51 protein-coding genes and 2 pseudogenes (1 of these 53 only partly in view) are annotated in these 57,671 nt (G+C 43.4%); 17 read left to right on the forward strand and 36 right to left on the reverse strand.

Annotated features, from left to right (window positions below; all coding sequences use genetic code 11):
* Positions 1-166: 166 nt before the first annotated feature.
* A complete protein-coding gene (locus OCV52_RS17770; RefSeq protein WP_261900893.1) occupies positions 167-1,321 on the forward strand; it encodes an IS110 family RNA-guided transposase in 1,155 nt (384 codons plus the stop codon).
* 417 nt (positions 1,322-1,738) lie between these two features.
* Here the strand turns inward: OCV52_RS17770 and OCV52_RS17780 are convergent, their stop codons facing one another.
* Positions 1,739-2,155, reverse strand: a complete 417-nt coding sequence (locus OCV52_RS17780) for a VOC family protein (protein ID WP_137409193.1) — start codon at positions 2,153-2,155, stop codon at positions 1,739-1,741.
* Positions 2,156-2,913: 758 nt separating this feature from the next.
* On the reverse strand, positions 2,914-3,303 hold the full coding sequence (locus OCV52_RS17785) for a hypothetical protein (RefSeq protein WP_063522984.1): 390 nt from the start codon (positions 3,301-3,303) through the stop codon (positions 2,914-2,916).
* A gap of 304 nt (positions 3,304-3,607) precedes the next feature.
* Between OCV52_RS17785 and OCV52_RS17790 the strand changes: the two are divergent.
* The 5 genes and pseudogenes from OCV52_RS17790 to cysS all read left to right on the forward strand — a co-directional run bounded on the left by OCV52_RS17790 (position 3,608) and on the right by cysS (position 8,079).
* A pseudogene (locus tag OCV52_RS17790) lies at positions 3,608-4,528 on the forward strand (IS5 family transposase).
* Between the two features lie 129 nt (positions 4,529-4,657).
* A complete protein-coding gene (locus tag OCV52_RS17795; RefSeq protein WP_170222484.1) occupies positions 4,658-5,077 on the forward strand; it encodes an SRPBCC family protein in 420 nt (139 codons plus the stop codon).
* Positions 5,070-5,531, forward strand: a complete 462-nt coding sequence (locus OCV52_RS17800) for a MarR family winged helix-turn-helix transcriptional regulator (protein WP_137409156.1) — start codon at positions 5,070-5,072, stop codon at positions 5,529-5,531. The genes OCV52_RS17795 and OCV52_RS17800 overlap by 8 nt, the downstream gene beginning before the upstream one ends.
* 38 nt (positions 5,532-5,569) lie before the next feature.
* Positions 5,570-6,076 carry an EVE domain-containing protein gene (locus tag OCV52_RS17805; RefSeq protein ID WP_137409155.1) on the forward strand — a complete coding sequence of 169 codons (507 nt, stop codon included), beginning with the start codon at positions 5,570-5,572 and terminating at the stop codon, positions 6,074-6,076.
* Between the two features lie 629 nt (positions 6,077-6,705).
* The gene (gene cysS, locus OCV52_RS17810; protein ID WP_137409154.1) at positions 6,706-8,079 is read left to right on the forward strand and encodes a cysteine--tRNA ligase; all 1,374 of its coding nucleotides are present in this window, start codon (positions 6,706-6,708) and stop codon (positions 8,077-8,079) included.
* 170 nt (positions 8,080-8,249) lie between these two features.
* On the opposite strand, the gene OCV52_RS17815 is transcribed toward cysS, so the two are convergent.
* The 6 genes and pseudogenes from OCV52_RS17815 to OCV52_RS17845 all read right to left on the reverse strand — a co-directional run bounded on the left by OCV52_RS17815 (position 8,250) and on the right by OCV52_RS17845 (position 12,344).
* Positions 8,250-8,921 (reverse strand): hypothetical protein, encoded by a 672-nt coding sequence (locus OCV52_RS17815; RefSeq protein WP_137409153.1) that lies wholly within the window; start codon positions 8,919-8,921, stop codon positions 8,250-8,252.
* 127 nt (positions 8,922-9,048) lie between these two features.
* Positions 9,049-9,311: pseudogene (locus OCV52_RS17820) on the reverse strand (MerR family transcriptional regulator); the annotation flags it as partial.
* Positions 9,312-9,398: 87 nt separating this feature from the next.
* A complete protein-coding gene (locus OCV52_RS17825) occupies positions 9,399-9,719 on the reverse strand; it encodes a hypothetical protein (protein ID WP_137409152.1) in 321 nt (106 codons plus the stop codon).
* Positions 9,720-9,951: 232 nt separating this feature from the next.
* The gene (locus OCV52_RS17835) at positions 9,952-10,857 is read right to left on the reverse strand and encodes a DUF4868 domain-containing protein (RefSeq protein ID WP_240700716.1); all 906 of its coding nucleotides are present in this window, start codon (positions 10,855-10,857) and stop codon (positions 9,952-9,954) included.
* Positions 10,850-11,437 carry a hypothetical protein gene (locus OCV52_RS17840; RefSeq protein ID WP_137409149.1) on the reverse strand — a complete coding sequence of 196 codons (588 nt, stop codon included), beginning with the start codon at positions 11,435-11,437 and terminating at the stop codon, positions 10,850-10,852. Before OCV52_RS17840 ends, OCV52_RS17835 begins: the two co-directional genes overlap by 8 nt.
* Before the next feature lie 136 nt (positions 11,438-11,573).
* On the reverse strand, positions 11,574-12,344 hold the full coding sequence (locus tag OCV52_RS17845) for a hypothetical protein (RefSeq protein ID WP_137409148.1): 771 nt from the start codon (positions 12,342-12,344) through the stop codon (positions 11,574-11,576).
* A gap of 97 nt (positions 12,345-12,441) precedes the next feature.
* Here OCV52_RS17845 and OCV52_RS17850 point away from each other — a divergent pair, with 97 nt between their 5' ends.
* On the forward strand, positions 12,442-13,596 hold the full coding sequence (locus tag OCV52_RS17850) for an IS110 family RNA-guided transposase (protein ID WP_261900867.1): 1,155 nt from the start codon (positions 12,442-12,444) through the stop codon (positions 13,594-13,596).
* 421 nt (positions 13,597-14,017) lie between these two features.
* On the opposite strand, the gene OCV52_RS17855 is transcribed toward OCV52_RS17850, so the two are convergent.
* A complete protein-coding gene (locus OCV52_RS17855) occupies positions 14,018-14,875 on the reverse strand; it encodes a hypothetical protein (RefSeq protein WP_137409205.1) in 858 nt (285 codons plus the stop codon).
* A 127-nt stretch (positions 14,876-15,002) separates the two neighbouring features.
* On the opposite strand from OCV52_RS17855, the gene OCV52_RS17860 reads away from it, so the two are divergent.
* Positions 15,003-16,157, forward strand: a complete 1,155-nt coding sequence (locus OCV52_RS17860) for an IS110 family RNA-guided transposase (RefSeq protein ID WP_261900867.1) — start codon at positions 15,003-15,005, stop codon at positions 16,155-16,157.
* A gap of 440 nt (positions 16,158-16,597) precedes the next feature.
* Here OCV52_RS17860 and OCV52_RS17865 read toward each other — a convergent pair.
* Positions 16,598-17,778 (reverse strand): IS3-like element ISVisp1 family transposase gene (locus OCV52_RS17865; protein WP_102479999.1). Its coding sequence is split into 2 segments (ribosomal slippage): positions 16,598-17,493 and positions 17,493-17,778, totalling 1,182 coding nucleotides; the frame shifts between segments, so codons are not numbered across the junction.
* A 77-nt stretch (positions 17,779-17,855) separates the two neighbouring features.
* Positions 17,856-18,698, reverse strand: coding sequence for a hypothetical protein (locus OCV52_RS17870; RefSeq protein WP_137408779.1), 843 nt, complete (start codon positions 18,696-18,698; stop codon positions 17,856-17,858).
* Positions 18,699-19,049: 351 nt separating this feature from the next.
* Between OCV52_RS17870 and OCV52_RS17875 the strand changes: the two genes are divergently transcribed.
* Entirely contained in the window at positions 19,050-20,006 is a 957-nt protein-coding gene (locus OCV52_RS17875) for an IS110 family RNA-guided transposase (protein WP_137408780.1), read from the forward strand.
* 33 nt (positions 20,007-20,039) lie between these two features.
* Here the strand turns inward: OCV52_RS17875 and OCV52_RS17880 are convergent, their stop codons facing one another.
* Positions 20,040-20,627, reverse strand: coding sequence for a hypothetical protein (locus OCV52_RS17880; RefSeq protein ID WP_137408781.1), 588 nt, complete (start codon positions 20,625-20,627; stop codon positions 20,040-20,042).
* 1,751 nt (positions 20,628-22,378) lie between these two features.
* Here OCV52_RS17880 and OCV52_RS17885 point away from each other — a divergent pair.
* The gene (locus OCV52_RS17885; protein WP_061031124.1) at positions 22,379-22,666 is read left to right on the forward strand and encodes a hypothetical protein; all 288 of its coding nucleotides are present in this window, start codon (positions 22,379-22,381) and stop codon (positions 22,664-22,666) included.
* Positions 22,667-22,728: 62 nt separating this feature from the next.
* Here OCV52_RS17885 and OCV52_RS17890 read toward each other — a convergent pair whose 3' ends face one another.
* From OCV52_RS17890 to OCV52_RS17965, 16 genes are all read right to left on the reverse strand, one after another.
* Positions 22,729-23,493, reverse strand: coding sequence for a hypothetical protein (locus OCV52_RS17890; RefSeq protein ID WP_102423934.1), 765 nt, complete (start codon positions 23,491-23,493; stop codon positions 22,729-22,731).
* A 131-nt stretch (positions 23,494-23,624) separates the two neighbouring features.
* Positions 23,625-24,047, reverse strand: coding sequence for a GNAT family N-acetyltransferase (locus tag OCV52_RS17895; protein WP_102423933.1), 423 nt, complete (start codon positions 24,045-24,047; stop codon positions 23,625-23,627).
* A gap of 223 nt (positions 24,048-24,270) precedes the next feature.
* On the reverse strand, positions 24,271-24,774 hold the full coding sequence (gene def, locus OCV52_RS17900) for a peptide deformylase (protein WP_137408784.1): 504 nt from the start codon (positions 24,772-24,774) through the stop codon (positions 24,271-24,273).
* A gap of 93 nt (positions 24,775-24,867) precedes the next feature.
* On the reverse strand, positions 24,868-25,281 hold the full coding sequence (locus tag OCV52_RS17905) for a nucleotide triphosphate diphosphatase NUDT15 (protein ID WP_102442411.1): 414 nt from the start codon (positions 25,279-25,281) through the stop codon (positions 24,868-24,870).
* 21 nt (positions 25,282-25,302) lie between these two features.
* Positions 25,303-26,073, reverse strand: coding sequence for a GNAT family N-acetyltransferase (locus OCV52_RS17910; RefSeq protein ID WP_137408785.1), 771 nt, complete (start codon positions 26,071-26,073; stop codon positions 25,303-25,305).
* A gap of 27 nt (positions 26,074-26,100) precedes the next feature.
* A complete protein-coding gene (locus OCV52_RS17915) occupies positions 26,101-26,931 on the reverse strand; it encodes a GNAT family N-acetyltransferase (protein ID WP_137408786.1) in 831 nt (276 codons plus the stop codon).
* A gap of 107 nt (positions 26,932-27,038) precedes the next feature.
* Entirely contained in the window at positions 27,039-27,377 is a 339-nt protein-coding gene (locus OCV52_RS17920) for a DUF952 domain-containing protein (RefSeq protein ID WP_137408787.1), read from the reverse strand.
* A 66-nt stretch (positions 27,378-27,443) separates the two neighbouring features.
* On the reverse strand, positions 27,444-27,767 hold the full coding sequence (locus OCV52_RS17925) for a hypothetical protein (RefSeq protein WP_102265907.1): 324 nt from the start codon (positions 27,765-27,767) through the stop codon (positions 27,444-27,446).
* A gap of 153 nt (positions 27,768-27,920) precedes the next feature.
* Entirely contained in the window at positions 27,921-28,274 is a 354-nt protein-coding gene (locus OCV52_RS17930) for a DUF6404 family protein (protein ID WP_137408788.1), read from the reverse strand.
* Between the two features lie 117 nt (positions 28,275-28,391).
* Positions 28,392-28,844 (reverse strand): hypothetical protein, encoded by a 453-nt coding sequence (locus OCV52_RS17935; RefSeq protein WP_137408789.1) that lies wholly within the window; start codon positions 28,842-28,844, stop codon positions 28,392-28,394.
* 408 nt (positions 28,845-29,252) lie between these two features.
* On the reverse strand, positions 29,253-29,681 hold the full coding sequence (locus OCV52_RS17940; RefSeq protein ID WP_137408790.1) for a bleomycin resistance protein: 429 nt from the start codon (positions 29,679-29,681) through the stop codon (positions 29,253-29,255).
* A 15-nt stretch (positions 29,682-29,696) separates the two neighbouring features.
* Positions 29,697-30,287 carry a GNAT family N-acetyltransferase gene (locus tag OCV52_RS17945; RefSeq protein ID WP_137408791.1) on the reverse strand — a complete coding sequence of 197 codons (591 nt, stop codon included), beginning with the start codon at positions 30,285-30,287 and terminating at the stop codon, positions 29,697-29,699.
* A gap of 106 nt (positions 30,288-30,393) precedes the next feature.
* Positions 30,394-30,882, reverse strand: a complete 489-nt coding sequence (locus OCV52_RS17950; protein ID WP_137408792.1) for a GNAT family N-acetyltransferase — start codon at positions 30,880-30,882, stop codon at positions 30,394-30,396.
* Positions 30,883-31,277: 395 nt separating this feature from the next.
* A complete protein-coding gene (locus OCV52_RS17955; RefSeq protein ID WP_004739380.1) occupies positions 31,278-31,736 on the reverse strand; it encodes a hypothetical protein in 459 nt (152 codons plus the stop codon).
* Between the two features lie 349 nt (positions 31,737-32,085).
* A complete protein-coding gene (locus OCV52_RS17960) occupies positions 32,086-32,760 on the reverse strand; it encodes a hypothetical protein (RefSeq protein ID WP_137408793.1) in 675 nt (224 codons plus the stop codon).
* A gap of 381 nt (positions 32,761-33,141) precedes the next feature.
* Entirely contained in the window at positions 33,142-35,706 is a 2,565-nt protein-coding gene (locus OCV52_RS17965) for a molybdopterin oxidoreductase family protein (RefSeq protein ID WP_390903406.1), read from the reverse strand.
* Positions 35,707-36,229: 523 nt separating this feature from the next.
* On the opposite strand from OCV52_RS17965, the gene nirB reads away from it, so the two are divergent.
* The 4 genes from nirB (at position 36,230) to OCV52_RS17985 (ending at position 42,874) form a co-directional block, all read left to right on the forward strand.
* Entirely contained in the window at positions 36,230-38,812 is a 2,583-nt protein-coding gene (gene nirB, locus OCV52_RS17970) for a nitrite reductase large subunit NirB (protein ID WP_137408795.1), read from the forward strand.
* Positions 38,813-38,947: 135 nt separating this feature from the next.
* Positions 38,948-39,292: a nitrite reductase small subunit NirD gene (gene nirD, locus OCV52_RS17975; RefSeq protein WP_061031137.1), complete on the forward strand. Its 345-nt coding sequence runs from the start codon at positions 38,948-38,950 to the stop codon at positions 39,290-39,292.
* Between the two features lie 186 nt (positions 39,293-39,478).
* Entirely contained in the window at positions 39,479-40,945 is a 1,467-nt protein-coding gene (locus OCV52_RS17980; protein WP_137408796.1) for a NarK family nitrate/nitrite MFS transporter, read from the forward strand.
* Positions 40,946-41,089: 144 nt separating this feature from the next.
* Positions 41,090-42,874 carry a bifunctional protein-serine/threonine kinase/phosphatase gene (locus OCV52_RS17985; protein ID WP_137408797.1) on the forward strand — a complete coding sequence of 595 codons (1,785 nt, stop codon included), beginning with the start codon at positions 41,090-41,092 and terminating at the stop codon, positions 42,872-42,874.
* Positions 42,875-42,932: 58 nt separating this feature from the next.
* On the opposite strand, the gene cra is transcribed toward OCV52_RS17985, so the two are convergent.
* Positions 42,933-43,937 (reverse strand): catabolite repressor/activator, encoded by a 1,005-nt coding sequence (cra, locus tag OCV52_RS17990; RefSeq protein ID WP_137408798.1) that lies wholly within the window; start codon positions 43,935-43,937, stop codon positions 42,933-42,935.
* A 374-nt stretch (positions 43,938-44,311) separates the two neighbouring features.
* On the opposite strand from cra, the gene fruB reads away from it, so the two are divergent.
* Genes fruB through fruA form a run of 3 tightly spaced genes read left to right on the forward strand, consistent with a single transcriptional unit; the run spans position 44,312 to position 48,211 of the window.
* On the forward strand, positions 44,312-45,445 hold the full coding sequence (gene fruB, locus OCV52_RS17995) for a fused PTS fructose transporter subunit IIA/HPr protein (RefSeq protein ID WP_137408799.1): 1,134 nt from the start codon (positions 44,312-44,314) through the stop codon (positions 45,443-45,445).
* 9 nt (positions 45,446-45,454) lie between these two features.
* The gene (gene pfkB, locus OCV52_RS18000; RefSeq protein WP_137408800.1) at positions 45,455-46,432 is read left to right on the forward strand and encodes a 1-phosphofructokinase; all 978 of its coding nucleotides are present in this window, start codon (positions 45,455-45,457) and stop codon (positions 46,430-46,432) included.
* Positions 46,433-46,447: 15 nt separating this feature from the next.
* Positions 46,448-48,211 (forward strand): PTS fructose transporter subunit IIBC, encoded by a 1,764-nt coding sequence (fruA, locus tag OCV52_RS18005; RefSeq protein WP_137408801.1) that lies wholly within the window; start codon positions 46,448-46,450, stop codon positions 48,209-48,211.
* A 90-nt stretch (positions 48,212-48,301) separates the two neighbouring features.
* On the opposite strand, the gene OCV52_RS18010 is transcribed toward fruA, so the two are convergent.
* The 7 genes from OCV52_RS18010 to OCV52_RS18040 all read right to left on the reverse strand — a co-directional run.
* Complete coding sequence (locus tag OCV52_RS18010) at positions 48,302-49,678, reverse strand: IS4 family transposase (RefSeq protein ID WP_261900842.1); 1,377 nt, start codon at positions 49,676-49,678, stop codon at positions 48,302-48,304.
* 125 nt (positions 49,679-49,803) lie between these two features.
* Complete coding sequence (locus OCV52_RS18015; RefSeq protein ID WP_137408989.1) at positions 49,804-50,838, reverse strand: helix-turn-helix transcriptional regulator; 1,035 nt, start codon at positions 50,836-50,838, stop codon at positions 49,804-49,806.
* A complete protein-coding gene (locus OCV52_RS18020; RefSeq protein WP_137408988.1) occupies positions 50,835-53,984 on the reverse strand; it encodes an efflux RND transporter permease subunit in 3,150 nt (1,049 codons plus the stop codon). The genes OCV52_RS18015 and OCV52_RS18020 overlap by 4 nt, the downstream gene beginning before the upstream one ends.
* Complete coding sequence (locus OCV52_RS18025) at positions 53,981-55,156, reverse strand: efflux RND transporter periplasmic adaptor subunit (protein WP_137408987.1); 1,176 nt, start codon at positions 55,154-55,156, stop codon at positions 53,981-53,983. Before OCV52_RS18025 ends, OCV52_RS18020 begins: the two co-directional genes overlap by 4 nt.
* Positions 55,146-56,033 carry an ABC transporter six-transmembrane domain-containing protein gene (locus tag OCV52_RS18030; RefSeq protein ID WP_137408986.1) on the reverse strand — a complete coding sequence of 296 codons (888 nt, stop codon included), beginning with the start codon at positions 56,031-56,033 and terminating at the stop codon, positions 55,146-55,148. Before OCV52_RS18030 ends, OCV52_RS18025 begins: the two co-directional genes overlap by 11 nt.
* Positions 56,034-56,311: 278 nt before the next feature.
* Entirely contained in the window at positions 56,312-56,635 is a 324-nt protein-coding gene (locus OCV52_RS18035) for a DOPA 4,5-dioxygenase family protein (RefSeq protein WP_004740273.1), read from the reverse strand.
* A gap of 220 nt (positions 56,636-56,855) precedes the next feature.
* On the reverse strand, positions 56,856-57,671 hold the 3' portion of the coding sequence (locus tag OCV52_RS18040) for an NAD(P)/FAD-dependent oxidoreductase (RefSeq protein ID WP_137408985.1). It continues 411 nt past the right edge of the window; only the last 816 of its 1,227 coding nucleotides appear in the window; its start codon lies off the right edge, out of view; it ends in the stop codon at positions 56,856-56,858.

Consider the following 57,671-nt stretch of genomic DNA (forward strand, 5'->3'; position numbering starts at 1 on the left):
CTGATTTGAAGAAAAGACTTGAAGTAAAAACCGTTTTAAAGACAGCGATTTAAAGTGACGCATAGACATAATGACCCCCACGAAAGGTGCTAGCCTCCAATATAGTGGGTTAGCTTTAAGCCAGAGCCATAATTAGTGCGTCAAACAACTAAATTTGGAGGCTAGCATGAGTAAAGATAGCATAATTTTCATTGGCTTAGATACGCATAAGTCATTTATTCAAGTCGCTGTTTTACAAGAACATCGAGGGGCAAACCCACAACACCTTGGCCGTATTAAATCTAACAAGTCCGCGCTTATTAAATTGGCCAGACAACTGCAATCCAAGTATCCAAAAGCCACTCTGCACTTTGTCTATGAAGCAGGACCATGTGGTTACTGGACTTATCGCCTGATTACGAGCCTTGGACACTGCTGCTATGTCGTCGCTCCATCACTTATACCTAAGAAGCCAGGCGATAGAGTTAAAACTGACAAACGAGACGCAGCAAAGCTCGCCAAGCTGTTAAAAGCCGAAGAGCTTACACCCATCTATGTACCAGAAGCCGAAGATGAAGCTATTCGAGATCTCTCGCGTGCCAGAGAAACGGCAATGAAAGATCTCAAAGACGCAAAGTTCCAACTCAAAGGCTTTCTTCTTCGCAATAATATCCAAGCGACGGTGAATGATAACTGGTCTAAAAAGCATCTACGGTGGCTGACCGATCTCATTCTTCCTCACCATAGTCAACAAATCGTCTTGCAAGAGATGATCATTACTATCAATGAGCGGATACAGCGGCTGCAACGACTCGATAATGAACTGCTCCATCAGGTCAAAAACTGGCGATACTATCCTGTTGTGAAAGCCATTCAAGCTATGCGGGGTGTAAGGTTACTCGTAGCTCTTGGCACAATAGCTGAGCTGGGTGACTTACGGCGGTTCGACCATCCAAGAAAGCTTATGGCTTACCTTGGGCTTGTTCCAACCGAAAGCTCCAGTGGAGGTAAAACTCGTCGTGGCAGCTTAACAAAGTGTGGCAACAGTCGAGCCAGACGGTTACTCGTTGAAGGCGCACACACCTATAAGCATAAAGCGAACATATCTGTAGAGCTGCAACTAAGGCAAGAAGGGCTGCCTAAAGAGATAGTTGATATCGCTTGGCAAGCCCAGCAAAGGTTATGTCGTCGTTACCAACGACTACTACAAAAAGGTAAACACCGAAATGTCGTTGTGGTCGCCATCGCAAGAGAGATGATCGCTTACATCTGGGCCATTGCGCGTGAAGTTGTCATCAGCGATGTGGATCCTAGAACTCGAATCGCTCGTTTACCGGCATGAAGACAGAATTAGTGTTATCGCATTGGATAAAGCATCGGGAGTGGCACAAACACCGACGGCGTTAGGACGGCAATATAGCTTCGGCTGTATTGAACCACGAGCATAGACTGAAGACAGGTGCTACGACGGAACAAGTAAGGTAGGCTCTACTCATCAAACGATGAGCAATCCACGTATATCAGCATGAGAACCGACGACATTACTTGCTTCATCTATGCGGTAACACTATCCCAAAATGAACAAAGGCTCTGAAATGAGGGAGCAGAAACTTCTACGTTTTTAATTGACAGTGGGGGTCATATCAACGCCCTGTTAAGCTGAGGAACGCAATACCAAAGCCACCGCATACCACCTTAAACACAAAACGCAACGCATAGTAAAAATGCCACGCGTGCCGAATCACTCTTGAACAATTTGTTATGTGCGTTGCTCCATTTCTGCTTTATAGAGCTCTGAACCTACAGCTATCTCCCACAAGTACCCATCTGGATCAGAGAAGTAACCTGAAAAACCACCCCAAAACACAGGCTGCCCTTGCTTTACGATTTTCCCACCATTTGCTTCTGCCTTGTTCAGAAGACTAAGCACTTCACGAGAAGAGTCGACATTTCTAGCCAGTGTAATACCGGCAAAACCTGAACCATCTGCTTCAACACCAACATCTTTAGCTAATTCGGGTTTAGGAAATAAAGCTAACTCCGGTCCATCAACATCCATGAATACAATTTCATCAGATTTATAATCTGTACGCTCTAACCCAAGCACCGCTTCATAAAACTTTGCTGAGGACTCGATATTTGATACGCCCAGCGTGATGATTGATAGTTTTTTCATATTTTGCTCCGAGCGCATAACAGCTATATTAGACAGAATAATTCTGTACTTAAATATAGAATTATTCTGTCTAGTGTCTTAATGACGTAAACGACACACCTATTTTACTATAAATAACAATGATTTAAGTTATAAAATTCTGTACCTGCATCACTAAATACAGATTTTTTCTGTATAACATGAATTGCTCGGCAAAATATGTTCCAGCCTGATGCACGAATAAGTGTTGGACAATTTACCAACAAGCCGTTGCTAAAATAGTTATTATGATACTAAGAACCATTTGTGAGCCAGTACATCCTACTAGCAATCCTGCACCAGCTGTAAATAATAATACTTTCATTTAAAACCTTATTAATAAGCCTATAGTATTATATGAACATTTTTCGCTTGTCTTATACCTCCGAAGAAATAACAACGGTTAGGAGATATTCCAATTATAAGCAAGGCATCATACATCCATTAGAGCGTTCCCGGACACGAACCATAAGGGAGTCGTTATCGGATAATCGCAAAGCATTTTCTGGCCAAAGCTTTTTAGCGCCATCATATTGATAATGTGCAATGCGTTAAAATTTTGTCAGAGAAGCATCTGGACAGAAAGCACTTAGGCTTTTTACCCTATTTCAACTATCAAGTATTGGAAAAGAACTAATTTGCAGTGCTGCAAAATGTAACTCACATGATTCAATACACTAGGTGCTTATCATTTCTATCGATTAGCAAGAAATTGGCAAATAATCTATAAGAGAAAGACTTTAGTTTATGATACGTGTGACTTCATAATTACCATTTCGGTAAATAACAGCAAAGTTACTGAATGATGTTCCTGTTGAAGTGTAAGGTTTAGCGGCAACGTTTCCGTCAGGCGTAGCAACAGTTGCAGTTACTTTAGTAACTAAGCAAACACCTCTTTCATCATCGGTCCATTGTTGGCCACTGTTTGCAACATATGTACTTTGTAAACAAACAGCAAAATCAACTCTCCCCGATACGTGAAACTGAGTGGAATTAGCAACGGTTACATATGGATAGCCCCAACTATCCGTGTTGTCATTGTAAGATAAGTTCCCTTCCTCAGCAGATGTTGCGTATGCGGATATAAGCAATGAAAACACTGGAAATAACGATAATATTGTTTTTTTCATAATAACCTTCCTAATATATGCATAATAACCAGTCAATATTTATCATAAACAATAATTATTGACCTAATTATTACGTGTTAATTAAAGGCATTTAAAAAGTAAATACAATGAAGCGCATATTTTTTTGTGATTTTAATGATATATGTAAGTTTATAAGCAATAAGAGTAGGTATCGACACGTACAATTTAAAGTTAGCGGTTTGCAAGCACACTTTATTGGTTGGAGGCTTTGTTGCGTAAATCGATGGAACCAAATCAAGAAGCTACGATCTGATCAGCTACACCTTTTAATCGTCGTAGCCTCATGCCTAAACCTCGTTACAAAACAACTAACTGGAAGCAGTACAATCAAGCCTTAACCAATCGTGGTTCTCTGACCTTTTGGATTGATGAGGAAGCGATAGCCGAGTGGAAGCAAAACAAACAAGGCAAGCGTGGTAGACCTCGCCGGTTCAGCGACTTAGCCATTACTACTGCACTGATGGTGAAACGCGTGTTCTCTATGCCATTGAGAGCGCTGCAAGGATTTCTTGACTCCGTATTTAAGCTGGCTAACATCCCGCTTGTTTGCCCACACTACACCTGTATAAGCCGCCGAGCTAAGGAAGTTGAGGTTTCATTTAAACCCAAAACCAGAGGAGCAATACAACATCTGGCAATTGATGCCACTGGCCTCAAGGTTTATGGCGAAGGTGAATGGAAGGTCAAAAAGCATGGTACTGATGGGAAGCGCAGAGTCTGGCGTAAGCTACATTTAGCCGTTGATACTAGCAGTCACGAAATAGTCGCAGCAGAGCTGAGTTTATCTAACGTTACCGATGGCGAAGTGCTTCCCAACCTACTTAAGCAGACACGTCGTAAAATCATTGAGGTATCAGGTGATGGTGCTTATGACACAAGACATTGCCATGATGCAATACGTATAAAGCGAGCGGTTCCGCTAATCCCGCCACGCGAAGGGGCTGCCTTCTGGGAGCAAGGACACCCTCGCAATTTAGCAGTTGGTTGTCAGAAGCTTTAGGGCTCCAACAATAAGTGGAAAAAGCGGTATGGCTATCACAAGCGGTCGCTATCAGAGACAGCAATGTATCGATTGAAACAGTTGCTAGGTGGGAAATTAAGCCTGAGAAACTACAACGCTCAAGTTGGCGAGACTTACGCTATGATCAAAGCGCTGAATAAGCTTACAGGGTTAGGTATGCCTGAAACTCAGTATATTGTTTAAGAGTCAAGCACATAGGACAGGCATGTCTTCGCTCTGAATTATGCAACAAAGCCACTAAAAATGGTTTACAACATTAGTAACCCGGTTTACCATTATTGTAAACCAGGTTACTATTGAGATGAATTTATTGTGTGGATAAAAACAACAAGCTTGATCGTTAACGGATTAAGTGCGGATAAAGTTTGGAAAGTGTGGACTGATGTCAACCAATGGCATACCTGGCAAGATGATATTGATTACGCAAAACTTGAAGGCGAATTTAAAACAGGGGCTGTATTTAAATTTAAGCCTAGAGGAGGACCAAAGATCAACATAGAGCTAATAGAAGTCAAAGAGAACTCAATGTTCACTGACTTGACTAAGTTCCCTCTTGCAAGAATGTATGATTCTCACGAACTAGTAGAACACGGTAATCAATTGGAAATAAGATCAACACTAAAAATCGAAGGTCCACTATCTTGGTTATGGAAGAAACTGGTTGCTGAAAATGTAGCAAGTGGAGTGGATAAGCAATTAGCTCGATTGGTTGAGAGGAGTCAAAATGTCTAACTCATCCCCTTTTAAGCATGACGCAGCAGATGACAGTATAGGTTTTTTAATTTGGAAAATGACTACGCTGTGGCAAAGAAAATTGATTTTAGTATTAAAAAGATTTGGAATTACTCAAACTCAATTTGCCATTCTAGCTTCATTAAAGTGGTTTCAAGATAAAGAAAAATTAGCTACTCAAACTAATTTAGTTGAGCACACCAAGATTGATAAAATGACACTATCGAAAGCAATTCGAAAGCTAGAGTTGAATGGTTTAGTCGAACGTTCCTCCTCAGTCCTTGATGCTCGAAATACTAATGTTCAATTAACAACTGAAGGAGAAAGTTTAATCGTTAAAGCTATCTTTGCTGTTGAAAATACTGATGACGATTTTTTTTCTTGCTTAACCGAGAGTCAACTTAAACACTATAAATCCCTGACATCATTACTAATAAAAAGTAATACTTTATAAAATAGCAGATCATATAAAAACATTGTAAAGGAGGTACCTTGAAGAAATTTTGGTGTGGTGTTGTTTCTCGTGAGCACATTAAGTTAGGGGTAACTGGAGGGTTTTGCCAAGTATGCCATGGTAAATCGGCCCCTTTGAATAGAATGTCAGTTGGTGACGGGATCGTTTTTTACTCACCCACGCTTGAATTCAAGGGTAAGGAAAAATGCCAGAAGTTTACAGCCATTGGTCAAGTTACAGGAGAAGGTAGCTATAAGTTTCAAATGGCGCCAAACTTCGTTCCATACCGCAGAGATATTACATATATAAATGGCAAGGAAATAGCAATTCATCCAATACTCGATCAGTTAGAATTTACCGCTGGCAATAGAAACTGGGGTTTTAAATTAAGGTCTGGTCACTTTGAGCTATCGCAGTACGATTTCCTTACTATAGGGCAGAGAATGTTGGGCCTTTCTACATTGACTGAGGTCTTTAACTTGTATGGTGGGACAGCATCAAATATTCCACATCAGGGTGAATTATGGAATGATCTAAACCTGTAAATCTAGACACCGAGCAAAGAGACAAATGATACAAAAACTCTCAAAAATCGGTGTTCATTACTCCTATCATATAAACACGATCCAGTTACTTCCTATAAAGCCTTTGAGTAATTCATAGGAAGCAATTGGTGTAATCATTTGAGTTTTCGTGAGTACAGGTGTCAGATTAGTTAGATTAGAGCTAATTTTACTTATCCATAAGTCTAAATTTTCAACGAAAAAACAATGAGGCACTTTCTACTTAGCAAGTGCCTCAGATAGAAATCCAGCCGAACAAGATCTTCAATAAAACCTTCGACATATTTTCCTAAATTAGCAAATAACGAACCACTAAAGATTTGAGCAGTATTCAGTTGATTCCTAATATTGAGAGTACGGGCCGCGCCTATACTAACGTCGATGACGTTCAAACATGAACACTGAACAAATGTATTGCTTTTTTAAATCATCTATTTTAGTTTGAAAAAATGACGCTAATAATTACTTCCATTCAAATTCTATGTTGTTGCTGTAAATACCTCATTTACGGCCGCTATAGTGTACCTATTATATAGCAAACCTATCGCTCTCTTTCCTAGGCCGTTGATGTTTTCATCCACGGCCTTTTTGTATTTATAAGGATATGATTTATGAACCAACCTACACTTCAGCTCTTTAATACCCTTGATAGAGCACTTAGCCCGTTTTATACGATTAAACCTCGTGAGGTTGGCCTCTATGCGTGTGGCCCAACTGTTTATGACTATGCACATGTCGGTAACCTGCGTACCTATTTGTTCGTAGACCTTCTAAAACGCGTACTACAGCTCAATGGATATCATGTTAATCATGTCATGAACATCACCGATGTTGGGCATCTAGTGTCTGATGGTGATACTGGAGAAGACAAAATGGAGAAAGGCGCACGTAAACAAGCTAAATCAGCTTGGGATATTGCTACATATTTTGAAAAGGCATTTTTTACTGATCTCGAAAGGCTCAACATTCTCAAGCCTTCTATCACTTGCCGAGCAACCGACCATATTCAAGAACAAATTTCGTTTATTCAGTCACTCGAAGTTAAAGGCTATACCTATCGAACCAGCGATGGTATTTATTTTGATACAGACAAACTCCCCGACTACGGCAAGCTTGCTCGATTAGATAAGGAAGGTTTAGAAGCTGGCATTCGCGTTGATATGGCGGAGAAAAAGCATCCGACAGATTTTGCACTTTGGAAATTCACTGGCGAACAGAAAAGACAAATGGAATGGACAAGCCCGTGGGGAAATGGCTTCCCAGGGTGGCATATTGAATGTTCAGCGATGGCAGAAAAGTACTTGGGAGAGACCTTCGATATACATATCGGTGGTGAGGATCACATCCCTGTCCACCACACCAATGAAATTGCGCAATGCCAAGCGAAAAACGGACACGTACAAGCAAACTTTTGGCTGCATGGTTACTTCTTAAATATGAACAATGAGAAAATATCTAAGTCGGGTTCTACACTGCGTTTAAAAAGCCTAATCGACAAAGGTTATGACCCTCTAGCTTATCGCTATTTAACCCTAACCAGTCACTATCGTAGCCAGCTCAGCTTTACTTGGGAAGGGTTGAATGGCGCACAAAAGGCACTGCGTAGATTAAGAAAAAAAATCACTGGTATGCCTGACGGTGGTCGCGTTGACAACCAGTTCAAAGCTGAATTTCTTGCACATATCAGCCGTGATTTGAACATGCCACAAGCACTCGCTTTACTATGGGAGGTCACCGATAGCTCCATAGAGCCTGCCAATAAAAAAGCGACACTACTTTATTTTGATCAAGTATTTGGCCTTGATCTTGAAAAAGTTGAACAGGTCACCATTCCGAAGGAAGTTCAGCAGCTCGCTGAACAACGTCAATGCATGAAACAACAGGGGCGATTTGATGAGGCAGATACAATCCGAGAGCAAATTCGCGCCTTGGGGTATCAAGTCAACGACAGTGCTAAACACTCAAGCGTAACCAAGTTACTTTGATCAGTTAAAATTACCCGTCTAACCGAATAAGAGGCCATCAATAGCCTCTTATTCTCGGTTAAGTCGAGTTTGAGGTGCCAAGTTAGTGACGGAGTACCAGGCCATTGCCTATCACCAGGCGTCTATGCTAAGTGTTGCGATTATCTTCAACGCTTTGTTATATGCATAGCCTATTCAACACTGAATACATAGCCCGGGTACTCATCATTAAGTGTTTCCACCACTTCCAACCACGCACTTTTATCGAGTAATTTGGGGGAAAGAGCTTCAGGAGCTAAAGACCAACTTTTTAGATTAAAACCCCAAGACACCGCGCCAACTGGATAGAATACCCCTTCTACTTCAGATAGCCCAAACAACTTTCCATTCCAAGTTAAAGTGATATGGGGAGCCGAAGTCCAACCTGGATTATCTCGAAAAACCTTACCCAAACTATAAAATGGGTAACTACTGTCACGCTTCTCTTGGCTACCAACATCAACAAAAACCCAATTGGGACCAAAGTTTCCCAAGGACGCATGTTTACCTGAAAACTGCGCGCCGCTCGATGTTTCCACAATATGTAGCCAGTGTGTCACTTTTGAGGACGAAACCTCAATGGCTGGAAACTTTGATGCAAAGCAATGAGAATTACCTGATTCGACAAAACGAACATCAAAAGCATCCTCTCGATCCCACAGTTCAATACTGTAATTCTTTATCGTAGAGTCATTCAGACACTCACCATAGCTGCCATTTTCAATATTGGTTGAGAAAGCAGAGTTCCGATAAACGCCAAACGACAAGTAGGCACCAACAACAACGATCAGTAAAAATAACGAACCAAAAATATATTTTTTCATACCTTTTAAGCTTGCCTCCCCCTATAGCTTACGACGCCTAATTCTTATAAGTTCCCTCATCACTTCGATAAAACCCTTGAGAGGAAAATACGAAGTGCGACACCTCTGAACATCAAAACAGTAACTCTAAACTCTGTTGGTGTTGTTCTAGCAGCGCTGACGTTCAAGTACCGCGCTGCTGCCCTGCTCCCTTAATCGAGCGTATTCCAATATCTCTTCGAGTGGCATGGCCGTTTCTTTTAGTCGAATGACAAACTCAAGCCACTTTACGTCTTTCGCGCTATACACTCGGTGCCCACTGCTATTACGCTGAACATTATTAAGCAAACCGATTTTTTCATAGTATCTAAACGTATAAGCCGACAAACCCACCAAGCCAGAAACTATCATCCAAGACGCGTAACGCTAAAAACACAAAACCCAACGATAGCATGCTGCCGTTGGGCTCTACTCTTAAGTGCGGGTTATAACGCTTTGTTACTTAACTGTGATACCAAAATCGCTCCATTGAGCCCTGCGCTTGGTGGTAAAAATACAAGAAACACCGCCCACGGTATGAGTAATTGGAGCTTCAAAATCACAAAACAGTGAGATATACAAAATTGGTAGCTGTTCGTTACCAAATGAATTTGGTGTCCACATGGCTACATCACCATCTTTACATTTAGCATTCGCTTCATCACCATTGGCAAAATGACAGATCTTGTCTTGCTTTAAATCACTTAGCCCAAATGCAGCCGAAGAGTTGAATGATGTTACTGACAAAGCAAAAGTAAGTGCTAATAGAACTTTTTTCATAATAAGGTTGCCCGTAGTTTGATATATACGAGTAACCTTAACATGATGATAAACATATACTTAGCCAGATTATGCAACCTATGACACAAGCCGCAAATTGCGTTACTCATGCCTTGTTGAGGAGTGGGTAACGCAATATCGAAGCCAGAGCAAACTACCTTAAACAACAAAAGCAACGCGTGGTAAAAATGCCATGCGTTGGGAATCGTTCTTAACCTGTTTGTATAGCGAATCATACTGGCTTCGCATCTGGAACATCGTATATATGATCCGTGATTTCACTAATCAGTCGATGGTCAAGGAGAACCTGAAGAATGACTTTGACTGTTTTTTCGCATGGTATAATTTTGTCATTTTCAAAGTTAAGCCCCCAATTTCTTTTACTGTTTACTGAAATAAGGTTTTTGATAAAGTTAGCTTGTTTATAAACCCCTTTCTCTTCAATGATAGCCATGCGACGTAATTGAATAGAATTAGAGCCTACGTACTCAACGATTGATGAAACATCAGAAAACAATGAACTAAAGCCAGGATTTTTTTGAAGTGTATCAAAAGCCTGAACATATTCTTCCTTGTGCTTCATTGATGATTCGAAGCCTTTTTTGTTAGCAATAAACGCAGTATCGTTAACCACATAGAAATCAAAATTTTTCTCAATGGAAAAAGCATTGTTCTCAACACCTTTAAGCTCACCATTTTTGAACACCATATTGACGAATTTTTTAGGATAAGATGTTTTCCAAGTTGATGTTGACCTTTTAACAGCGTAAACCACCACATCATCTTTTATAAACTTTACAACGTAACCTTTAGCACCAACTAGATCGCTAACGCTTTTAACACGATGTTCAACTTCTGGTAAGTCAACCTGTGACTTAAGCAATGTGAAGTCTGTACTATCAAAAGCGATCGTTAAACAGCTATTTTCATTTGTTTGCGATATGTATGTGTAAGGAGAATGCTCAGTAATTCTGTTTATTTCAGCACAAATAAAAGCTTTTAAGTCTATATTTAACTCTGTTTCTGTTTGTACAAATTTAGTTCTAAATTTTTCTTTAGTAGTACTTTCTTTAAATACCCATAAGTATGTATCAGCATTTGCGAAGTCAAATGCTTTAAGCGTATTAAAATCAACCATTATCATTTACCTGACCAATGTAAAACTCTTGAACCTTTTGGATTCTGTATTCACCTGGGGACAAATCCCCTTTAATCAAAAACCTGACGTCTCGCTCTTGACCATTAAAGTCCACTTTAGCTTCATAAATTTTCCAGCCAAACATTAACAAGAGAGGATTCATTATTATCTGTCCAGACTTATACGTAATAGCAAACATCCATAGTAAGAACACCGCAAAACCAAGTAGCTTTTCAGGTGTGTCATAACTAATTCCCATAAATGAGACAACGTAAGGGAAAACATAATTAATTATGTCGTTTGGAATTCCTTTTGATGACTTAACCTTAACTGGGAAGGGATAAGTAATCTTAGCCAACGTTAAGTTTGAAAAAAATACAGATAACGTAGTAATGACAATAAAGGCAATAGCAATGCACATATTTGTAAATGGGGTAAAGTCGCAATTACTTATATCATCAAACTTGCAAATAGGACGACTCCACCAAGAGAACGGAATATCTTGGACGGCCAAGATCAACGCTAGTGGTAAGTATGAACCAATAAAAACTGTAAATGCTGCAATTAAGTTAAATTGCATAACCTCTCCTTTCGCCTAACATCCTGTTAGGGGGTGAACAACGCAATATAAAAGCCGCCCGCATACCACCGTAAACACAAAACCCAACGATGGAATGAAAAATGCCATGCGTTGGGAATCACTCTTAAATGCTTTGTTATGTACGTTTTTTAAATGCCACATCAAAATCATGCCCATTGCGCTTAAAGCAAACATAATTAGAGAATATTGAAGTATATCCGTAATGCTCAAGCATATTTTCAATTAGTTCGGGGGTAACTGTAGCTTGACCAAAGTTGTTCGGCGCAAGTCCCCACTCATGCCCAATAAAGCCCCTACGGTCGATATACGCCGTATGTTTTTTACCATCGAGAAAATACACCAAAATATAATTAACGTTCTCGTTGTATAAATGCCCATCAAAGAGCATTCTCGTTTTATGCGCCTGAGGTATTTTTTCAAGAAAGCTATCTTTGAACTTCCTGTCCTTACACTTAACGAATTTATTACCTACATTGATGTAGAAATCTACATTTCGAGTGAAAAAATGCGGTTCAAAATGATCACCACCAATAGAGAGAGATGTATACTTTTCTGGTGCAATTGAAATAGACTCTCCAGACTTCAAAACCACCGGCTCTGCTGGTTTGTAAACCTCTACTTTCACATCATTTTCCAAAACCGCATATATAGACCAAATTGGGACTGTTTTATCTTTGTGATTACTAACCACCAGTTTGGTTATTTGACTATCCGTATATGCATCGCCGCTAACTTCGTAGGTAATACTGAGTCTAAACCCTATTTTCGTATGATAAAAATAAAGAGCATATGCTGACGCAACAAAGTAGATAACTGTTCTACCCTCTTGTGACAAGAAATTAAAAAGCTCTGCAATATCCAATTGACCTCCAAAGTACATAGACATAATGACCCCCACGAAAGGTGCTAGCCTCCAATATCGTGGGTTAGCTGAAAGCCAGAGCCATAATTAGTGCGTTAAACAACTAAATTTGGAGGCTAGCATGAGTAAAGATAGCATAATTTTCATTGGCTTAGATACGCATAAGTCATTTATTCAAGTCGCTGTTTTACAAGAACATCGAGGGGCAAACCCACAACAGTTAGGCCGTATTAAATCCAATAAGGCCGCGCTAATTAAATTGGCCAAGCAACTGCAATCCAAGTATCCAAAAGCCACTCTGCACTTTGTCTATGAAGCAGGACCATGTGGTTACTGGACTTATCGCCTGATTACGAGCCTTGGACACTGCTGCTATGTCGTCGCTCCATCACTTATACCTAAGAAGCCAGGCGATAGAGTTAAAACTGACAAACGAGACGCAGCAAAGCTCGCCAAGCTGTTAAAAGCCGAAGAGCTTACACCCATCTATGTACCAGAAGCCGAAGATGAAGCTATTCGAGATCTCTCGCGTGCCAGAGAAACGGCAATGAAAGATCTCAAAGACGCAAAGTTCCAACTCAAAGGCTTTCTTCTTCGCAATAATATCCAAGCGACGGTGAATGATAACTGGTCTAAAAAGCATCTACGGTGGCTGACCGATCTCATTCTTCCTCACCATAGTCAACAAATCGTCTTGCAAGAGATGATCATTACTATCAATGAGCGGATACAGCGGCTGCAACGACTCGATAATGAACTGCTCCATCAGGTCAAAAACTGGCGATACTATCCTGTTGTGAAAGCCATTCAAGCTATGCGGGGTGTAAGGTTACTCGTAGCTCTTGGCACAATAGCTGAGCTGGGTGACTTACGGCGGTTCGACCATCCAAGAAAGCTTATGGCTTACCTTGGGCTTGTTCCAACAGAAAACTCCAGTGGAGGGAAAACTCGTCGTGGCAGCTTAACAAAGTGTGGCAACAGTCGAGCCAGACGGTTACTCGTTGAAGGCGCACACACCTATAAGCATAAAGCGAACATATCTGTAGAGCTGCAACTAAGGCAAGAAGGGCTGCCTAAAGAGATAGTTGATATCGCTTGGCAAGCCCAGCAAAGGTTATGTCGTCGTTACCAACGACTACTACAAAAAGGTAAACACCGAAATGTCGTTGTGGTCGCCATCGCAAGAGAGATGATCGCTTACATCTGGGCCATTGCGCGTGAAGTTGTCATCAGCGATGTGGATCCTAGAACTCGAATCGCTCGTTTACCGGCATGAAGACAGAATTAGTGTTATCGCATTGGATAAAGCATCGGGAGTGGCACAAACACCGACGGCGTTAGGACGGCAATATAGCTTCGGCTGTATTGAACCACGAGCATAGACTGAAGACAGGTGCTACGACGGAACAAGTAAGGTAGGCTCTACTCATCAAACGATGAGCAATCCACGTATATCAGCATGAGAACCGACGACATTACTTGCTTCATCTATGCGGTAACACTATCCCAAAATGAACAAAGGCTCTGAAATGAGGGAGCAGAAACTTCTACGTTTTTAATTGACAGTGGGGGTCATATCAACGCCGCGTTAAGTAGTGAGCAACGCTGACCACCAAACCTAAACCATTGTGCCGTAAACACTAAATTCAAAGAAAACTGAAAATGCCGAGCGTTGCGAATCTGTCTTAAACGCTTTGTTATGCAACATTTTCAGAAACGCTTATTCTTGCTTTATCGACGTATGTTTCATCGGACAACTCAACTGAGAGTTTTTGTTCTATACGAGAGTAATACGGTGAAGCAACTGATATATACATGCCATTTTCGTTCTCTTGCTCAATATCGAAAATAGCACGGTGTAAGCGAGCTAAACCAATACACTCTTCACTGAGCGAAAAATCAGCATTTTGATTGCGAAATTCAAGCAGCTTAATCAGTAGCTCATGGGGCTCACTATAGTCTCGGTAAAACTCAGCTAAAGTGGACTCAATTTCCGACTCCCAGTCTGATTGTACAAACGATTTTAGAGACGGATGTATTTTGTATATATTTTTTTCATTGTCTATATTGAGGACTTTTTGAATATACCCATTCCCTACAAGAACTTTGACATAGTAATCACTCCACTCTAAACCCATGTCTCGTTCAGATAGTTTTCGAAGAACATCTTTCATCCAATAATCGTAATATGGGTAGGACTTCTCTAAGTTACTCAGAAGCTCTTTCTCACTTTTGAGTTTTGCTTCTTTCTCTTTTTTTTCTTTTAAAGCTTTGTCTTTTGTATCCTGCTTATGTTTTTTACCTTTTTGGTAAAGAGAGAAAAAGAAGGAAACCAACAGGTAAATGGAATGACCAATTAGGGAACCTGCCCCTAATCCAATAAACAATGCGATAATCGAGCGATGCTCGCTAGGTACCCCATAATTATCCACTACACTTTGAATGCTACCCCAAGCTATAAGCATGAAGATTCCCACCGATAAGTATTTAATGGAAGCCTTAGGGGATGTTAATGCTGAAAGAATCTTAATAATCGTCGCCGCACTTTCACTCATTCCGAACCTCAAACTCTATGTTGCATAGACATAATGACCCCCACGAGGTGCTAGCCTCCAATATCGTGGGTTAGCTGAAAGCCAGAGCCATAATTAGTGCGTTAAACAACTAAATTTGGAGGCTAGCATGAGTAAAGATAGCATAATTTTCATTGGCTTAGATACGCATAAGTCATTTATTCAAGTCGCTGTTTTACAAGAACATCGAGGGGCAAACCCACAACAGTTAGGCCGTATTAAATCCAATAAGGCCGCGCTAATTAAATTGGCCAAGCAACTGCAATCCAAGTATCCAAAAGCCACTCTGCACTTTGTCTATGAAGCAGGACCATGTGGTTACTGGACTTATCGCCTGATTACGAGCCTTGGACACTGCTGCTATGTCGTCGCTCCATCACTTATACCTAAGAAGCCAGGCGATAGAGTTAAAACTGACAAACGAGACGCAGCAAAGCTCGCCAAGCTGTTAAAAGCCGAAGAGCTTACACCCATCTATGTACCAGAAGCCGAAGATGAAGCTATTCGAGATCTCTCGCGTGCCAGAGAAACGGCAATGAAAGATCTCAAAGACGCAAAGTTCCAACTCAAAGGCTTTCTTCTTCGCAATAATATCCAAGCGACGGTGAATGATAACTGGTCTAAAAAGCATCTACGGTGGCTGACCGATCTCATTCTTCCTCACCATAGTCAACAAATCGTCTTGCAAGAGATGATCATTACTATCAATGAGCGGATACAGCGGCTGCAACGACTCGATAATGAACTGCTCCATCAGGTCAAAAACTGGCGATACTATCCTGTTGTGAAAGCCATTCAAGCTATGCGGGGTGTAAGGTTACTCGTAGCTCTTGGCACAATAGCTGAGCTGGGTGACTTACGGCGGTTCGACCATCCAAGAAAGCTTATGGCTTACCTTGGGCTTGTTCCAACAGAAAACTCCAGTGGAGGGAAAACTCGTCGTGGCAGCTTAACAAAGTGTGGCAACAGTCGAGCCAGACGGTTACTCGTTGAAGGCGCACACACCTATAAGCATAAAGCGAACATATCTGTAGAGCTGCAACTAAGGCAAGAAGGGCTGCCTAAAGAGATAGTTGATATCGCTTGGCAAGCCCAGCAAAGGTTATGTCGTCGTTACCAACGACTACTACAAAAAGGTAAACACCGAAATGTCGTTGTGGTCGCCATCGCAAGAGAGATGATCGCTTACATCTGGGCCATTGCGCGTGAAGTTGTCATCAGCGATGTGGATCCTAGAACTCGAATCGCTCGTTTACCGGCATGAAGACAGAATTAGTGTTATCGCATTGGATAAAGCATCGGGAGTGGCACAAACACCGACGGCGTTAGGACGGCAATATAGCTTCGGCTGTATTGAACCACGAGCATAGACTGAAGACAGGTGCTACGACGGAACAAGTAAAGTAGGCTCTACTCATCAAACGATGAGCAATCCACGTATATCAGCATGAGAACCGACGACATTACTTGCTTCATCTATGCGGTAACACTATCCCAAAATGAACAAAGGCTCTGAAATGAGGGAGCAGAAACTTCTACGTTTTTAATTGACAGTGGGGGTCATATCAACGCCCAATTAAGGGGTGAGCAACGCCTCCACCCAAACCTAAAGCATTGTGCCATAAACACTAAATTTGAAGTAGAAGCAAAAATGCCGAGCGTTGTGAATGATCTTCACCCGATAAAATGGACACCCTATTCTCTTTAACCCGTCACGACTTCATACTCATGTGGGGTTCGATATCCGAGACTTGAGTGCAGTCTATAACGGTTATAAAAATGCTGGATATAACCGGCAAGTTTATCTCTAAGCTGCTTCTCACTTTTAAAACTATTTTTCCTAATTATGTCGCCTTTGAGCGTATGGAAGAATGACTCCACCTCCGCATTATCGGTGCAATGACCTGGACGATTCATACTTGGGACAATTCCATTTTTTGATAATAAAGCTTGAACTTCATGGGCTCGATATTCAGAGCCTCTGTCGGTATGAAACAATAAGCGCTCTTGTGGCTTTCGATTTCTAATGGCCATTCTCAACGAACTCATCGTTAGCTGTGTACTCTTCTTACTACCAAGCGACCAACCGACGATTTTACGTGAGTAAAGGTCGATAACGACGGCTAGATACATCCAACGTTTACCTTGCTTTATATACGTTAGATCTCCAGACCATTGTTGATTAACTGCCGTTGGTTTTGGTGTATCTTTTTTAATATTCTTAATCGATTGATAGAACCGATGTAGCTTGGCCATTTTCATGTAAATGCGATAACTTCGTGCTCTTAGCCCTTGCTCTCTCATGATCCGAGCCACACGCTTGCGGCTAACCAAAACGCCTTGGCGCCTCAGTTCTGCATGAACTCGTGGGCTGCCGTAAGTCTCTCGACTCTGGGTAAACACTTTAATTATACGCTTCTTCAAAGCCTGCTCTTCTTGATCGTAGCGGCTTGGTTCTCTATCAAGCCATGCGTAGTAACCCGACTTAGAAACAGATAGAAAACGGCACATCAATACAATGGAATAACGCGTTTTGTAATGGGCTATGAATCGGAATTTTGTCGATTTTCTTGGGCAACGAATCGTTGCCACTTTTTTAGCAAGTCATTCTCTAGCTTAAGTTGTTCATTCTGACGTTCGAGCTCTGCAATCCGACTAGACTCAGTTTTCTGGCTCGGGATCTGAGTCCTTTTCTTACGTTTATCTTCCATAATAACCCCTTCTCTATAGTCCTTTCGCCATTTAGAAAGCATATAAGGGTGGATATCTAATGATAGCGCCACGCTTTTAACTGTAGCTCCTTCTCGAAGCGAAAGTCGGACAGCAGTTACCTTAAATTCCGTAAGATATTGTTGAGTTTTTTTACCTGATTTATAAGCTGGCATAAACACCTCCAATTACTATTGAAGGTGTCCACTAGATCGGGTCAACTACAGAATCCCTCTTAAATTGCTTGTTAGTTTTACTTATATATCGGTCTGTAACGTTCTTCTAGATCTTGTTTTTTACGCCCTTGAATTTGACCCAATAGCACATAGTTTACCGTTGGTACTTTTGTCAGTATATCAACTGCAAGAGGATATTCTTCATAAGTAGGTAACGAAGGACTGATTCTCCCTCCGAATTTCTTTAGTATCTTGGTATCAATTTTACCATCGACCACCGCTGAAAACCCAACCAAAAAGCAACTAACTTCAACTAAAAGGTCATCAGTCATATGCAAGCATCTTTCTGTTAAATCACTAAGCAGCGCCATGTTACCGACACCAATCAAACTCTGTATTTCTGGAAATTTTAATGGTTTACCGTATACCTCTGACAACTTAGGCATCAAAGCCTCAATCATACTGTTTCGCTTTTCCCATACTTTAACAACAGTATTAAAGTTCGAGACAATCGTAGCGATATAATCCAATGACGCCCATTTATTAAACTCTGAAGCCTCATGTTGGGATATAAAAGACAATGACGGCAAATCGAATTCAACCTTAATTTCTTTAAGTAATACGGGCGGTACGCCTAGCATTCGATCGATAGGTTCATCAGTTATCAACCCAAAGTAGTTCGATTTAATACTTATCAGACTGGAACGAAGCTCTAGAGCAGAAAGTATTGTTTTATTGACTGTTCTGATTTTATCCAACTCAATCTTGGTAAACTCTTGCTGATTTACCGTATAGTAAGCCACTCCTGCACCAAGGGCGCCTGAAACAAATACGCTTCCAACAGGCAAAATATAGTCTTTTACGAAATTTGTATGTAGACCCTCGATAGCCGTTACTATCAGCTGAATGTCATTACTCAATTGTTTCTCTCAAATTTATTTGTAAAACTAACGCCGCATTAAGGTGTGAAGCACGCGACCACGAAACCTAACCAGACCACCGTAAACACTGAATTTAACCCAAACTAAAAATGCCAAGCGTGCTGAATCACTCTTAAATGCTTTGTATGGATAATAAGCACTCCAATCGGGTAAGGTGAGACCCAGACTTTAGCTGCAACTAAAGTTCTTCTATCTGGTAGTTCGATTAAACGATGGCTCCTCGATTGAGAGACCGGTAACAAGTACGAACGTCAGATAGAACTCCAAGCACCACACTCGAATAGTCTTCTGGGTCTCGAGCCCGCATTTGCAAGCAAGAGTTAGCTTATTATGAATACAAACACACTTCAAAACATTAATGTTGGCGTTGATACTGGTAAGTCACAATTAGATATCTATATCCGTCCACTCGACATTTACTTCACCGTACCAAACACCGATAAAGGCATCAGCGATGCCATTAAAATCATTAAGAAACACAAACCTCAACGCGTCGTCATCGAGGCTACAGGTCGATTAGAAATGCCCTTCATACTCGCCTGTGATAAAGCCAAATTGCCTTATGTCGTTGCCAATCCACTACGTATTAAAAGATTTGCTGAAGCCATTGGTCAACGAGCTAAGAACGACCGTTTAGATGCCGAACTCATCGCACATTATGCCGAACGAGTTCAGCCCGAACTTACCAAGCTAAAAAGCGAAAACATACGCCTTATGAGTGACTTAGTCACGAGGCGGAACCAACTACTCACCATGCAAACCATGGAAAGAAACCGACTACAAATATTACCCAAAAACATCTCATCGACTATTACTCCGATTCTAACCGCTCTAAAAAATCAGCTTGAAAAAGTAGAGGCAAAGATAGAAAAGCTGATTGAGAGCTGCCCTGAGTATCAAGCTAAGAACACCATCCTTCAAAGCATGCCTGGCGTAGGAAAAATCCTAGCCGCCTCCCTAATTAGCAATGTACCCGAACTCGGTTTTATCACTAACAAGCAAGCCTCTTCTCTCATTGGCGTCGCACCTATAACAAGAGAGAGCGGACGCTTCAAAGGCAAACGGATGATAAAAGGAGGTCGGCCTCAAGTTAGAACAGTCATGTACATGGCAATGATGTCGGCTATCCAATGCAATCCTGTATTTAAGGCTACTTATGAACGATTACTTGCGGCAGGAAAACCTAAAAAAGTAGCGATAGTTGCCTGCATGAGAAAGATGGTTGTAACACTCAATTCAATGCTAAGAGACGGCGCAATGTGGAATAAAGATAGCGTCAAAAATTAACTATTGACGCCATAGTCTCTTGTTAGCTGTGTTTTATGGTTTTCCTGCTAGTTTTACAGCCTTTGATAGAGTAGACCACAAGTAATGTCCTCCCCATAACACAACGAGGATATAGGCAGATAAACAAGCCAACGCAATATATACAAAAAATTCAGGAGTATTGGAGTTAACTAGCATCAAGTACCAAAACAAGAGTAACATCAATACAAACAATATACTGAATAGGACAATTTTTAGTCTTTCAATTACCCTACCTTTTCGGGTTCGAAAGCGTAATGGCAAGGCGAACTCTTTCGCAATAAGGTTTATCTCACTATACCTACCATTAACTCGTCCAAACTGCTCCAATTTCAAAAACGCACCAGGCTCAGAGATAAACCACTCTACTTCATCTTTAGTTAATCTCGAAGTAGTTAAACCGCTTAAAATTACCAGAATTTCAGCATAATTTTCATCGGTATTTTTAACTAACTCTTTTAGTTTCACATACTGTGTATGAAGCTCTTTAGCTCTTTCCCCTTTAAACTTACGTATTGTTCTGAACGTAATATATAAAGCTGAAATACTAGCGATTATTGCCAAAAAAACTCTCGCATTATTTAATATAACATCTATTTCCATCGTATCTCCGAAACAGCTAACGCTCTGCTAAGTGGCTGACAACATACCACAAAACGTAAACAAGCCACCGTACACACAGACCAAACTTTGAAGTGAATTCGCCGAGCGTTGGCAGTCCGTCTTAAGCAGATTGTTAAGCGCTATTTTGTTCCGATGGCCATTTCACGTAAGCAAATACCCATATGGCTATGACGTTTCCAATGGGTAGTAACATGACCAATGACCACCACCTTGAAAACCCTGCCTTTTTGAGTATTGGCCCAAAAATTAATACCGGAAGTACTAGAATCAAGGACAAAATTATAAGTTGCCATATGCTTATACCACCCATTACTCGGTCTCCTTACTTTTTTGTTTTATGTTCCATTTCGAGAAAACCAAAATCAATGGGCAAACAATAAATCCGATAAATGGAATGAAAAGCGTGAAGCTTAAGTTTGTGTTTAGCCCTGCACGCTTGAAAATCAAATAAACCGGGTAGAAAAACACTATTAAGGTAAACAGTGCTTGTATCAACAGATCTTCTATCAAAGTAAACTCATTATATTATCTATGTCTTAAAATACGCTTAACAGCTCTATTAGACAGAATAATTCTGCATTTTGTCCCTGACACTATTCTGTCTAGTAATCTAAACCGTTTAGGGTCTGTCTAATAACTAATTTAATAACAACACCTTACCTGCTTGCTTCTAAAGCGAACATGATGAAACACAGAAATTTTCTATATAGTTTCGGCAAAATACAGAAAATGGCGCAATGTGTGAGTGAGTCGTCATCTTGTAGGTTGATTTCTTCCCCGCCGTCTTAGCATTTTGGTTCCAGAACTGTCGGTAGCATGATGATTAAGCCGCAATGTGGGCGAGTCTCTTGCTGATGCATTTACAGAACAGCATTCATAACTCGAGAGATGGTATGTGAAACTGAGCGTTTAATCAATCAGTATTTCATACTCAAAATCAAATTATATTATTGATATTTCTAACACTTTAACGCCGCGTGTAACGGTTCATTTTTGGTGGCACAAAGTCTTGTTACTCGTCCACTTGGCTTAGATTTTCTATGGCGTTACATCGCCGCTTTCAACACACTGGTAGACCTTGGTATTTATACTTATAAATTCAGTGGTCTTTATCTTCCTGAATTCTATACCTAAAGTTCCGCTGCGATGAAGCCTTTTGTGCACTGATAATTTTTGTCATCACGATTAATTTCATGGTGCTTAGTGCTCGGTTAATCCTGCTAAGTACAGTGCCAAACGTTTTAAAGCGCTAGCTTGGCTACAAACATTACTGGCAGCAAAAGCACCGCGTGTTATGAATCGATGATGGATGTGACTGAGACGATTAATCCACTCTACTGTTCGTGTTATGAGCCCACACCGATTCAGCACTAAATACCATGTGTTGTGAATCAATCTTGATCGACGACTCCACAGATTTAGCCAATCGTACCTCACCACCAGCGAATTCCCCCACAGAACGGATACATCAAAAGCCATCAAGCGGTTTTGCTGCGTCACAAAATGACGGAGCGAGAACGCAGGCGCTAAAAAACTTCACAACCGAGCAAAGGGTTGTTTAGGAGCAAACAGCCCAATAAAACCGGATGCTTTCACCGTTTTTACGCATGGTAGAAAAAAATACAAAACAACAAAAAATTATTGTTATTCAATAATTTTTTGTTGATCCACAAATATTCCGATGTATATTAGCCCCTCAACACCAACCCTAAACTCTTACGAGGTATACAATGAAAAAGGCTTTACTGTTTCTTGCTCTTGGTTCTATTTCTGTTTTCGCTCACGCTAAAGCAACACAAAATTCCGACCAGATGCTTGCCCAAATCGATAACGTTATTGTTTACGCAGGTGAAAATGTAGACAGCTCAGAAGAGGTATATGAAACGATCAATTCAGCTAACTCTGCTGGGTTCGAAAACTGCGCGGTTTATTTACCGGAGGGGGAATTAGAGGCCAGCACGACGATCACTTTACGCCGCACTGAAGGTGGCTTTATGTTGGAGTGTGGCTCTAATTAGAGCTGACGAATAAAAATACCGACCTCTAGGGTCGGTATTTATTCATTTATTGTCTTAGATGCCTATGTTGCGGCATTTAAAGCGAGTGACTGAGCAAACTCTCGCATGTGCCTTGCGTTGTCTGCTTTTTCTGCATCACCACATGCTTTTCCGTAGTATTGAATGTTTGGCGAGGAATACACGGGCAATACTTTTTCAGCGTAGGTCATCACGGTGCCCGCTTCCCTGCACAAAGCGCCGAAAGAGTAAGGTTTTATATAATCATGGTTTTCTTGTAGCAACATACCTTTGAGCCAGTGATCGGGAGTGTCGTTGTGCCAAGCCCAAGCCAAATGACCGAGTTCATGCTCAAGTACCCCTACCTCTGCTGCAGATGACAGCACTAAAAAGCTACGGCTTAAATTCAGATCAACCGTACCAAAGGTTCCGTCGTCTGAGAACTCGTGGTCTTCAGGAAGAACCAGTGCATAGTAGCTCCCCTCTCGCTGCATGGGTTCCAACACCTCGTCGCCAACCAGCTTAACTAACTGTTTGTGCAGCTTGCTACTTTCCGCATCTTGGAAACCAGAAAGGTCGATTCTAGTGATGCCTGATAATGTTCGCTCCATTGGTACGCATGAATTTTGAAGAACAAGATTAGAGTAGCCTATCATCTTCTGAATTTTTGACTCGCTCATTGATGCGTCGGTAAAGAAGTGAACGGGAGTTTCGACTTTTTCACCCATATCACAAGGGGCAAGGGTCAGTTCTTCGCCTCTGTGTTTACCAACGAAAAAGAGTGCCACAACACCCAGCAAAGTGCCGCCAACCACGAGGTTTTTCTTCATTATATTCCTTTACTATCTTATTGCTTTGATAGCTTTACTAAGTTAGTGCTTTATCAAACCATGTTTTGATGAGGGCAACAGTGTTTCGCTAATGCCATCAGTGTCTTGATGATGCTAGTTACATGAACCCATTAAGCTAACGCTTTTTCCATAGACAAGTGCACAATGCCTGCTTCCATGAACTCTTCTCCAAATGGTGTGAATCCCAGCTTGGTATAGAAGTCGATGGCTTGCTTTTGTGAGCCAAGATACACGCGCTTGTAACCGCTCTTCTTCGCTTCATCGATGAGCGATAAAACAATCTTCGAGCCAAGCCCCTGTCCTCTAAAATCTCTCATGATCGCAATACGACCAATGTGACCGTCGCTTAAAATACGGCCTGTGCCGACAGGCTTTCCATCGACAGTCACCACGGCATGGATGGCTGAGCTGTCTAACCCATCGAACTCTATTTCAGGTGCGATAAATTGCTCGTTAATAAATACGTTCTCGCGAATAGAACGAATTGATTGTTCATTTTCACTATCAAAAGCTACATTTTTTACTTGGATCATCATTTACCTTTTGTGAACGTTAAAACTGAATGAAACACGAGAACCAAACCAAAAGCACTCGCTTGCATATGAAGCATAACTAAGGGAACGGATCAACCTATTGAAAAGCCGTGCAACATGAAAGGAGTAGTACACAAAATTGAGAAGGATAGCGACAAAACCCAACGCTGATGTGTTGAAATTCACGCGTTGGGTTTGAAGAGATAGTGGTTTATAAGCCGGGTTAAGCGTGCGATTTTAGGTACTTTTTAACTTTTTTCATCGCCATTTGACGCTTTAGTGGCGACAGGTAATCAATAAATAGGTTACCCGATAAATGGTCAATTTCATGCTGCATTACGATAGCGAGAAAGTCATCGCTTTCAATGGTAATTGGCTTCCCTTCTCGGTCGAGAGCAGAAACAACCACAGACGTAAAACGCTCGACATCCGCATAATAGTCAGGCACTGATAAGCAGCCTTCTTGGCCCAAAGCTTTGTTGGAACCACTTGAGATTACCGGGTTCACCAAGATTAACGGTTGGTCTCGGCTGTCTGAAATATCGATAACCACCACGGCCTCTTTACGACCGACCTGAGTGGATGCCAAACCGATACCATTGTCAGTGGCATAGAGTGTTTCTAACATATCGTCGATGAGTGTTTGTACCGTCGATACATCTTGCACCTCTTCCGCTTTCACTTTAAGCCTTGGGTCCGGTGCGGTAAGAATGTCTAGAACTGCCATGCTTTCCTTTGAATTTTCAATTGAATCATTACGTTGTAAAAGAGTGAACAAGATAACCCAATGTGCTTTCAGCACCAAGTATGGGCGTTCTGGCTAGTCAAAATTCTTGAAGTTTACCGGCTCCTTCAACAAGTTCACCAAAGGCAAGAACAGAGGTTCTGGCAGTTCATCTAAGTCGAACCATTGCCACTGCTTACACTGATGAGGCTCCATGACTTGAGGCTCACCACGAGAACTGGTCGCGACAACATACAAGGTGACGTAGTGCTTGCCTTCTTTTTCGAATATGTCGTTGGTAAAGCCGAGCTTCTTAAAAGCGCCGACCTCTAACCCTGTCTCTTCAAGGGTTTCTCGCTGCGCGCACTCTTCAATGCTTTCACCCAGTTCAAGGTGCCCACCAGGTGTCGCCCACGTATTCGCACCATGTGAGCCAATGCGCTCGCCAAGTAGGATGCGTCCTTCCCGGAAAATGACCGCAGCCACACCTACACGTACTTGATTATTCACTCTTTACTCCTTTGAAACACATTACTCACTACTTGGTGAGGTATACCCTGTGGTTGTCGCGATCACTTCAAAACCACGTTTGGATACAATGGGTTTACTCATATCAGAAGCATCGATGGTAAGGTATTTAACCCCTTTCGATTTGGCTTCCTCAATGCGTTTGTTCAGTAGCAAACTGTAATAGCCTTTACCTCGAAATGCTTCGAGGGTACTTCCGCCCCAAATACCTGCAAACGGGCTACTTCCATTAAATATGATCCACGCCGAGGTCACAGGCTGGTCGTCGACATACACGACATAGATAGACACCGAATCTGGCGCCTGCTGTTTAAGGCTGACTAAGTGATTGTAATGCCATTCGAAATCACCACCCCAAACTTGCTCTTGAACTTTGATTGCATCGCGAATGCCTTTGCTATCCGTTACCTCGGTGATTTTGCCTTCATCAAAGTGCTCGCAGGTGGCCTTAGACAAGTCCAACACCATGAATGATTCGTGCTCATCCTGCTCAAAACCATTCTCGAGCAATACTGCACTGATGTTCGTTGGTGTATCGGTACTGTACGTCTTCCACTCAAAACATAGGTCACGCTGCTTAAAGTACGCGAGTTGCTCTTTGACGATAGAGTCTGTGAGGCTTTCATCGAAGTCGAAAAAGGAGATATAGCTACCATGACGATCGTTAGATACGAACTTAGTCAGGTAGTTCTCTGTGACCTTCATACCATTGAATGAGTTAAAACGTTTCCGCTCGAACTCGTTGTACTCTCGCATTACATCCGTTGTATTCATAATTTTCTCTTGTAGATAGCCCTACCTCTAATCTTTACACCATACACTTCGTACGCCAACAGAACGAAAACCGATCGATTTACAATTTTTGCTACTGGTGCTGTTTGGCATTACGTCGGTTAAAAGTACCTTGGCCCCTAAGGCGATGGCATCTTCGATTCGAGATCTTAATAGAGCCGTTTGACATCCCTTTGAACGATAGCGCTCTTGTGTATACGCATTGGCAAGTATGGCGTGTTCGTTGTTGATGAAACTCGTCGCCCAAGCGCATGGTTTACCCTCTATTTTCGCAACGTAACAACGGAAAGTATCCGTGCAATAGAGCGCGCGTTTCTGCTGCCAAATCTCGTCTGAACACTCTAAACCGGATGTTTTAAGCAAAGCCAAAAACTCATCGGCATTATCTTGCGTCCATCGCTCAATCGTGACTTTACCGACATCGCTCAATGGTTCTACGCTGGATGTTTCTGCAATCAATGGTTCTGCGCTTGATTTTTCAGTACTCGGCTTTCCTACATAGCCTTCTGCGGATAACTCAAGAAACTCATGCTCAAAAGCAGGCACAAACTGATGTTTCGATAGCCATGATTTCAGGTCTGTTGTTAAAGCGTTAGGCGCAATAGAAATCTCAGGTGAGATACCATCTGCAAATAGCTTGAGGTCCGCCTCTAAGCTCGCGGAGTTGCAAACCCCATCAATGAGGATCTGGTTGTCGTACTTACGTGTTTTATCGATAAAAACAGTGAAGCCATCATCTTCAATTGAAATCATTTCACTGGCTAAATCGGTTGAAAGGGTTCGCTCGTTATTAAAATAAAAGTATGCGTTATATGCGTCTTTAACTGCTTTAACTTGCATTGTTTTCCTTAACTTAATGGAAACAAAAAGCTCTGTAGGGCCAAAACAACATACGATTAAGTGCTGCTTGTTTTGAATGGTACAGAGCCGATAGGAATACTCGATTGTTACAGGTTTACTTTTAGCGTACCTGACGAGTCCGCGACTAACTTTATTGTTCTAATCACGGCTTGCTTAGAAAGTGGACTGTATAAATGTGGGTAAAGTGCCCCAACATCTTCAGCCCCTACAGGAGGCTCATCTCTTAAGTCTTTAGCAATCGCGCTTTTGTCGATTTCTAGAAGATATGCTTGCGTCACTCCCACAAAGAAACAATCTACAATTTTTTGCAGTTGCTCTTCATAAGCAAGGTGGATAAAGCCTTCGTCCTTCAAGGAGGCGGGTTCATAGGTTTCTGCGCTTTGGTACTCTTTGTAATCACTTTCGGTCAGTAAGTGGTATAGCATTTTTATTGATCCTACTTTCTAAGACTTTGAGTCTACTTAAGCCGTCTAGCGGCCACCAAAGTACCTTCAAAGATCGAACTCAGAGTTATAGATTTTGAAGACATTGACTAAAGGTTCCTCCCAGCCGAGGGACACTCTAAGCTGATCAACAATTGGTTTCACTTGGCTCTTTGCCACGTTGATTTCAATTTTTAATAATGGATAATTTTCGACTTTGCCTTTGCTTCCAAACACAGGCGTAGATCCATCAAGCGCTCGGTGAGACCCGGTAACTGACCCAATAGCCCAACAGTGGTCATAGTTTCCAATCCTGTCGACACCGGACTCATGTAAAGTGCTAAGAACTCGCTCTTGTTGTTCAGGCGTACAGAAAATTTCAAGTTTATACATCTAATTTAAACTCCAAAATACCCTGTGTTTTGAATCACTCGGAGACCTCACGAGATGTTTTACAGCTTTCTACCACAGCAAAACTATTCTAAACACAAAGCCTAAAATTTAAGGTGTTGAGCTAGACTCTGAACCTTGTTGATAGGTTTGCGGTCATTCACCTAATAAATCCCAATCTGTTAGGTTTAACTGCTTACTTCTTATGGCGTAGAAGATTGACATAAGCAAGCCAAACAAAGCCCCGCATTGCAAGGATTTATAGGCAGCTTCTAGCATAGATATCCCAACCTCATTCCACTCAAAAAACCATTCAAAACCCCACCATATAGGAGCGACATAGGCCAAACAAAACACAAAATTTGAGAAGAAACCTTGATAATAAGGTGGTCGTATGCGAAATCCGAGTTTACGCAACAACCTATCAATTGGGGGGTTATAGTTCGACTTCCAAACACCTTTGTCACTTAACTCTTTTAGAGCAAGTTGTATTTTCGTTTCGTAATCCATGAGCTAACTCCTAAAGCTCTGCCTTTTATGCAGAGAAACCTAAAGACAACTGGGTTACAGAGAAATGTAAACCTAAGCGCACGCCGCACGTTACCCGCCTGATTACACGGTTTATTATTAATCTCTTACATCGCCCATATGCTTAACAATACGCGCATACAGTAAGATGTTTATACTCATAGATATCGCAACATCAACGCCTGTGGTAGCAATATCGCCATCATCAGATATCACTGAAAAGTAATAGAAAAATAACAGAATATAGAGAGGCAACATAAAAATGAGAAACCTCAAACCCACAACAAAGCTGATACCAAAATAGCGACCTAAGAAGTCTCGCCCATTTTCTGCACCATTGGCTCTATAAGCAAAATAGGTCCCTAGAAGTACGATTGCGCTGAAACTGATTGATTCGATAACCTCCCAAGTATTTGAAAAGCCATTCGCGTACCCATACATCGCGAGCGTACCCAACGCGATATATATAAATACATACCGAAAACGATCTTTCTCCGATAACTTATCGGCTTTGATGTCTGCCTTTAAGCCTTTGATGTTCAAAAAATACATACCTAACCCTTTTACTGATAACGGTTCCGATACCGAACATTGACGCTGTTTATAATTAAAATGGTTCGCCTACTAATACAAGCAGTGATTCAATTGACAATTAAGTCATTTAATAACAATACTTTAGCAAGAGATTCGCATCATACATGACGAGAAACAGAAGTATTCCTAATAACTCCAATCAAATGCAGAAATCGTATGAATATGTGTATTACTTATCATTTTATCCATATACATCCTTGCCCAGACGGGATAGTTGATTTTAGGTTTGTATGTGACGCGATGATGGATAAACGACGTGAGGTTCTATAGATAAAAACTAGCGTTGCCGTGGCGAGTGGAAAAACGCCGACAAAGTTGTCGGCGTTTGGTGATCGATCTGGCTAGTCTTAAAAACAATGAATGAACTCACTCCAAGCTCTTCGGTTTTTCTCCGAGGTGTTGAGTGAACCTTAACAAATAACCATCCGGATCTTGGAGAAGAAGCTCACGCTCTCCAGACAACTTTTCACCAATGTCATACCAAGTTTCTTTCAGCTCACGAAACAGAGGCACTTTGTGGGCTTGGAGACGTTTTACTAGAGGTTCTAAGTCACTTAATTCAATCTGAAAGTTCACACCTCGCCCCAAGGGAGCCTCAAGCTCGCCAGTGCTCCATCCTTCATCACTGATTTGCTCTAACATCATGTGCACATGCTCTTGTTCGAGATACACAAAATCAGGACTTTCACGCTTGATGCGAATAGAAAAACCAAGTACATCAACATAGAAGGCAAGTGAGCGCTCAAAGTTGCTAACAGATAGTTCAGGAACCATCGGATTCCAATAGTTTTCCATACGTACTTCCTTGTTTTAAGGCTCTTGTTGACTGAGTTTTTTCAGAAAGTCTTGCTTAACTTCTGGCCACTCTGAGTCAATAATTGAATACACTACCGTATTTCTTATCGAGCCATCCTTTAAGATCTGATGATTACGCAAGATACCGTCGAGGTTTGCTCCAAGTCCTTCAATCGCTTTTCGAGAGACGGTATTCCCAATATGAGTGCGAAACTCGACAGCAATTGCTTCATAGTGCTCAAACAATTGCCGTAGCAAAAGGTATTTACACTCTTTATTTATCAATGTTCCCCTAGCCGAATTTGAATACCAGGTATAACCAATTAACGCTCGTCTGTTTGGCCTATCAACGCCATAGTAACGGGTAGTCCCTACGACTTGATTGGTGGCTTTCACTCGCACCGCATAAGCTATATTACCGAGTACCATTTGAGCGATAGCATCAACAACGTATTGCTCCATTTTTTCTGGACTCGGGACATTAGCGAACCATAGCTTCCAATGCTCTCCGTCTTTCACGGCCTCGATTAGTTCAGGTACATGCCCTAGATTCAATGGCTCCAGAACAACATTGTCTCCTTCAATCCGGCTTTGCTCTATCCACATAACGCTCAATTCTCCTTTAATCATTAACACTGTGTGAGAGGTGATTTATTGCTTTTTGTGCTTTGCCCTACTCCTTAGGGAACGAAAACAGTACTTAATTTGAAACCTAATCAGAGGCTGATTGATAGACGTTGTTTTCGATCAACGCTCCGAAAAACTCAAAAGTAAGAGAGCCTATTCGACTAAAACCTAAATGCTCATAAAAGCCATTGGATTCATTGTTAACCCACGTGTACAACCAATATTGGCGACCAAACTGGTCCTCCATGCTTTTTAACAGCTTTTTGCCTACACCTTTGCCTTTAAAAAGATTATCTACATAGAGCTTTTCAACTTCAAAACCACTTTCAGGCGTTTGATAATTCGATTCGAGATTAACCATTACATAACCATGTAGAATCTCATTCTCTTCACTAACCAAAACGCGGTATTTAGTGTTATTCAGTATTTCCAGGAAATAGTCTGCCGTGAACGTAGACAGTACATAGTCTGCATATTCGGTTTTTATTCCTTCTTGAGCGTATGTATCTAGCCAGACTCTAATAGACAGTAGCGCTAATTTTGCACAGTCGTCTTTTGTCGCTTCCCTAACCATGCCCCCTCCATGACTCACGATTTGATAAAGAGTGATTATGAGAATTTTCCCTAACACGCCCTACTAAACACTCCAACCATTGCTTAGCTAAGCCACTCTTTAATATGATAATTTTACTAAAAGCACACATCATACAGGATAAAAATCAGGAGCGTTTCCGATTACCCCAAACCAAACTCGTAAATAATGTGAATGTGTGTGTCGCTTATCAATTATCCACACACGTCTTTATCTCTGTATCAATAGCTAGTTCTAAGTTTCATGAAGCGTAAAAGCAGGTGAACGACGTGAGGCTCGATAGATAAAAACTAGCGTTGCCGTGAAGAATGTAAAAACGCCGACAAAATTGTCGGCGTTTGGTTGTTTATCTAGCTAAATTACTACTATTTATAAAACTAGTATTTTCTACGATTAATAGTGAAGGTAACTTTTGCGTCTCCGGTTACAACATTGAAATAATCAAGTTTTCCGGTACAAATCGCACGATCTCGGTAACTTCTGCTCTCATTCTCTGCGATTACTTTTTGAGGCAACATAGTGCCTGTTCGCGGGTCGATTAAAGCAACAAAGCGGAAATGACAGCGAGGTGCGTCATAGACTGAACTATCACTATACTGATATTCAAAATCAACCAAGCGCACTACATTGGGGTAATTGCTAGAGACATTAAAACGGTCACTTGATTTAGCGATAATGGTATCTTGAGGGTTTGGTGAGTATCTAGATGTTTGATAATCTTTACTGGTTAATTCTACATCATAGATTCTAGATTCATTCTTAACCTCAACAGCAATATTAGCGAATGCAGAAGAACTTAAAAGTAAGGCTGAAGCAGCAAGTGCTCTTTTGAACATGGATTTGTCCTTAATATAATTAATTTTAATAATGACTTTTTAATTAATAATAAGTCGTAGATAAATACCTATTTTTACGTCACACAGGGGGAATCTTCGCTAGAATTTATTTCTAACTTAATTAAGTGTTCATATAGATAGGTAGCTAAGGCATGACGGAAAACTTAGGCTCTCTGATATAAGAGCCCAAATATATCCGTCTCACCAAATTTAAATTTGATATTATTTTGTTGGATGATAGCTTTAAGAAATTTAGTTAATACAGAAAGTCCACCCCTCCGTTATTATTTTTAAATTTGGGTTTTAGACCCTATCAAAACCTAATTATTTCGGCTATTTACCACCCTTGTTATGCCTCATTTCCTAGTGACATTTCAGCAGCATCAACATTCGTAATGTAAACTCTAAAGTAGACAATAGAGCCAAATATCAATAAAACAGGGGACAAGATTGATGTGAGTATCCCTGTCGCTACTTCTAACACCGGATAAACCTCTCCGATATAACCAATCACGAAATTAGGGATAAAATTAAGGCACCCCAACAACAAAGATATTTTAATCAACTTCATAGTGATACCTTTGGTATCTCGCCAACTTTTTTCCAACGCAAACAGTGGAGATTTATTATTTAGTACAGCTTCGAACTCTACGAAACTGTATCGCGCAGCTAGATACAACCCCGGGATAATCAGTGCAATCGTTCCAACTAAAACAATTAAAGAATAAATAATATAAACGATCATTAATCTGGACCAAACTCTCCAAGATACGGAGCGTTCAATATCAAACCCATTAGTAGACGAAGCCATAAAATTGATAAAAATAGCGATTAGATAAGTGTAAATAGAAGAATATACACATAGATACACCGCGTAGACCCAGAGGTTTTCTGATACATAAAATGAATGTTCAAGCCATACGCCTAAACATGACATCGTGATGATGAAACCGCCGAAAATTTTAAATATGCTTTTAAAATTTGAGCAAGTGAAATGTAAGCATTCAGATAGAAGAGTTCTCATAAACTGGTCTTTATTTAATGTAATTTGAACAGGATTCATCACCCAATAAGCATTGGGTACTTCCGAGGCACTTCGTAAAGCAATCCCACCACCGATTAAATTGACAAATAAGTCATTTAATAACAGTACCTTACGAAGACCCTGGCATCATACACCAGGAATAAATAGAAATATTGTATATATTTACACACGAATAAAGAAACGAAATGAATATGTGTGTCGCTTGTCATTTTTTATATGACTCTGCAGCCTAACCGAGGTATTCGTTCAAATTATTCATTTAGCACGATGATTGGTAAATATGATCAAGAATGTTCGTCAGAAAATAAAAACGCCGACATTATTGTCGGCGTTTTACTCTGGACCTATTTCGATAAGTATCTACTTAGCCAATGTACTCAAAAACTCGGCTTCAAACTCTTCATCAGCCTCTCGGATTAGACATCCCACCAGCCAATCGATGCTTTGATGTTCGAGCTTACTGTTCACTACGAATGCTTGCTTTACACCAAACTGATCCAACTTGGCAGAGCCGTAGTTCTTGAACGATTTATTACCGTGGTAATGGAGTGATTTAATCGCTTCAGTGTTTGGCTCTGGTAAGGCATCGAGGGTATTGGCAAGCTGAATCACCAACTCCATTGGATTCTTCGATGAAGAAATACGATACAGAAAACCGCCCTCCACTCTTTGGCGAACCCAGTAATCAAACCCACTACAATCCATCACCTTGTCACTGACCAAGGCGGCTTCACTGCGATAGCCATACGGCTCTACCACAACAGGTGTGTGTTTAAATTCTGGTTGGCCTGAAGCTGCATCGGTATGAGGCAAGATCAGGTCACACGGCTTGCTGTCTTTTGCGGTTGGCGCATTCCAGTGAATAGGCATAAACACCTGTTCACGGCGCATCTCTTTGGTCACCACTAAGCGAGCTTGGCATTCACCTTGTGCGCTGCGCACTTTCACTACAGGGTTAATAGTGGCGTGGTTGAAAGCATCTAAGCCAAATTCATCTAAGCCAAGCTCGGCAACCGTATCTGGGTGCATGGCGACAAAGGGTTCTGGTGTGTGTTCACCTAAACCTGCGGCTAAGCCAGTTCGGCTCATGGTGTGCCATTGGTCTCGGATTCGACCTGTGTTCATAATAAGTGGGAATTCGACACTGGTATCGGCAATCGGCTTGTCGTGCTCAACCGCTACAAACTGCGCTTTGCCAGATTCAGTAAAGAACTCGCCATCGGTGAACATGCGCTGCTCGATGATCTCTGGTTGATATTCAAGTACTGGCCATTGCTGCGGAGTCAGTTCACCATAGCCTTTCTCATCTAACTGAGTAAGTCCGATTAAGCATAGATCGCGAGCTTTACCTGTCTCATTACCTAGGGCTGTCATCTCGCAATACTCTTTGAAGATCTCGCCTTCGTGGCGGTAATCAAACTGCTCTTTGAATCCCATTTTTTGCGCGACTTCTTTTAAGATCCACCAATCAGGTTTCGCTTCTCCAGGGCTTGGTAATACGCGGCGTTGGCGTGAGATTCGACGCTCAGAGTTGGTTACGGTGCCCGACTTTTCACTCCACCCTTGCGCGGGTAGCACTACATCGGCCAAGCGAGTGGTTTCCGTATCGGCAATGCAGTCCGACACCACCACAAACGGGCATTTCTCCAAAGCGGTTTTGATTTTTTCGCTATCTGGCAGGCTCACAACAGGGTTAGTCGCCATGATCCACACCGCTTTTATCTTGCCTTCATTCATGGCATCAAATAGGTCGATGGCTTTTAAGCCTGCGCGAGTAGCCAAGCTGTCGGTTTGCCAAAACTCGCTAACGGTTTGATGTGATTGTGGATCACCAAATTCAAAATGCGCGGCTAAAGTATTGGCTAGGCCGCCCACTTCACGCCCACCCATCGCATTCGGTTGGCCTGTTACCGAGAATGGGCCCATGCCCGGCTTACCGATTTTGCCGGTCGCTAAATGACAGTTAATAATCGCGTTTACCTTGTCACACCCTTGTGTGGATTGATTAACGCCTTGGGAATAGATGGTGAGCACTTTCTCTTTAGATGCGAACAACTGATAGAACTGTTCGAGTTGTTGCTCGCTAAGCCCAGTCAGTTCAGGAACGCTTTTGTTGCCCCAACCTGATTCGGTATAGCGATAATCTGTGGCTGTTCGAATCGCTTCCGTAAAACCTTGGGTATGATTTTCAATGTAATCAGAGTCAAGTTGGTCGTGATCATCTAAGTAAGCCAACAAACCATTGAATAGAGCGACATCAGAACCAGATTCCAATGCCAAGTGTATATCGGCAATCTCACAGCTGTCGGTGTAGCGCGGGTCAATGACGATCACTTTCATGTATGGGTTAGCTTGCTTGGCTGCTCTTAAGCGTTGAAACAGTACAGGGTGACACCAAGCGAGGTTTGATCCAGTGATGACGACCACTTCGGCTTGCTCTAGATCTTCATAACAAACAGGAACGGTATCAGTACCGAACGCACGTTTATGCCCAACCACGCTAGATGCCATACAAAGGCGAGAGTTACTGTCGATGTTAGCGCTACCAATAAACCCCTTCATCAGCTTGTTAGCTACATAGTAATCTTCAGTCAGTAGTTGGCCTGATACATAAAAGGCGACAGAGTCCGGGCCATGCTGTTCTATCGCTTGTTTGAACTTGTCTGCCACCAGCTGAGATGCGCTACTCCAAGGTAGAAGTTGTTGTCCGCTTGCGACTCTTTGCATCGGCTGAGTTAAACGGCCAATTGGTGTTACGGTGTCTCCCAGTGCTGCGCCCTTTGTACACAACTTGCCATAATTCGATGGGTGGTCTTTATCGCCACGCACTTCCAGTTTCCCCGAAGCAGTTGGCCTTACTTCAATGCCACAACCTACGCCACAGTAAGCACACGTTGATTTGATCCAATCCTTGTTTGAACTCATCACTCTTCCCTCGTGCAATGTTCTTTTTATTGTTTCCACCGTGCTAACAGAGCGCCTCTTACTAACCACTCTTCGCGATGAAAATTTCTCTTTTTTAATAAAGCAATTTACGCACCACTATTCACCCCTTTCCCAATCAAGAAAAATAACCATTAATTACAAAAACTTAAAATCAAATCACTTACAGGAAATAATGTTAATCAAATGCCATCGAGAAAATATTGAGATTTTTGCACCATGTTGATCAATTTTGCACCACAAAGGCTCATTTTCATAAATATTCTCTTTCTTAAATCTACCACTTTAGGGGTAATTGGTCCGTTTGTCATTTAATTAAACCAATGATTTAAAATGTTATTTTTATTTTCCTCGATATCTATTTTTATCTGGCACCCTACTTGCTGTCCTATTTACCAACAACTCAAAATTTACAGTTTTCAGTTCATTGGAAGAACAGCACATTATCCACCAGAGAGTGGGCAGTTTTAGAAACGCTAGGAAGCCATCAAAAAAGGAATTTACTATGAGCAAACAAAAGATTGTCGTCGTTGGTAATGGCATGGTTGGCCACAAATTTATCGACAACATCATTCAAGCTGATTCAGACCAATATGAAGTTATTACCTTCAGTGAGGAATCGCGCCTTGCCTACGACCGTGTTCAACTTACGGCCTACTTCAACGGTAAGACAGCCGACGATTTGGCTTTAACGAGTGAAGCTTATTACCAAGAAAATGGCGTTAAATACCTAATCAATGCCAAAGTCACTGAGCTCGATACCGAAAACAAAGCAGTCGTGACTGACAGTGGACACCGTGAAAGCTATGACAAACTGATTCTCGCAACAGGTTCATTCCCGTTCGTCCCCCCAATTCCGGGGAACGACCAAGAACACTGTCATGTGTACCGTACGATTGAGGATCTCGATGCGATTGAGTCATCTGGTAAACAGAGCAAATCGGGCGTGGTGATCGGTGGTGGCCTACTGGGTTTAGAAGCGGCAAACGCGGTTAAAAACCTTGGATTAGAAACCCATGTCGTAGAATTTGCGCCTCGATTAATGGCAGTTCAACTCGATGACGGCGGCGGTGCCCTGCTGAGACGTAAAATTGAAGATTTGGGCGTACAGGTTCACACCGAGAAAGCGACCTCTGAAATTGTGGCGGGTGAAAATGCTCGCTACCGCATGAACTTTGCCGATGGCACACATCTTGAAACCGATATGATCGTGTTCTCTGCAGGTATTCGCCCTCAAGATGCTCTGGCTCGTAGCTCTGACATCGCGATAGGTGAACGTGGCGGTATCGTGATTGATGATTACTGCCAAACCAACATTGATGATGTGTACGCGATTGGTGAATGTGCGCTGTGGGATAACAAGATCTTTGGCTTAGTGGCTCCGGGCTACTCAATGGCGAAAATCGCAGCTAGCCATATCCTTTCCAATGGCGAAGATGAGAGCAGCTTTACGGGTGCCGATATGAGCACCAAGCTTAAATTGCTAGGCGTAGACGTAGCCAGTATTGGTGAAGTGCATGGCAAAACCGAAGGCGCACAGTCTTACACCTACAACGATGAAATTGAACAAGTTTATAAGCGCTTAATTGTTTCTGCTGATGGCAAGAAGATCGTCGGTGCTGTGTTAGTGGGCGACGCAGACGCGTATGGTTCACTGCTGCAAATCAAGCAAAACGATATGCCTTTGCCAGAGAACCCATCGGTACTGATTCTACCAAACCTTGCTGACGACTCAGGCAGCGCAATGGGTGTCGAAGCGCTACCAGACAGCGCCGTGATTTGTTCATGTTTCGATGTGACCAAAGGCGATATCAAAGACGCAGTGTCAGCAGGTTGCACCACCATGTCGGCATTGAAAGAGACAACCAACGCATCGACGGGTTGTGGTGGCTGTTCTGCCCTTGCTAAACAAGTATTAGATAGCGAATTGAGCAACCTGGGTGTCGAAGTTTCTAACGACATCTGTGAGCACTTTGCTTACTCGCGCCAAGAACTGACCGACATTATTCGCGTCAACAAAATCAAAACCTTCGATGAGCTGCTTGAATCTCATGGTCAAGGCTTAGGCTGTACCGTTTGTAAGCCGGCGGTGGGTTCTATTCTCGCCTCTTACTGGAACGACTACATCCTGAAAGATGAGCACATCGAACTGCAAGATACCAACGACATCTACCTTGGCAACATGCAAAAAGACGGCACCTACTCTGTGGTTCCACGTATTGCCGGCGGTGAAATCACACCAGACAAACTGATCGTACTGGGTGAAGTGGCAAAAGAATACGACCTTTACACCAAAATCACAGGCGGGCAACGTGTCGACCTATTTGGTGCACAACTCAATGAACTGCCTGCCATCTGGAAAAAACTGATTGATGCAGGCTTTGAAACTGGACACGCCTACGGTAAATCGGTTCGTACAGTGAAGTCCTGTGTGGGTAGCACTTGGTGTCGCTACGGCGTCAACGACAGTGTTGGCCTCGCGATTAAGCTAGAGAACCGCTACAAGGGCCTACGCTCACCACACAAGATCAAATTCGCAGTATCTGGCTGTACTCGTGAATGTGCCGAAGCGCAGTCTAAAGACATTGGTGTTATTGCGACAGATAAAGGTTGGAACCTATACGTCTGTGGTAATGGCGGCATGCGCCCTCGTCATGCTGACTTATTCGCGACCGACCTCGATGAGAAAACTCTTATTCAATACATCGACCGCGTGTTGATGTTCTACACACGTACTGCTGACCGCCTACAACGCACTTCGGTTTGGATGGAGAACTTAGAAGGTGGGTTAGATTACCTCAAAGAGGTGGTGATTGAAGACAAACTCAATGTCGCCGCTGAACTTGAAGCCGACATAGCGCTCAACATAGAAAACTACCAGTGTGAATGGAAAACCACCATCGAAAACCCAGTCAAGATGAAGCGCTTCCAGCACTACATCAATAGCGATGAAATGGACTCTAGCCTGTCATTTATCAAAGAACGTGAGCAGCGCTTCCCGAAGCCTTCGGTCAACACAGACCAAGAAGCGGAACGTAATCAGGCATTAAGCAACACTCAACAAATTGAAATTACGGAAGTCTCGTAACCGGTTTGGTCGTTAGCAGATCCTTCGTTCTCGGCAATTCACTGCTAGCGGCCTTCTTTACGACCTTCTTTTTTACGACCTTTTTTAGGACACGGAACAAAATCAAAGCCTCAACAAATTGACAAGGAGACTGTCATGGAAAACTGGACCACTGTTTGCTCGCAAGAGGAACTGTCACCCAATGCGGGTGTGTGCGCCAAAGTAGCTGATCATCAAGTCGCCATCTTTTACTGCAAACGCAGTGACAAGCTTTACGGCCTTTCGAATTTCGACCCAGTAGGCAAAGCCAACGTTATGTCACGCGGCATTATTGGATCGTTAAGTGGAGAACCCTATGTGGCATCACCACTCTACAAGCAGCATTACCACCTAGAGACAGGTGCCTGTTTAGAAGAACCTGAACATGCCCTAACCCGTTTTGAAGTACGTAGGCAAGGTAACCAGATTCAAGTTCTGGCGCCAGAAGCCTTAGCTAGTTAGCTCTTAGCCTTAACTAACGAAAAGCTTTCAACTAACCAAAAGTTAGCTACCTAAAAGGTTGTACTTTCAAATTCACCCATTAACATGCCTTAGCCGCCTATAATTAACAGTCTAGGCAAGCTATGGAGTTGGCATGTGGACGGCTAGATAAATCTAGACACTTTCCATATTTAAAGGATTTAAAACATGGATAACTCAAAATTTTCGCTGTTTTCGTTTACCGGTAAGATGAAGGTCTTACACCTCAGCTGGATCGCCTTTTTCATCACCTTTGTGGTTTGGTTTAACTTCGCACCACTACTGCAGATGGTAAAAAACAGCCTAGGGCTAACTACTGAAGAGATCAAAACCCTTCTAATCCTAAACGTTGCCTTAACCATTCCAGCGCGTGTCGCGATTGGTATGCTTACCGACCGTTACGGTCCAAGGCTCGTCTACTCTTCGCTACTCGCGATCTGTTCCATTCCGTGTTTCATGTTCGCACTGGCTGACTCTTTCATTCAAGCCGCCATTGCTCGTTTCCTACTTGGCTTTATCGGTGCTGGCTTCGTAGTTGGTATTCGCTTGGTATCTGAATGGTTCCCACATAACGAACTGGGTACAGCAGAAGGTATCTACGGCGGTTGGGGTAACTTTGGTTCAGCAGCGGCAGCATTCACTCTTCCTACTCTAGCATTAGTATTTGGTGGCGAAGATGGCTGGCGTTATGCGGTTGGTATCACCGGTGTAATGAGCTTACTGTTCTCTGTTGTGTTCTACAAAAACGTATCCGACACACCAAAAGGTTCTACCTACTTCAAACCAGCTCAAGTAACCGCAATGGAAGTGACGTCTAAGGGTGACTTTTTCTTTCTACTCTTCATGAAGATCCCTATGTACGCGGCACTGGCTCTACTGGCTTGGAAACTGTCTCCATCAGGTATTGGCATGTTGTCTGACACAGCGGTGTACGGTGTGTATGCAGTACTTGCTGCGCTGTACTTGTATGAAGTCACTCAAGTTTGGAAAGTGAATAAGAATGTCTTCAAAGAAGAAGTGCCAGAGATTCACCAGTACAAGTTTAAGCAAGTTGCGGTATTAAATGTTCTGTACTTCGCGACTTTTGGTTCTGAGCTAGCAGTGGTTTCTATGCTGCCACTGTTCTTCTCTGAAACCTTCGAACTAACGCCTGTTCTGGCTGGTATGGTGGCTTCGGCTTATGCCTTCATGAACTTGATGTCTCGCCCTGGTGGCGGTTGGATTTCAGACAAATTTGGTCGTAAACCAACCCTACTTATTCTAACGGCAGGTTTGGCTGTAGGTTACTTCGCTATGGGCCAAGTAGACAGCACATGGCCAGTATGGCTAGCGGTGGTTGCGGCAATGGCATGTTCTTTCTTCGTACAAGCGGGTGAAGGTGCAGTATTTGCGACAGTACCGCTTATCAAACGCCGTATGACAGGCCAAATTGCAGGTATGACCGGTGCTTACGGTAACGTGGGTGCGGTGGTTTACCTAACGGTGCTTTCATTCGTGAGCTACCAAACCTTCTTCCTAGTGATTGCTGCAACGGCGGTTCTTGGCTTTGTTACTCTGATGTTCATGGAAGAGCCCAACGGTCAGATCGCTGAAGTGAACGACGATGGTAGCGTAACCTTAATCAAGGTCAGTTAACCACTCATTGAATCGGGAGGAGTAACCGGGCTGCGACACTTGGTTACTTCGTTCAAAGGCTCTCGCTTTACTGAGAGCTTTTGTTCTTTCTCAGATGTGCTCTCAAGCAAATGAGAAAACGGCCAGTTAAGAAGAAGACCAGTTATGACGATTTCATTCAGCCAAGGGCAAGTCATTAAGCCAGAAACCAATAACCAACTGACTTTGAAGTTTGGTGGTTATTCGAATAAAGGCGTACGTGACGAAAACCAAGACGCCATCATTGTAAAACATCCGAAGACTCGTGCAGAACAAGAACTAAAAGGCAGTGTTGCCTGCATAGCCGACGGAGCCAGTTGCAGTGAACACGGTCAGAAAGCCAGTCACACAAGTGTGATACAGTTTATTGACGACTATTACGCGACCCCACAAAGCTGGAGCATTCAGCGTTCGGCGCAAAAAGTTCTAACTTCGCTTAATTCTTGGCTCTTCAACACCTCTGTTTCTAATATTCATTCCGCACAACAAGTTAACCACAATGCCTTAGTTTCGACTTTCAGCAGCGTGATATTGAAATCGAACACCGCTCATCTATTCCATGTGGGTGACAGCCGCATTTACTTGCTAAGAGATGGAGAATTACGCCAACTGACCCGTGACCACACTCGTAAGAACATGGGACAGAAGCATTACTTAACCAGAGCATTAGGCATGGATAATCAGCTCAATGTTGACTACCAAACCTTACCCATCAAGAAGAATGACCGCTTTATCCTAACCTCGGATGGTGTGCATGAGTTCGTTTCCCCTAACACATTTAAAGAACACATCGACAAACCCGGTGCAGATTTCGAATACGCAGCTCAAACCATCTGTAACACAGCACTAAGCCACAATAGCGCAGACAACGTGAGCTGCCTGATTGTCGAAGTTACTCACTTACCTACGCCGTCATTAATCGAATTTCACGAAAAGCTCTCTAAGCGCGCTATTCCACCAGCGTTAAAGCTTGGTCAAAGTATCGATAACTTTATGGTACTTGAGGTGTTGTATGCGGGCACTCGAAGTCATGTGTATCGTGTGATGCAGAAAGAGACACAAACCGAATTCGTCCTAAAGGTGCCTTCGGTTCAATACCATGACGATCCAGCACAGTTAAGGGCTTTCTTTAACGAGCAATGGGCTGGCATCTTGTTGAATAACAAGAAAGTAATGAAGGTTTACCCAACGCCAGAACACTCTCAATTTCTGTATCAAATTTGCGAATTGGTTGAAGGCGTCACGCTAAGGCAATGGATGTACGACAACCCTAAACCCTCGCTCGAGAAAGTGCGTGAGATACTCGAAAAAATCACACAAGGGATTCGTGTCTTGCAACGAGCCGACATGGTACACAGAGACTTGAAGCCTGAAAACATCATGGTTCAACGTAATGGCGACATCAAGATCATCGACCTTGGTGCGGTATTAGTCAGAGGAATAGAAGAGGGAGAACAAACAGACAAAGACCCAACTCCACTCGGCGCAGTGAATTACACCGCACCAGAGAGCATTAAGTACAACACAGCTACGACAAGCTCGGATTTGTTCTCTATCGCGGTGATCGGTTATGAAATGCTAACGGGTGAATTGCCCTACTCTGAAATGAGCGCGCAATCTCTCAAGCAATCACGCCATCACCAATGGGAATACCAACCGCTGACACAAAAGCGAACGGATTTACCGGCTTGGATTGATTTGGTTTTACAAAAGGCGTGTGCAGAATCACCGACCGAGCGATATCCGATTTTGGGCGATTTTGTGGCAGACCTTTACACACCCAACCAAAACCTGATGAAACACAAAGCCAAGCAACCATTGATAAACCGCCATCCCATTCAGTTTTGGAAGCTGTTGGCCCTACTTTTAGGCTTAGTAGCATTGGTGGAATTTGGTTTGTTGATTCAATAAAAAAGCCTCAGTACCTTAAAAGTCACAGAGGCTCTCTTAAACTTGAGTCGTCGGCGCGTTAAGTACGTTTCACTAAGCTTCTCGGCACCAATTCAATGCCCGACTGGTAACGTTTTGCTGAAGCGTTCAATGCCAAAGCAAACGCGCTGTCTGCAATGACCTCAAATTGCTGCGGCAGTGAGTGAACCTTAAAGGGTAAGAAATCCAATAATCGGTTATCACCAAAAGTCGCCAACTTTACTTGATTGATCAGCTCTGGCTTTTCAACCATCACATCAAGCACACCTTCTAACAAGGTGTAAGACATAGTGACAATCGCATCAGGGACGGTACCTTTAGCAATCCACTCTTCAAACACTTCTCGACCGGATTCACGATCAAAGTGCTCACCATAACCCACAACCATCGGCTTTTTTTCTGTTAGCCCTGTTTGTTGTGTATGAGCCTTATTCGCCGCTTCAAAACCCAACTGGCGTTCGCGTGAAATGTTCAGATCAGGCAGTGCGCCGATTAAACCAACACTGTGAATGTTGTCATCTAGAATTGAATGAGTCAGTTCAAAGGCGGCTTCAAAATCTTCACTGATCACGCAGGCAAAATGTTCATCGTCTAACGGACGGTCAATCGCAATCACAGGCGTGCCCGAGTTTTGCAACTTCAAGTAAAACTCATTGGCGTCTGGCATAGAGCTCGCCACCAGCAAGGCATCAATACGACGACTTACCAGCGCTTCCGCTACTTTACGTTCGGTTTCAGCGTCATCATCAGAGCAACCAATCAGGATTTGATAGCCCACTTTACGTGAGTTCTGCTCTATCAGTTTTGCTAAGCGCGCGTAACTGCTGTTTTCCAGGTCAGGAATAATCAAACCAAATGAACGGCTATTACCAGCACGCAGCGACGAAGCAGCATGGTCTGGACGGTAGTTATACTCGTCTACCACCGCCATTACTTTCTGCTGAGTCTTCTCACTGATTCTGTATTTTTGCGCCTTACCGTTAATCACGTAACTGGCCGTGGTTTTCGACACACCGGCTAGTTTGGCAATCTCATCTAGTGTCATATGGGTGACCTGTATTTTGTGCGTAGGATCATATTACCAATCTTCTGATCCTTGGATTAGTTGAATTATATGCTGAATCGATTCAGTATAAAAGCTGAAAGGATTCAGCAAAATCTTAAAAGTGACTTCAATCATCCTTTTGAATGGATTGAGCGTCATTTGTCGTGATTCAACTTCTCGTTATGAACGAAACTGAAATTACGACACGCAGCAAAACTATTTTGGTTAACAGAATTGGCTTTGCTGAATTTTTTTACACTGAATGCTGAATCGATTCAGCCAAGATAAAACAAAGAGCAAGCGACGAGAAAATATTGCTCTAGACTGAATCGTAGCGATACACAAATTCTCAAGCGATACGCTAAAGAGGCACCATGCTTAAATTATCAAAATCTGACATCACTCTTGGTCAAACGGCCGATGACAAATTCAAAGCGATCCAGAACATTGCTGGCGACCTAACCACGAAAGGCTTAGTGGACTCTGGCTACGTTGAAGGAATGCTGAACCGTGAAAACCAGAACTCTACGTTCCTAGGCAACGGCATCGCGATTCCTCACGGCACCACTGACACGCGTAGCCTAGTAAAAGAGACAGGCGTTGCAGTACATCACTTCCCTGAGGGTATTGATTGGGCAGACGGCAACCGTGTTTACGTAGCAATTGGTATTGCAGCGAAATCTGACGAGCACCTAGGCATCCTTAAGCAGCTAACGAAAGTGCTAGCGGCAGACGGCGTTGAAGAGAAATTAAAGCAAGCGAAATCAGAAGACGAAATCATCGCCCTGCTAAACGGCGAAGTTCAGCTAGAAGCCGACCTAGACGCTTCTCTAGTTCAACTATTGTTCCCAGCAAGCGACATGGTTCAAATGTCGGCGGTAGCTGGCGGTCTACTGAAGAACACAGGTTGTACAGACAACGCATTCGTTGCTGACCTAGTAACAAAAACACCGACTCACCTAGGTCAAGGCGTTTGGTTACTAGGTAGCGATAAAGGCGTAACGCGCACTGGCGTATCTTTTGTTTCTACAGCGAACGATTGTGAGTTCGAGGGCACACCAGTGAAAGCTCTTGTGGCATTCGCGGCTTGCAACAGCGCGCACCAATCTATTCTGGCAAACCTAAGCAAAATGGTTTTCGAAGGTAAACAGCAACAACTGTTATCTGCTGACGTTGCACAAGTAATTGGCTTTCTTAAAGGTGAAGCGGTTTCTACAGCCTCTGAAGGTGATGACAATTGCGCAGTATTCAAGATTAAAAACGCACACGGACTACACGCTCGTCCGGGCGCTATGCTGGTTGCTGAAGCGAAGAAGTTCGAATCAACAATCCGCGTTTCAAACCTAGATGGCGACGGAAAAGAAGTGAACGCGAAGAGCTTGATGAAAGTGATCGCACTTGGCGTTAAACACGGCCACCAACTTCAGTTTGTTGCTGAAGGTGACGATGCAGCACAAGCACTTGAATCGATTGGCAAAGCTATCGCTTCAGGCCTTGGCGAAGGTTAAGGAATCGATATGTCTGATAAACAAATCAAAGCCGTTACTGTAACGCTAAACCCTGCTCTAGACCTGACTGGTGCTATCGACGCACTGAATGTTGGCTCGGTTAGCCTAGTCAATCAAGGTTCTCTGCACGCAGCAGGCAAAGGCGTAAACGTAGCAAAAGTACTTTCTGAGCTTGGCGCTAAAGTGACCGTAACAGGTTTCCTTGGTCGCAATAACGAAGAGGCCTTCTGCCAACTGTTCGAACAAATGAGCGCAACAGACCGTTTCATCCGTGTTGATGGCGCAACTCGCATCAACGTGAAACTGGTAGAGAACTCTGGCCAAGTAAGCGACATCAACTTCCCTGGTGTTCCTGTTAATGCTGACGCGATTAAAGCGTTTGAAGAAACCTTGCTAGAACTGGCTGAAACACACGATTATTTCGTGATTGCGGGCAGCTTGCCACAAGGCGTATCACCAGAGCTGTGCGCTTCTTGGGTACAACGCTTACGTGACCTAGGCAAAAAGGTTCTTTTCGACAGCAGCCGTGATGCACTTAAAGCTGGTATCAATGCACAGCCTTGGTTGATAAAGCCGAACGATGAAGAGCTGTCTCAGCTATTCAATGCTGAACTGACAACGCGTGACCAATGCCAACACGCAGGCCAAGCCCTGAGTGAAAAAGGCATCGACAACATCGTGGTATCTCTAGGAGCTGAAGGCGTTATGTGGCTGAACCAAGGTGAATGGTTACACGCTCAGCCACCACGCATGCAAGTAGTGAGCACCGTAGGCGCAGGCGACACCTTAGTTGCTGGTCTATGTTGGGGTCACATGCAGCAAATGCCAAAACCAGAACTTATCAAATTCGCAACCGCCCTATCTGCTCTAGCCGTTTCGCAGGTAGGTGTGGGTGTAACCAGCCAACAAGAGCTGGATTCAGTACTACAAAATATCCAATTACAGGTGCTTGGTACTCCAACTAACCAGTTAGACACAAGCAAATAGGACAAAAGGTTTATTATGAATATTACCATTATCACAGCTTGCCCAAGTGGCGTAGCAAACAGCATCATCGCAGCAGGCTTGTTAGAGCAAGCAACAAAAGCACTAGGTTGGAACGCCGCTATTGAGTGCCAATCAAGCGTGCTGCCTGAATCTCCAGTATCACAAGACGCTATCGACAGCTGCGACGTTGTGTTTATTGCAGCGAACACAAACGTTGATAAAACACGTTTCGTGGGCAAAAAAGTTTACCAAGCAGCTATCTCTGAGTGCACTTCAGATGCAAAAGCATTTCTAGAGAAAGCGGTAGCAGAAGCAACAGTATTAGACGCTTCTCAAGTTGAAAGCACTGCTGAAGTGACGGGTACTTCAGTAAACTCTTCTACAACAGCCAGCACAGGCAGCAAAAAGATCGTTGCGATTACCGCTTGTCCAACAGGTGTTGCACATACCTTCATGGCAGCGGAAGCGCTTGAAGCAGAAGGTAAACGCCTAGGTCACCAAATCAAAGTGGAAACTCGCGGCTCTGTAGGTGCGAAAAACCAACTAACAGACCAAGAAATCGCAGACGCTGACCTAGTTATCATCGCAGCCGACATCGACGTTCCACTGGATCGTTTCAATGGTAAGCCTCTTTACAAAACAACAACTAGCCCAGCTCTTAAGAAAACTAAGCAAGAAGTTGAGAAAGCGTTCGCTGAAGCTAAGCCATACCAACACACAGCCTCTTCTTCACAAGCAGCACCTGCTGATGAGAAAAAAGGCGTGTACAAGCACCTAATGACAGGTGTATCTCACATGCTTCCTGTGGTTGTTGCGGGTGGTTTAATCATCGCACTGTCTTTCGTATTCGGCATCGAAGCGTTTAAAGAAGAAGGCACACTGGCAGCTGCACTGATGACTATCGGTGGTGGTTCTGCATTCGCACTGATGATTCCTGTTCTTGCTGGTTTCATTGCATTCTCGATTGCTGACCGTCCTGGTCTGGCTCCTGGTCTAATCGGCGGTATGCTGGCTAGTTCAACAGGCGCAGGCTTCCTAGGTGGTATCGCGGCGGGTTTTATTGCGGGTTACTCTGCGAAGTTCATTGCCGACAAAGTTCAACTTCCACAATCTATGGAAGCGCTTAAACCAATCCTGATCATTCCGTTTATCGCGAGTTTGTTCACTGGCCTTGTGATGGTATACATCGTAGGTGGTCCTGTTTCTGGCGTAATGAGCGCAATGACAGACTTCCTAAACAACATGGGTACGTCTAACGCGATTCTTCTAGGTGTGATTCTAGGTGCAATGATGTGTTTCGACCTTGGTGGCCCAGTAAACAAAGCCGCTTACACATTCGGTGTTGGTCTATTGGCTTCGCAAACTTACGCACCAATGGCAGCTATCATGGCAGCAGGTATGGTTCCTGCTCTAGGTATGGGCCTTGCGACTTTCCTAGTGAAAGACAAGTTTGAAGCAGGCGAACGTGAAGCAGGTAAAGCATCATTCGTTCTTGGCCTATGTTTCATCTCTGAAGGTGCGATTCCATTCGCAGCGAAAGACCCAATGCGTGTTATCCCGGCATGTATGGCAGGTGGTGCACTAACTGGTGCTCTATCAATGATGTTTGGTGCACAGCTGATGGCTCCACACGGCGGTCTATTCGTACTACTGATTCCTGGCGCTATCTCTCCAGTACTTATGTACCTAGTAGCGATTGCAGCAGGTACGCTAGTAACTGGCTTTGGCTACGCAGCACTTAAAAAGATGAGCGGCTCTAAAGTAACGGCAGAGGCTTAATCCCCCTACTCTGTTAAGCTCCTTCTATAAAGCGGCTTATCATTAAACAAAGGCTCCTCATATGAGGCTGTCTCTTGATCACAAGTCTGGTTAATCAAGAGACTTGGCGAGTTCATACCCTTCAAGGATGGTTTGTAACCTAAGCCATCCTTGCCATAACGTCTTTATAGAAGCGCGACCTGTTCGCTTGGTATTCTTCCAACCACCTAACCGAGCAATACCGTTGTAAGCCCATGATATATTAGGCGCTTCTTTCGGTAGTTTTTTGCTCTCCAACTTGAGCCACATTAACTTCCACGCTTTGCCTTTTAATATCTGCTCACAACTGCTCTTAGATAACTCGTCTGATTCATTCATAAACCTCAACTGGAGTAACCGAGTCGCGATAAAAGCCAAAACGACGCTGAGCCTTTCTAAGTTATCCTTACTTTGCATTCTCAGTTGCTCAACTTCAGTCCCTTCACTTTTCCAGACTTTATGAAAATCTTCTATCAGCCAGCGCCGCTCATAATAACTGACGATTTTGAGTGCCTCTTCCTTGCTCGTTATCGGCTCTGAAGTCAGTAAGTGCCATGCGAGCTTATTACCACTCTCTCCTTGTTCTATACATCCCACGTAGTAAAGCGGAATGTTATCGAACTCTTTCTTGTTAGCAGGAGACTTGAGTGTCACGGGGGCATATTTGATATCTAAATGAGCCTTGCGAGCTTTACGACCGCCTTTTTGCGGTATTTCGAGCACTTTCTCTCCGGCTGATAACAGGGTAGAAGCATAGCTATAAAGACGATTATCGTGCTCTTCAATACAGCGGCTTTGCATTGAGCGAACGAGGAACCTTTGTTGTTGCTCTCGCTTGTAAGTGAGGTATTCAAATAGGTCGGCTTCTCTATCGCACACAGAAATGACATCCGAAATTTTATCGCCAAGTCGCTCAGCGACATGGCGAGAGGCTTGTTCCCACTTATAACTTTCTTTCTCTTTGTATGGTCGAGTCGCATGCTGGTGCCTTTGACCTCGCTTTTCTATATCACGAGTCCAGCGCTGTTGTTCAATTAAACCAATAACAGATTGAGTGTCGGGAGCAAAAAGTAAGGTTGAGTGTACAAACATGGCGCGATGTCGATTGCCTTGATTAGAGTGCCCGAGTTCATCTCGAATGCTGCGATGGGAGTAACTGAGAGAAGTGGTGTCTTCTAAGGCAAGAAGTGTTTGTTGCTCTAATGCTTCTTGTGCGGTGACATAAAAACCCGCTTCTGCGATATCTTCTGCTTTGATTTGCTCATTACGGATGAAGCGATAAGCCCCTTCCATTTCAGCAGGGGATATAATGAGTTTCGAGACGGGTACGCCAGGCTGCTCGGCCAGTGAGGCTGCGAGAGCAACGAGTCTTTGAGTGCGTCTAGGGTCATTAAGGTGGGCTTGACCGAACTGTTTTTGTGCCCAAAGGGTTGGCTCTATATAGGTCATGATAATCATCCTTGTCATTGCTTAGATGATCAGATCATGAAACCTAAAAATAGTTCAAAAAAAATCCCCAAGCGTGGCTTAGGGATTTGTGTATAAGAGACAGCCTCATATGAGGAGCCTTTTTGTTATTCGCTATCTTGGGTCGTTAAAATGGGCAACTGGAAAGAGAAAGTCACCCCTTCTACATCGTCATCATCTATATGGCGAATCATCTCCACTAAATAGCCATTCACGTCTAACTGCAAGCCTTGTTGCTCAACCGCGTTAAACTGCGCTTCTAAAGCCGTGCTGTAGGCGACATCGGAAACCAGATACACATCGCTACACAAGTAGTATCCTTCTGGAATGATCATATCGTAACGCTCTTTAGCCACTTGCCAGTTACCGATTTCAGCGTCTATGTCGTCCCACTTGTTTCTCATCTGCTTAATTGGTGTTGTGCCCATGAGTTGTGTTGATTTCAGACCGTACATTTCAAACACGGTATCCCAATCAGGATCGTCTAGCTTAAGCTTCTGCATACCGCGCTCTGGATACCAAACTAATTCTGTCGGCATCGACTTAACCAGCTCTTTTTCGATGGAAGACTGCACCCCCGGATGTGCCAATCTCTGGATGAAATCGGCAGTCTCCTTGGGAGTCGCGTTGTAACCCATTTCTCGAATGTGCTTTGCCGTCACGCCCAACTCACGCTTGAGCGCCTTGCCTAACGACTGTGATGATGAGAATCCACAATACTGAGCTATCTCAATAACGCTCCATGGCTCGTCATTGATCAACAGGCTAACCGCAATCTGTAGACGCACTCGGCTCAGGTACTGCCCCGGCGTTTCATTAAACAGCTCAGTAAACTGACGATGAAAGTGGTATGGCGAAATCGCGCTTTCGGTTGCGATCTCTTCCCAAGTACGACGTTCACCCCACTCTTCATGCATTAAATTAAGTGCATGGCTAAAGCGTTTTTGGAGGTGCTCTGGCAAAGATTCCACTAACGCAATCTCAGGCACCAGCTTAAAGCCAGGCACTGATTGATAGTCAGGTTTGCTCTGTTGCGTCATACGGTCTTTGTTCTCAGGCATAGAAGCTCTTGTCTCTGTCGACTTGATCGAATTCGATCGCTTGGCTTCACTATCGTCTTTGTCCTTTATAAAATCAATCATGAGCGCTCCAAAGTGAGCTGTGCCTGTACATGTGATTCTTGTTCGACCTGCTCTTTTTCAATAAGCTCTTCAGCTTGAGGCGCTTTTCGGCAAAACAGACCAAGCAACACAGGTATCAAGATCAACGTTACCGCAGTAGCAAACAGTTCACCAAATACCAAGGATACCGCTGCAGGCTTTAGGTATTGTGCTTGTTCTGCCGTTTCACTTAGTAACGGCAACAAGCCGCACACAGTGGTTATCGTGGTTAAGAAGATCGCCCTCAAACGGCTGGTGCCCGCAATGACTAACGCCTTCTGAAGTGGCACGCCTTGGCGATATTCCGTATTAAAACGCGTGATCAGCACCAACGAGTCGTTAATCACGATCCCCGTCATGGCCATCATACCGAACATTGAAAGAATGCTGATCGGCAAGTCCATCAAGTAATGACCAAAAATCGCACCTGCGAATCCAAATGGGATGACTGCCATGATAATCATTGGTTGCCAGTAAGACTTCAAAGGCACCGCCAACAAGATATAGATCATCAGCAGAGTCAGAATCATTGCGGATTTAAAGCCATCCGACACTTCCCCTATCTCTTCAAACTCACCGCCCGCTTTGATGGTTACGCTTGGATATTGAAGGTGCAGAGACTCAATCGTATCTTCAAGTTGCTCACGTGTTTTTTCTGGTGATTGCAGGTCACGGTTTTGCTTCCAATAGAGGTTAATCACTTGCTCTCGGTCTCGACGATAAACCACTTGCGGTTCTTGCTCGTGACGGAACTCAGCAATATCACCCATCATCACGCTACCACCGTTCGGCAACATGATAATGGCTTGCTGTAGCTGAGCTAAGGTTCTGCGCTCATCCCTAGGGTATTGCAGCAATACTTTGGTCTCTTGTCCGTTTTCTAAAAGACGATGAACTTCCCTTTCGCCAAATGCTTCGTCTGCAAGTTGAGCTAGCGTGACTTGCGTTAAGCCAAGCTGCTGACCATATTGATTCAGCACCAAACGAACTTGTGGTAAACCATCCTGACCATCATCGTAAACATCCGAAACACCTTTTAAGGACGCTAAAGTATCTGCTAGCTGTTCACTGACACGAGACGCCAATTCACGATCGTTGGAAGAGATCGTTAAGAATGTGCCACCAGCAGGCTCCTCTGCTGCGCTGAATTTCACCGAGTAAGCGCCTTCAATTTGCCCAGTGATTTCTCGCCATTGCTTCAGCAGTAAATTGCCCGGCAATAAGCTTAAAGATTCATTGGTAAGCTCGGCAGTGACTTCAATTTCCCCATAACCATCTGACCACGCGAGCAGGTTTACGACGGGCTTCTCTTGTAATGGATAATCTTCCATTAAGCCTTTCTCAACCTGGGTCATCGCTTGCTCTACTTGCAACAAAGCTTGGCGCTGCAGTGGTAACGGCGCACCATCTTCTAGCTCAATAACAGCCGTAATGTAACGCCCCGGAATTTCAGGGAACAGCGCACTTCGAATCGCCCCATTCGACCACATGCCATAAGCCAGTGAGATAACCGCGACAAACCCAAGCAAAGACGCCCCTTTGTAACCGAGTGCAAACTCCAATATTGGCTTATAGATGTTGAGATTGAACCACTGCAAACCGCCTTGAGCGGCGTTCTGAACCTTGGCAAAAATACTGGTCGATGGCTTTTTCACTGAAAGCTGAGCCAAGTGTGACGGCAAAATAAATTTGCTTTCAATCAACGAGAAGATCAAAGCGAAGATCACCACGGCCGAAAACCCAGCAAGCACCTTGGCTAACTCATTGTTAATCCAGAGCATTGGAGAAAATGCAGCAATAGTTGTCAACACACCAAATACAGTTGTCACTGAGACGGAATGCACGCCCTGCCAAGCGGCTTTCTTTCCGTTTATATTAGGAGAATAGCCTGTGCTACGCGTCCGTTTTTCATGTATCGCTTCCCCCACAACCACGGCATCATCCACTAGTACTCCGAGTACCAAGATAAAACCAAACAAGGTGATGTCGTTGATGCTGTAGTTAAACCACTGCATTGCGGCAAGCGTCCCTGTGAACGCAATCGGGATGCCCATAGCGACCCAAAACGCGAGCCTAATCTCAAGAAATATCCCAAGTAGGATCAGTACAATTAGTAAGCCTTGCCAGGCGTTTTCGCTCAAACGAAACAGCTGTTCTTCAATGTAAGGCGCCATATCAGCCATGGTATTCAGCTCAATATCCGAAGGTAGAATCGCTCGTTGTGCATCCAGTGTTTCACTGATTGCTTCGCTGACTTTAAGTAGGTTATCGGTTTGGCTAGTACTGACCAACAAAGCGATGGCGTTAGAACCGTTGTTACGCACGATAGAACCACTGAATTGGTAGCCACGGGTTAGCTTGGCAATGTCTCCCAAGCGTATTTCTCCATTACTTCCCGAAATCACGACAAGCTGATTGAGCTTCTGTAAATCATCGGCATAACCGTCACCACGAATCACCATTCGGCCTTTGTCACTAATTAGCTCGCCGCTACGAGACTCAAGTGAACGCTGCTCAACTAAACCTGCAAGATCTTCCAAGCTCAATCCCAGCGCCTTGAGTTGGTCTGGATCTGGCTCGATCACCAACTGAGGCGTTCGAGTTCCCCAGTTTGAGACCATGGAAATTTGAGGGTTCTTCTTCAGCGCTTGTTCAAGTTGCTTAGCAATAGGTTGTAACTCTTCATCGGTTCTTGGGCCTGACACCACAACAAACGCGGCTAAGTTGGTAAATTCATTGCGCACCACTTGCGGTCTTTCTGCTTGCACGGGAAAGCCGTTGATGGCGTTAACTTGGTTACGAATGTCATCCAACAGCTTGTCTAAGTCTGTGCTGCTGGTTTTACGTACCACGACCCGAGACACGCCAGCACTCGATTGGCTAGTGATCTGTTTGATGCCTGCTATGCCGCTGATCGACTCTTCGATTCGTTGCGTTACGCTCTCATCAATTTGTTGTGCAGTACCGCCAGGATACGCCACAGTAATACTGATTGATGATGGTGCAATTTGCGGGAACGACTCGACACGCAACTGCCCAAACGCCAACACACCGCTGATAACAATCGCCATCATCAACAAATTGGCAGCGACTGGGTTATTAATGAACCATCTTGTCATCCAACTCATTGGTTTGATTCCTTAATCTGTGTGACATCAGATTTACTCGCGAGCATGGCTTCAGAATGGATTCCATTGAACCTAGGCGCGACTTGTTTACCGATAAGCATGGAAGAAAGTGGATACTGCACCACACGGCGAGGCTCATCACTTCGATGATTGAAGCGAATATCAAGCTCTTGGCTGCCTTGACCAATAAGTGTTACCAACTCTTTTCGTAAACGGTCTTCTGTGTCCAACGTCCACACATACCCGTCTCGGGTCATCGCACTCAGAGGTATGCTAATCACATCATCTTGTAGACCTAGGTTAACCACAGCTTGAACCTGCTGATTAGGGAAAAGCCTAGGCTTATCGTGGTCAGGATTTTTAACCGACAGCACGACTTGTCTTTGGCGAGTCACCGAATCCACTTCTGGCGACACATAGCGCACCTTCGCCGGCCATTGGTTCCCAGAACGACTCACGACACGAATGCTCGGCTTAACCAAGGCAGCTTGTACTTGTTGCCAATGCAATTCAGAGATTGGAAGCTCGATATCAATCGAATCACTGGCGGCTAACTCAAAGGTCACTTGCCCCGCCTCTACCCACTCTCTTGGGCTAATGTGGCGTTTCATGACCACAGCATCAAAAGGCGCCGTAATCACTGACTCTTCGACTAGCTTCTTCGCACTGACATACGCCTGTTTGGCTTGTTGCAGGTTAGCTTTCGCTGCAAGCACTTGAGGCTCTCTGCGTGCAAAGGACGAACTTGTTTTTGGGTTGAGCATTTTAAGAGCGACAGTCTGTTCATGCTTAGCCTGTTTCAATTCCAACTCAGCTTGCTTTAACGCACTTAACGCTTGCGCCAAGTTCGCATCAACGGCGCTGGTATCTAACCTCGCCAACACGTCGCCCTTAGTCACTAGCTGTCCCGGTTCAATGTTTTCATTCAGCCACTTAAGTTGCGCACTACTCGACGCTTTAAGTTGAATTGGCCAACGAGCAGCGGTTAAGCCAAGTACCGTTAACGTCGATTCGTGCTGCGAAGGTGTCACCTCCAATACAGAAACCGGTGCCAGTACTGCTTGTTTCTTCACTGGCTCTACTACCTCAGGTTCCAATTCATCGACAACAATCAAGGCAGCAAAGATAGCCGCACAACCGACTAATACCGAAAGTGGCTTTTTAAACTTCATAAGGCATCTCCTTGGTAGCCTGTTGGACAGAGGTATGATTGAGTCGCTGACTGATTTCAGTAAGACGAGAAAGGGTTTGCAGTGTAATTGGTAGCATCACTACGGTTTCAACAAACTCCAGTGAATAAGTAACGATAGAGAACACTTGTCCTGCAGTCGGCTCGATAAGCTTACTCACCATCCACAAATTGCCCACGACTGCGCCAAACAAAACGGTAAAGATCAGTCCGTAGACAATCGCCTCAGTATCTGAAAGCTTGATTTCACATTGTTTTAAGCGTTCAAAGTGCCAACGAAGCGCTGATAAGCGAACACCGCTCAACAGTTGAACCTGCTGTTCGACTTGATCGTTGAATTGGCCATTAAGTTGGGTAAAGGTTCGGTGGAACGCGCCATAAATCGCGAGCATCGATAGCCCTGCAAACAACATGCAAAGCGCCAATGAGAAATGGAATGTAGAGAGAATCACCACTGTCGCAACAAGCTGTACCACTGCCGTCATCAGAGCAGGCAAATCGTCTTCTAAGAAATCAACCAGCTCACGCGACATTGTGAGACGAGCGTCTTTGGTTGATAAAGATAAGCCACGCAGGTTTCGCTCCACGATATTCGCCAGTTTGACACGAATAGCGCCATATACACGGGTATCGTAGAAACGACGAACGACACTGATGATCACCAGTACAAAAAGGATCAATGCCAGCATCATCAAGGGCTGGAAGCTTTGGTTTAACACACCGTCGATGGCGTAACCAATAAACAGCGGCAGCAGAATAAGCATCACGTTTTCAGCTAAAACCATTAACCAAGTCGAAGCGACCTTTAATGGGTTAAGCCGAATAATCGTTAGCAGAGAGATGGGATGTTTGAATAGCATTATTGAGCCCATAAATGAATATGGCGTCAGTATTACCAATTCGGCATGGGAAAAAGTGTCCCAGATTGCTGTATTGGGAAATCACATGCAATTCAAGGGCAGCAAACCCTATAGGCGACGAACTTAATTACATTAATTAGAGGGAAGTTCAGACAGGAAGGTTGAATTTATCGAAGTGGAAACTGGGATAACTCACCCGACAGAAGAAAACAATGATTCGCTTATGTTTGGTACAAACGTATTGTTTATTAGGTACGTACTGTCGGGCGTAAATTAAATTAGCTACTTAGCGTGTCTTCAAATACACCTAGCTCACGGCCAAGCCAGATCGCACGTACTGTATGGTCTAATGTTTCTTCACCACCAGTTACTGGGTGAATCAGCACCGACATATCACCGCGCTCTTGCTCAAGCCATTCCACGATGCCTGACTCTTTGTTGGCAAAATGAATCTCAAACATCGGCATTTTATGTGGGCCAACCAAACGTTGTACTAAAGGAAAAACCTCTAATACATCTTTACGCTCAGATAGAATCTTTTGACGAAGTGTTTCTGCTTGCTCCGCAAATCGCAGAGGGAAATAAACATGACCGTGGTACATGGCACAATCCTTTAGAATTATGATGACGCGATTTTATACCTAAATAGCCTGCAATAGCTAAATCTAAATATGATAAGTCAGCCAAAATCAGTACTTACGATTTTAACGATGTATCACAGTTCTAGGATGTCTTTTGCACAAAAGAAAAGCGCCATACATAACCTTATGCATGGCGCTCATTGAAGTAGCAACTTGAGGGTAAGCCTCAAACCTACCTACGTTAGATCTTTTTACTGTATGGGTTTAGTGCACATTTCAGTCTCTTTAATACGACCAATGCGGTCACACGCCCCCAACTAAACAACACTCTTTGATGTAAACGGAAAATAGTGTCGTAAAGGTTCCGCACAAATCGACCACGCAAAAGTACTCTGTCATTCATCAGCGCGCCGACCGCATAGTCATGACCAACCGCTACCAACATACCTCCATCATGGAAAACAAAGGGTTGTAATGCCTTACCTTTCGCTAAACGCTTGAACTGCTGAGCCAAGTGACCCGCGGCTTGATTAGCAGCTTGAGCTCTTGGCGGAACAAAAGAACCATCCGGTTGTGGACACTCTGCACTGTCGCCAATCACAAAGATATCGTTGTCATTGGTTGTTCTTAGTGTCTGATCTACAACTAGTTGATTGATTCGATTTGTCTCTAAACCATCTAATTCACTTAGCCAATCTGCACATTTAATACCAGCAGCCCATACTTGCAGATCTGCTGAAATAATCTCATCTTCTGAAGTGACTAATTTCGCCTCTTCAGCTCTTTGAATGCGAGTCCCAGTCCTAACGTTAATGCCTTGTTTTACCAAAGCTTCATGAACTCGTTTCGACATGCATTCAGGCCCAGCAGGCAACACACGATCAGCCGCTTCAATTAAAGTGATCTCAAGACTGCCTTCCTGACGATAGCGCTGTAGCTTGGCACTCACTTTTGCTAGCTCTGCCGCCAGTTCAACGCCCGTTGCACCTGCGCCAACAATTGAAATTTTGCGCTGACTGCTTGCTCTCAGTAGAGGGTTGATCTCCTGCCAAGCTTT

Origin of the sequence: Vibrio chagasii (genome assembly GCF_024347355.1) — a bacterium.
Lineage (GTDB): Bacteria > Pseudomonadota > Gammaproteobacteria > Enterobacterales > Vibrionaceae > Vibrio > Vibrio chagasii.

Excerpts from the sequence above, each read along its gene's own strand:
- OCV52_RS18035 (WP_004740273.1), bottom strand. The coding sequence starts at position 56,635 with ATGTACCACGGTCATGTTTATTTCCCTCTGCGATTTGCGGAGCAAGCA.
- OCV52_RS17930 (WP_137408788.1), bottom strand. The coding sequence starts at position 28,274 with ATGGATTACGAAACGAAAATACAACTTGCTCTAAAAGAGTTAAGTGAC.
- OCV52_RS17780 (WP_137409193.1), bottom strand. The coding sequence starts at position 2,155 with ATGAAAAAACTATCAATCATCACGCTGGGCGTATCAAATATCGAGTCC.
- OCV52_RS17985 (WP_137408797.1), top strand. The coding sequence starts at position 41,090 with ATGACGATTTCATTCAGCCAAGGGCAAGTCATTAAGCCAGAAACCAAT.
- cra (WP_137408798.1), bottom strand. The coding sequence starts at position 43,937 with ATGACACTAGATGAGATTGCCAAACTAGCCGGTGTGTCGAAAACCACG.
- OCV52_RS17770 (WP_261900893.1), top strand. The coding sequence starts at position 167 with ATGAGTAAAGATAGCATAATTTTCATTGGCTTAGATACGCATAAGTCA.
- cysS (WP_137409154.1), top strand. The coding sequence starts at position 6,706 with ATGAACCAACCTACACTTCAGCTCTTTAATACCCTTGATAGAGCACTT.
- OCV52_RS17850 (WP_261900867.1), top strand. The coding sequence starts at position 12,442 with ATGAGTAAAGATAGCATAATTTTCATTGGCTTAGATACGCATAAGTCA.
- OCV52_RS17845 (WP_137409148.1), bottom strand. The coding sequence starts at position 12,344 with ATGTCTATGTACTTTGGAGGTCAATTGGATATTGCAGAGCTTTTTAAT.
- OCV52_RS17875 (WP_137408780.1), top strand. The coding sequence starts at position 19,050 with ATGAATACAAACACACTTCAAAACATTAATGTTGGCGTTGATACTGGT.
- OCV52_RS17855 (WP_137409205.1), bottom strand. The coding sequence starts at position 14,875 with ATGAGTGAAAGTGCGGCGACGATTATTAAGATTCTTTCAGCATTAACA.
- OCV52_RS18010 (WP_261900842.1), bottom strand. The coding sequence starts at position 49,678 with ATGACCTATATAGAGCCAACCCTTTGGGCACAAAAACAGTTCGGTCAA.
- OCV52_RS17965 (WP_390903406.1), bottom strand. The coding sequence starts at position 35,706 with ATGAGTTCAAACAAGGATTGGATCAAATCAACGTGTGCTTACTGTGGC.
- OCV52_RS17815 (WP_137409153.1), bottom strand. The coding sequence starts at position 8,921 with ATGAAAAAATATATTTTTGGTTCGTTATTTTTACTGATCGTTGTTGTT.
- OCV52_RS18030 (WP_137408986.1), bottom strand. The coding sequence starts at position 56,033 with ATGCTATTCAAACATCCCATCTCTCTGCTAACGATTATTCGGCTTAAC.
- OCV52_RS17825 (WP_137409152.1), bottom strand. The coding sequence starts at position 9,719 with ATGAAAAAAGTTCTATTAGCACTTACTTTTGCTTTGTCAGTAACATCA.
- OCV52_RS17960 (WP_137408793.1), bottom strand. The coding sequence starts at position 32,760 with ATGAGAACTCTTCTATCTGAATGCTTACATTTCACTTGCTCAAATTTT.
- OCV52_RS17895 (WP_102423933.1), bottom strand. The coding sequence starts at position 24,047 with ATGATCCAAGTAAAAAATGTAGCTTTTGATAGTGAAAATGAACAATCA.
- OCV52_RS17860 (WP_261900867.1), top strand. The coding sequence starts at position 15,003 with ATGAGTAAAGATAGCATAATTTTCATTGGCTTAGATACGCATAAGTCA.
- pfkB (WP_137408800.1), top strand. The coding sequence starts at position 45,455 with ATGTCTGATAAACAAATCAAAGCCGTTACTGTAACGCTAAACCCTGCT.
- OCV52_RS17945 (WP_137408791.1), bottom strand. The coding sequence starts at position 30,287 with ATGTGGATAGAGCAAAGCCGGATTGAAGGAGACAATGTTGTTCTGGAG.
- OCV52_RS17920 (WP_137408787.1), bottom strand. The coding sequence starts at position 27,377 with ATGCTATACCACTTACTGACCGAAAGTGATTACAAAGAGTACCAAAGC.
- nirD (WP_061031137.1), top strand. The coding sequence starts at position 38,948 with ATGGAAAACTGGACCACTGTTTGCTCGCAAGAGGAACTGTCACCCAAT.
- OCV52_RS17890 (WP_102423934.1), bottom strand. The coding sequence starts at position 23,493 with ATGAAGAAAAACCTCGTGGTTGGCGGCACTTTGCTGGGTGTTGTGGCA.
- OCV52_RS17935 (WP_137408789.1), bottom strand. The coding sequence starts at position 28,844 with ATGTATTTTTTGAACATCAAAGGCTTAAAGGCAGACATCAAAGCCGAT.
- OCV52_RS17785 (WP_063522984.1), bottom strand. The coding sequence starts at position 3,303 with ATGAAAAAAACAATATTATCGTTATTTCCAGTGTTTTCATTGCTTATA.
- OCV52_RS17840 (WP_137409149.1), bottom strand. The coding sequence starts at position 11,437 with ATGCAATTTAACTTAATTGCAGCATTTACAGTTTTTATTGGTTCATAC.
- fruB (WP_137408799.1), top strand. The coding sequence starts at position 44,312 with ATGCTTAAATTATCAAAATCTGACATCACTCTTGGTCAAACGGCCGAT.
- OCV52_RS18020 (WP_137408988.1), bottom strand. The coding sequence starts at position 53,984 with ATGAGTTGGATGACAAGATGGTTCATTAATAACCCAGTCGCTGCCAAT.
- OCV52_RS17950 (WP_137408792.1), bottom strand. The coding sequence starts at position 30,882 with ATGGTTAGGGAAGCGACAAAAGACGACTGTGCAAAATTAGCGCTACTG.
- OCV52_RS17910 (WP_137408785.1), bottom strand. The coding sequence starts at position 26,073 with ATGAATACAACGGATGTAATGCGAGAGTACAACGAGTTCGAGCGGAAA.
- fruA (WP_137408801.1), top strand. The coding sequence starts at position 46,448 with ATGAATATTACCATTATCACAGCTTGCCCAAGTGGCGTAGCAAACAGC.
- OCV52_RS17800 (WP_137409156.1), top strand. The coding sequence starts at position 5,070 with ATGTCTAACTCATCCCCTTTTAAGCATGACGCAGCAGATGACAGTATA.
- OCV52_RS17835 (WP_240700716.1), bottom strand. The coding sequence starts at position 10,857 with ATGGTTGATTTTAATACGCTTAAAGCATTTGACTTCGCAAATGCTGAT.
- OCV52_RS17915 (WP_137408786.1), bottom strand. The coding sequence starts at position 26,931 with ATGCAAGTTAAAGCAGTTAAAGACGCATATAACGCATACTTTTATTTT.
- nirB (WP_137408795.1), top strand. The coding sequence starts at position 36,230 with ATGAGCAAACAAAAGATTGTCGTCGTTGGTAATGGCATGGTTGGCCAC.
- OCV52_RS17980 (WP_137408796.1), top strand. The coding sequence starts at position 39,479 with ATGGATAACTCAAAATTTTCGCTGTTTTCGTTTACCGGTAAGATGAAG.
- OCV52_RS17880 (WP_137408781.1), bottom strand. The coding sequence starts at position 20,627 with ATGGAAATAGATGTTATATTAAATAATGCGAGAGTTTTTTTGGCAATA.
- OCV52_RS17940 (WP_137408790.1), bottom strand. The coding sequence starts at position 29,681 with ATGGAAAACTATTGGAATCCGATGGTTCCTGAACTATCTGTTAGCAAC.
- OCV52_RS17955 (WP_004739380.1), bottom strand. The coding sequence starts at position 31,736 with ATGTTCAAAAGAGCACTTGCTGCTTCAGCCTTACTTTTAAGTTCTTCT.
- OCV52_RS18015 (WP_137408989.1), bottom strand. The coding sequence starts at position 50,838 with ATGATTGATTTTATAAAGGACAAAGACGATAGTGAAGCCAAGCGATCG.
- OCV52_RS17925 (WP_102265907.1), bottom strand. The coding sequence starts at position 27,767 with ATGTATAAACTTGAAATTTTCTGTACGCCTGAACAACAAGAGCGAGTT.
- OCV52_RS17885 (WP_061031124.1), top strand. The coding sequence starts at position 22,379 with ATGAAAAAGGCTTTACTGTTTCTTGCTCTTGGTTCTATTTCTGTTTTC.
- OCV52_RS18025 (WP_137408987.1), bottom strand. The coding sequence starts at position 55,156 with ATGAAGTTTAAAAAGCCACTTTCGGTATTAGTCGGTTGTGCGGCTATC.
- def (WP_137408784.1), bottom strand. The coding sequence starts at position 24,774 with ATGGCAGTTCTAGACATTCTTACCGCACCGGACCCAAGGCTTAAAGTG.